Source organism: Sphingobacterium sp. HSC-15S19, from assembly GCF_050433745.1.
GTDB classification, from domain to species: domain Bacteria; phylum Bacteroidota; class Bacteroidia; order Sphingobacteriales; family Sphingobacteriaceae; genus Sphingobacterium; species Sphingobacterium siyangense.
On sequence record NZ_JBNPWQ010000045.1, the window covers coordinates 1 to 42,602 of the forward strand.

Sequence of the window (42,602 nt, forward strand, 5' to 3'; positions counted from 1 at the left end):
GAAAAATAGGGGTCAATATCGAAATGATGAAAAAAGCTATGCTTGTACCACAGAAATCCAATCCTAAAATTTATTTAGGACACATATGATAAAAAATATTAAAAATATGGCATGTGGTTCAAGTTTAGTTGGATACGTAAAACAATGCGGAGAGTCGCTTATAGGTGGTACCAAAAACATTTATATGATTGCGTATAGCGACTTAAAAAATATAGAAGGCTCAACAAGTGTATATTCAATGACGGCAGGTAAGGTCTCAGAAGTTGGTTTACAAACATCTAAAAAGTTTGTCAAAATCGAAGTAGAAAATAAACAAAATAACGTAACCGATACAATTCAAATTGGTGATAATGGCATTATAAGCGGAACTTTCGCATTTAGTGCTTCAATGGTTGGTTACTCAGCAGAAGCAAATCAATTTGTTTCAAGTCTGTTAGGTCAGCCAGTAGCGATAATCATTGAATTAGCGAATGGCTCTTATGTAATCGGTGGATTGGACGGTACAATTCAGCTGAAAGAATCAGTTGGTACAATCAGCGCAAGTGATTTAAATAGGACATTATCGTTCAATGGTGAGATTTATGCCCCGACTCCCGAATTAGATAAAACTATTTTGGCAACCTTAATCTAATCCCAAATTAGATAAATTTAAAAATACAAATCCTTCCAAGGGGGCTTATTCTAGCCCCTTTTTTTATAAGCCAATATTTATGGAAAAATAGAAGATGATTATTGATAAAAAAATGCCTATAAATTCTTTGTTTTTCAATGTTGCACCATACATAATTAATGGAGAAGTCACATTGAAGTTCATAAAGGAATCATCTAACAAAGAATCTTCATTTACCATTATTCCCACCAAGATAACGGAGCGATTTATTGAGGTTAAGAATGATTTTGAAGGTATTGAAGAAGGGAAATATAAGTATCAACTAATCTATAATGATAGTGTAGTTGATAGAGGTTTTGTCCGAGTTATCGGAGAAGACAAAGAAGTTGCCATTGAGCGACCAACAGAAGTAAGAAAAGTGATTGATGGAAGAAAAAAATAACCAAATAAATTATAAAATAGAAAACTTTGCTCGGTTTATAACCCCTTTACCAATAGAACCCAAACAGAGCAACGCAGATAAGCATGTAAATTGGGGAGAGGACAATCTTTACCCTAATTTTTTGATTGATATTGCTGATAAATCATCGTTGCACGGTTCTATATTGAACTCAAAATCAAACTATATTTTTGGTGATGGTCTAATAGATAAGAAATCGGGAGAGTTTTTAAATGAAATCCAAGTTAACGAAGATGATTCGTTAAGCGAATTAATAAAAAAGTGTATAAATGATTTAGTTTACTTTAATGCGTTTGCTGTTGAAGTTACTTTTAATCAACTTGGAGAGCCTTACAATTATTATCACGTGCCTTTGCATCATGTTAGGTTGAACAATTCAAAAACGACATTTTTTGTTAATAAAGATTGGAAAAATACACCTCGTACAGTATTATCATATCCAAAGTATTTTCCAAAGTCGAACGATTCAACGGAGCCTAAAATATTTTATTTTAATTCTTATAATGTCAGCGTAAATAATACCTATTCAACACCTGATTATAAGTGTATCGAGAGTGCAGTAACTGATATGTTAGTAACGCAATTGTTCAAAAATAATACAGCAAACGGATTTAGCTTAACGAAAGTCATAAAGACCTTCAAAGGTATTCTAAATGACGACGATAAAGCGAGGACGACGAAGAAATTTAGAGAAATTTTTTCGGGAGCAGAAGGCGAAAATATGTTAGTCGAGTTCAACACACAACAGGAAAAGGGAATGGACATTGTAACTATTCCTGCTGATGATTACGCATCTAAGTTGATTGAAGTAATTAAAAAAACGGAACGTAATATATTATCAGCACATCAAGCGACATCATCAATTTTATTCGGGGTTGAAAAAGAGGGTTCATTAGGCAATGCCACTGAATTAGAAAACGCATACCAATTATTCAAAAATAATTATGTTAAAGATAAGCGAATTGAAATTGTAAATGCTTTTAATAAGCTATTCCAAGCTGACGACCGATTGCCAGTAATCGACCTAAAAGACAAAGAAAGACTTTTCAAACCTGAATTGGATTCAGCCACAAAGGAAAAGATATTGACCGTCAATGAATTACGTAGTGAAGCAGGCTTGGAGCCTTTGCCTGATGGTAATACGTTACTAACCACAACTCAATCTTTTGCATCTGATAAAAAAAAAGATGATGAAATAGAAAGCTATTCAGCGACATTAGAAGATTTTGAAAAGGTAAAGCATTTAGGTACAGCGAAAGAGGATTTTGTTTTAATCGGTAAAGCTAAATTCAGCGGTTGCGGACACTATCATTTTGCAAGCAATTATAATTCGATAGAAGAGTATCTACTTGATAACAAGATTGAGGGTATGACACTTGACGAAATTGCTATTAAAATTGGTAAGGAGCTAAATCAAAATATTACAAAGCAAGAAGTACAAAATGCTATAGAGTTGTTAAAAAATGCAGGGTTGATAAATACAAAAACCAACACAGCGAACAACATCATTCATACTGCACCATCAACAATTGCGAATGCAAATAAAATAGAAGTGTATTATGACTATGTGAAAAGAGATGAAGCGGACGGTAGCACAATTATCCCAACCACACGTCATTTTTGCGAAGCAATAATAAACAGTAACAAATACTACAGTGCGAGTGACATAATGGCCATCTCTAAGGCGCTGGGTTACAATGTATTAGAGTTTACTGGAGGATGGTGGAAAAATCGAAAAACGGGCGTAGTGAATAAGCATTGTCGCCACGAGTGGGTACCTGTAAAAGTGTACAAACCTTAATTATTAATATGGATAAAGTAAATTTAATAAGTATACAATCAATAAAAAATAATAGCGTACTGCCTGTAAATATCGACGAAGATATTATACAAATAGCACTTAATGAAGCAACTGATTTGGAGCTTGAGCCTTTAATTGGTGCTGAATATATTGCAAATATGAGAGCCAAAATTGCAGAAGATTCAACAACGGAAACGGACAATTTTGTTCTTGATGAAGTAATTGAGCCTTTTCTAATTTATGCCACTATTGCGTATGGAATAGACTATTTGCACCTGAAAATCAATAATAAAGGTATCAACGTTTCAACTGATGCAACGCTGTCAGCTTTACAGATAAAAGACAAAGATTCAGCGATTACGACCGTGAAACAAAAAATGGATGGCTATAAAATACGTCTAATCAGATACTTTGCGAGCGATAACGATGAAAGCACCAATACATCGATTGATGCTGATTCAACATTTAATTCGATGAACATCTATTTGGGTGATAATATAGACTATTCAGCACAATACTATAGAGAAAGAGCAAGCAAAGTAAACTATTATAGAAGGGGGTATTGATGGTTAGGAATCTAAAATATATCAAGAATATCATTGAAGATTATTTCAATCAACACCCTATGGTTAATGATGTTAAATTCGGAGATACCGATAAATTATCCACATATAAAAAACTGAAATATCCGTTGCTAAATTTTGAGTATGTAAAATCGAATTTCAATTCAGGTAATGAGAACAGTACAATTTGGGAGTTTGCAATCATGGACTTGTCAGATGAGATTACAGAATTTGATATTATAGATAGCACAAATGAAATTGCACAGGATTTTTTAAAATTCCTCGAAAATCACGATGACATAGAAATTAGTGGTAATATATCGGTAGTACCTTTTAGCGACAATTTCGGAGACATGTGTAGCGGTAATGTATTTACTGTCACATTTAGCTCATTCAGAAACAATTGTCTGAATATATTACCTAAAAATGGTTAACCGTAATTTTTTAGATTATATGTTTTCCAATTTTGTGGCATGAATGATATAATAAATATAACATTACCAAGTCACGGAGCTATCAAAGCATTATTAAAAGCAAAAGAAGATTTAGATTGCACTTTTATTTATGGTTTTTTCCTTAAATATAATGTAAAAATCAATCAATTATCTATTGAAATCGAACCGAAAGAGGGATATAAATACAATCCAAGTGACATCTTTCATCTAGCTTGGTATATTAAAGAATATATGATATAAAATTCAGTATATAACCACATCAACCCCTTTTTTAAGGGGTTTTTTATTGAGTTTAAACGATAGTTTTATTGTCAGAATCTTATTTGCTCGTATAGCTTTAAATTAAGCCCTATAATCAATTATTGTCAATTCCTAAACAAAGATATTCCGACCAAAAGTTATTGCTTTATACGTCATCTAATGAAGTGAAATTTTCTTTAAAGAGCCGATTATTTGTGAATTAAAAAATAATGGTCTATCTCTCTATAGGTCATCGATTATACTATAGTCAAAATCTATTATCATCCAATATTTATCATAAAATGGAAGACAAAAGACTACAATGGGCGGACTCCATAACGCTCCAACGAATAAACCTAATGCACCCTATCCTTAGGGATGAATTACGAAACCAATATTTAGAAATCAATACTCAATTACCCAAAGGTGTTAGACTAAGATTTACACATACACTAAGGACATTTGAAGAACAAAATGCACTTTACGCACAAGGTCGAACAACCAAAGGAAAGATTGTGACCAACGCAAAAGGTGGTACTTCGTGGCACAATTATGCGATGGCTATGGATATAGTAATTCTTTATGATAAAGACGGCAATGGAACTTTTGAAACTGCATCATGGGATGAAGACAAGCATTTTATGACCGTTGTGAATTACTTCAAATCAAAGGGTTGGAAGTGGGGCGGTGAATTTAGGAGCTTTAAAGATTCACCTCATTTTGAAAAGACATTTGGATTGTCGATTAATCAGGCATTAGAATTATATAATTCAGGAAAGACCACTATAAATAATGGTGTTAAGTACATTAAGATAGGAGGTTAATAGATGGAAATATTTAAAATCTTAAAAGAGGTTATTAACTCATTTTTTACCTCTTCAATTATCAGCAAATTGATATTTTTTATTTCAGCCTTTTTTGCTCCAATATATGAATTGTATATTTTACTTATATTCTTAGTATCTATTGATTACTTGATGGATTTGGCCGTATGGTTTTTCAAAGGGGACAAGCTAACCACAAAAGTGTGGGATGTAACCAAGCCTTTCATCATTAAATTGATTATGTATTCTGTACTTGTTATTACGGTTAATAGCGTTCAAATGCACCTGATTAAAGAAGCTTTTGAGCTATTTAAAATGGTCATTGCTATTCCCATCATTGCCGAATTATTAGGTATTGTTGCAACGGTTGAAAGATACACAGGCGTGCAAATAGTAGATAAGCTAAAAGGTTATTTAGGCAATTGGATAAGTTCAAAGGAACCAAAGAACTAACCTTTGTTACAAAGCAATCAATTTCAAAATTATTTTCATCTTTTCAAAAAATTATTCACCTCATTATTAGCTTTTTAAGTTTAAATAGATTAGTATAAAAATCTCTATTGTAAATGTCCTTTGATACCCCAACCTTTGTTATATGAAACTAAAAACAAGGGAAGGGTTGCAGACACTAATAGTTAGAATATGCAACAGTTATAACATAATAGTACCGCCAAATTTGGACGGTAAAACCTATCAAGAACTATTTGATGAACTGGTTTTGGTAAACCGTCAAATAATGTTAAAAAATGAATTGTTGAACAATATAAATTGGAATTAATTATATTTGGAATATGACTAAAATTGAACATGAAGCCCTAATTTTTGATAAACTCAAGAGTGTAGTGAAGCAAAAGGAATTTATTGAAACACTAGAGAACCAACTCAACTCAATCAATAGTACTAAAGATGCTGTAACGCAAATGTCTAATCTAGGTAATGAAGTCATTAATGACTTGGAGAATAAACTAGAAAAAAAGACTAGCGCAAAAGAAATCGCTAAGGAGGTGTATAATGAATTATTTATTCGCAATACCAAGGCAGATAAGAAAGTGTATGATAAGAACATCGATGACTACAAGCGAGATTTGAAGATGCAAAAAGAATATGCTAAAAAAAGTACCCCAAAAATATAGATAGGACACATTTTGGGACATATAAATAAAATAATATCCTGATAAAAAGGACTTTATAATTAATAAAATGAAGCATATGTTTTCAAATCTAGCTGTTATTCTACAAAACAATACTTTTGTGGAATCAGATTTTACACTGCCAGTACCCGTACTTCTTGCTAAGTTTTCTTTTTTACCTATTTCATCATTTTTTCCGGAAGCGAGTTCATCTTTTTCCGCTGATTGGCTAGATACCGTCCAACAGAGCGCGATTAGATCTACATTGGAAGGATTTAATGTCGGAATCAGTGGCGATGGCAATCCTGTCGCTTTACTTGAGCAGGCGATTGCTTTGACTAATCATGCACTTGCCTATAGTTATTTGGGGCTTTATTATTTTAAAATAGCGGCATATGACCAAGCTATTGCAACGTTTACAAGCGCAATCGAACAGTATAAAGAGGAACCGTTTTTTTATGCGAGCCGTTGTTTAGTTTATCGACTCATCGATGAAGACGAAGGTGCTTTCTATGATTATCAGATTGCCAAGAGACTGGATTTTAATTACCATAGTGTATTGGAATGGGCGGAGAATCAAGCTGAACTCACTTACTTTGAGGCCGATAATTTGGTTATTCAAGAGCTGGAATCGAAGCCAAAGCAGCTGAGTACTGACGAAATAAATTCATTGGGACTTGAATATGTTCATTGCTATAGCTATCTAAAAGCAATCGGTCTTTATTCTGCTGCTATTGCGGAATCCGATAACAAGGATAGCAACCTGTTTGTTTTTAGAGGAAGTTTGTACCTGAAATTGACCTGTTTTGAATTGGCATTGTCTGATTTCAATCAGGCTATTGCTCTTGATGAGAATCGTTCTGCCGCCTATATATTTCGCGCTAAAGTGTTTGAATCCTATCGTAATTACCAAAGTGCGCTGGAAGACTATGCCAAAGCGGAGGAAATAGATCGTGATTCATCGATCGTATACGAAGAAAGGGCATCTTTGTTTGAGCGGTTGGGGAATTTTGAGGAAGCATTATTGGATTTTGACCGCCTTGTTACGCTCAATCCGGAAGATTTTTATGTGTATTCATTACGAGCCGATTTGAATGAAAAGTTGGAGGATTTACCAGGCGCACTGGCAGATTACTCGAAAGCGATCGATTTGAATCCATATTATTCTGATTTGTATTCATATCGCGCAGCAATTCGTGAAAAATTGGGAGATCCTATCGGGGCAAAAGCCGACTTGGATAAATTCAATGAATTGGAAGATGAATAAAAAAAGTCCACCAAAAAGTGGACTTTTTTTATCTACTGCTTTAACTAGAGCACCCTTTATTTAATGATCCTTTTTATCTTATTGGAACGGGTAATAAGTTTGTGCAATTTATCATAATCTTCTGTGGCAATAGAATCGTGCAGGGATTGAAGCTGCTTGATATGTTCTTCGAGTACTTCGAGTACATTTTCGCGATTTTGCTTGAAAATAGGTGTCCACATATCGGGCGAACTTTTGGCAAGACGTACTGTAGATTCAAATCCCGATCCTGCCAGCTCAAAGATACGTCCCTGAGATTTCTCTTTTTCCAATACCGTTAAGGCGAGGGCGAAAGAGGTTAGGTGAGAGATGTGTGATACATAAGCAGTGTGTACATCATGTTCGTCCGCATTCATAAAACAGCTGCGCATCTCCAATTGGTCGGTGATGGCATCGGCGATCTCGAAAGCATCCTCATCAGTTTTAAATGCTTCGACATAGACCATCATCTTGCCTTTGAATAAGCCCGGTATTGCAGCCTCAGGCCCCGAATACTCGGTGCCGGCCATGGGATGGGCTGCAACGTAACGCCCCCGGTTAGGGTGATCCTTGATTTTGTTGAGAATATTTGTTTTTGTCGATCCCATGTCAATGACGACCTGATCTGTAACCAAATCCAAGATTTGAGGAACAACATGTAAAATAGCATCGACAGGAATTGTGAGCACCAATACTTTACAGCTCTTAATCGCATCTTCTAAGCTTGCTGTTTCGTCAATGAAGCCGATGTGCATCGCTTTATCTAAGTTCTTTTGACTCTTATCTACACCGATAATTTTGTCGCAGAATTTTGTTTCTTTTAGGCGAATGGCAACTGAGCCGCCGATCAAGCCTACGCCTACAATGGCAATGTTCATATGTAAACAATTATATTAAGCGTATTTTTGTTCAAATGTTATACACCGAACGCTTTATACCCTGGTTGTTTGTCGATCAATTATTCTATCGATAATTTCAAAGCAGTTAAGCTGCCCCGATATCGAATGTCTTAGAAATTATCTTTAATGCGCTGGATTGATTCTTTGAGTACCTCTACTGTGGCACAGAGACTGATGCGTATATATTGATCGCCTTTGTCTCCGAAAATTCCACCCGGTGTAATAAATACCCGTGACTTGTCCAAAACAGCATCGCTTAGCGCATAACCATCCTTGTATTTTTCAGGGATGCGTGCCCATACAAACAGACCTACTTGGTCCTTTTGATAAGAACAGTCCAGCAAATCCATAATTTCATACACCTGTTGACGTCTTTCAGCATAAATTTTGTTTAGATCAGCATACCAGGAGGCATCAAGTTGTAAGGCTTTTGCCGCAGCCAGCTGAACAGGTAAAAACATACCTGAATCCATGTTGCTTTTGAAACGGAGTACTTGGTTTATACGTTCTTCGGCACCCACGAGCACACCAATTCGCCATCCCGCCATATTGGAAGACTTGCTCAGCGAATTCAACTCAATGGCTACATCTTTCGCGCCAGGGATACTCATAATGCTTCTTGGCGTATCTGTCAAAATAAAGCTATACGGATTATCGTGGCAAATCAGGATATTATGCTCTTTGGCAAATTGAATCAGCTCTTGATAAAATGCATCGGGTGCCGAGGCACCTGTTGGCATATGAGGATAGTTTATCCACATCAGTTTAACCTTTGACAAGTCTTGTTTTCTGAGCTCATTTAGATCAATAAGCCAATTTTTCTCTTGTGTAAGATTATAGGTAATTGCTTCAGCACCACTCAATCTCACTGCAGCAGCATAAGCTGGATAGCCAGGATTGGGTATAAGTGCTTGGTCTCCTTCCTGAAGATAGGTCATACAGATGTGTACAATACCCTCTTTTGACCCTATTAAGGGTAATATTTCTGTATTGGGATTAAAAGTCGCGTTATAATAACGTTGATACCAATCTGCAACGGCTTGTCGTAGGGCGGGAGCGCCTTTATAATTTTGATAGCCATGCACATTTGGAAGTTGGGCATTCGTATTTAATGTCTCGATCACCTCCGGGTGTGGGGGCAAGTCTGGACTTCCAATTCCTAGGTTGATTACACGCGCACCCTGTTTGTTTAACTCATCTATTTCTCTTAATTTTTTGGAGAAATAATATTCTTCAGTATGCTGCAATCTTTTGGCAACGTCTATTTGCATTTTATTTTAATAAATTTGGTATTTGAATAAGGCTAAATTAGGGAATTATCTATTAAAAGGAGATTTTTTTATCGATTTTTCAAGCTGAACAAGCTGAATGCTTTAGTCTTGAGATGCAACAATTTTATAGTCCCTTACCAGGATATGCGCTTTTCTTGATTAATTTGTTATTTTTGTTCAATTTCCTCGTCAAAAATCTGAAAGTTAGAGGAGAGACCGACGAATGACTTTTCGTATAAAGGTAATTTGTCTTAGTTCAAAATAAATGAAAACATATTTTAGGCTCTTATCGTTTGCTAAACCCATTGAGAAATTTGCAATCCCATATGTAATTTTCACGTTGATCACGGTTATTTTTAGCACATTGAATTTAGCGTTGCTAGCTCCATTACTCCATACACTTTTTAACGTTGGTAAAGAGACCGCCGAGGTCGTAAAACCAGAAGCTTATACAGACATTCTCGCGTGGTTTAATTACTACGCCAGTGTTGCTAATAGCCAGTTTGGAGCCTATGGTGCATTGAAATACGTCTGTATTGTTATTGTGATCTCCGTATTTATCAGTAATCTATTTCGTTATTTCTGTCAGCGTATTATGGAGAATTTTCGCATTCATACCCTGCTTAAATTGCGCAGAGCAGTGTTTGATAATGTGATGGATCTGCATGTTGGCTATTTTACGGGGCAACGAAAAGGAGATATTGTTTCTAAAGTCGCGTCAGATGTGCAGGTAGTTCAGTATTCTGTTACAGGGACATTACAGGTGGTTTTTAAGGAGCCTCTGCAATTGATCGCTTATATCGTGATGCTTTTTAATATCTCTGCAAAATTGACTTTTTTCTCCCTCTTGGTTATTCCAGTCTCTGCATTTTTTATCGCAAGAATCGTTAAGAATCTTAAAAGTCAGGCGCATGCAGCACAGGAGTCGTATGGAAATATGATTTCCTATTTGGACGAAGCATTATCGGGGATTAAAATTATCAAAGCCTTCAATGCGGTCTCCTTTATTAAGAACAGATTTCATAATGAGAACGAACGTTATGCAAATATCGGCCGTGATATGGCTAAAAGACAACAGTTAAGCTCGCCTGTTTCTGAGCTACTAGGTGTCATTATGGTCGCAATTATTCTTTTATATGGCGGTCATTTGGTGCTTTCAGGTGACAAGGGGTTAACTGCACCGGAATTTATCGCCTATATCGCTATTTTTTCACAGGTGATGCGTCCGGCAAAAGCGTTGACAGATTCTTTTAGCGGTATTCATAATGGTCTTGCTGCGGGCGAACGCGTATTGGAACTCATCGATGAACGGACGGAAGTGAAAGATCGCGCCGACGCGAAGCTTGTGAAAAGCTTTGAGAAGAATATCGTATTTAACCAGGTCAATTTTTCGTATAGCAAAGATAAAGAGATTCTCCAGAACATCGATTTGACTATAGAAAAAGGGAAGGTCGTTGCATTGGTAGGGCCATCAGGTGGAGGGAAATCAACTTTGGTTGATTTGATCCCGAGATTTATGGACGTCACTGGAGGGCAAATTTTGTTTGATGGTACTGATTTACGGGATTTAAACCAGGATTCTTTACGGGACATGATCGGTGTCGTCAATCAGGAGTCTATTTTGTTTAATGATACGATTTTCAATAATATAGCATTTGCTAATCTTTCTGCCAGCCAGGAAGAGGTTGAAGCCGCTGCACGGATTGCCAATGCGCATGAATTTATTTTGAAAACTGAACATGGTTATCAGACCAACATTGGTGATCGGGGCGGTAAATTATCGGGTGGCCAACGCCAGCGGATCTGTATCGCACGGGCTGTCTTAAAAAATCCACCGATCATGCTTCTTGATGAGGCGACTTCTGCGCTAGATACCGAATCTGAAAAATTGGTACAGGACTCCTTATATAAATTAATGGACAATAGAACAACAGTTGTCATTGCCCACCGCTTAAGTACCATTCAGAATGCGGATATAATTGTAGTTATTGAAGCCGGAAAGATTGTAGAAGTAGGTAGCCATAGTGAGCTGATACAACGTGAAGGATTATACCGCAAATTAATCGAAATGCAACAATTTACAGATTAGCTTTCTTTTCTAAGAGGTTTGTCAAATTAGTTGTTATCACATTTTTTATTATAACTTTTGTTGCCTTTTCGGTACATTTGATTTAAGATAGGAGATACATTTAATGAACGCAATAGATAAATTGAATTTCTTGATTAACGACAAAAACTTAGCTGTCGAGTTGAGAGATATAGCGGAGAAAGTTTTGCGAGAGGAGCGTATCACTTTTGAGGAAGGAGTGCTTTTATATGAAAAAGGTGAGCTAGGCTATCTTGGTGTGCTTGCTAACTATATTCGTGAGAAACGCCATGGAGATCATACTTTTTTCAATCGTAATTTTCACATTGAGCCGACTAATGTTTGTGTCTATGACTGTAAGTTCTGTTCGTATTCCCGCTTAATAAAAGAACGGGCAGAAGGTTGGGAGATGGAAGTTGATGGCATGATGGATATTGTCAAAAAATATGACAATGAGGCTGTTACTGAGGTTCATATCACTGGAGGGGTTGTTCCTAAACAAAACCTCGAATTTTATGCCGATTTCTTTCGCAAATGTAAGGCGCATCGCCCCGAGTTGCATATTAAAGGACTTACACCTGTAGAGTATTACTATATTTTTAAGAAGGCAAAATTAAGCCATTACGATGGCCTGAAGTATTTGCAATCTTGCGGCTTGGATTCTATGCCAGGGGGTGGGGCAGAGATTTTTCATCCAGAAATCAGAGAGCAGATTGCACATGATAAATGTACTGCCGAACAATGGTTGGATATTCATGAGCAAGCGCATAAGCTGGGAATGCATACTAATGCAACGATGCTGTACGGTCATATTGAGCAGTTTTGGCATCGTGTAGATCACATGGAACGCTTGAGACAGCTGCAGGATAAGACTGGCGGTTTTCAGACCTTTATTCCTTTAAAATTTAGAAATAAGGAGAACCAAATGTCCCATATTCCCGAGGTATCCGTTATCGAAGACCTAAGGAATTATGCGATCGCTCGAATTTACATGGATAATTTTGATCATATTAAAGCGTATTGGGCAATGATATCGAGAGATACGGCCCAGTTGTCCTTGGCTTTTGGAGTCGATGATATCGATGGAACACTGGATGATACGACAAAAATATATAGCATGGCGGGAGCAGAAGAGCAAAAACCGGGGATGACCACACAAGAGGTTGTCGAGCTGATAAAAAATGTTGGACGCCATCCGATAGAAAGAGATACCCTCTACAATGTGGTGACTGATTATAATGATTTTGTTTTTGATCAAGGTGATCAAAAGAAAAGCTATTATGCATTACCTGTTGTCAATTCATAATCATATCACACGTTGAAAAAGACATTTTATTTTATACGACACGGACAGACTGATCTAAATTTGAAAGGTATTGTGCAGGGACGGGGTGTTAATTCTCCCCTTAACAAGATGGGCATAGCTCAAGCTCAGGCTTTCTTTGATCACTATAAGACAGTGCCTTTTGATAAGATATATACCTCCACTTTATTGCGTACGCATCAAACTGTACAAGGATTTCTTGATTTGGATTTACCTTGGGAACAGCTTGTTGGTTTGGATGAAATAAGCTGGGGAGTTTATGAAGGAAAAGAACAAACACCAGAGTTGCTAACTGGTTTTGAAAAATTGGTCGCAGCATGGCGCAATGGAGAATTGGATGTCAGTATTGAAAACGGAGAGTCTCCTCATGAATTGATGGCTCGTCAACAAGTCGCCTTGGATCATATGCTCGCTCAGACAGATGAAAAAAACATATTAGTCTGTATGCACGGTCGTGCTTTACGGATTATGCTTTGTCTAATGACTGGTGTTGATGCCCGTTATATGGATGATTTCCCGCATACAAATACTGCTTTATATAAATTGCTGTATGATAATGGTCAATTTGAGATTGTGGACCATTACAATACCGCACACTTAGAAGCATTGATAAATGAATAAAATTAGAGTTTCTGCCGTATCGTATACCAATACTTATCCATTTTTGAATGGAATACGTAAATCGAAAGTGATGGCGCAAATCGACTTGAGCGTTGATTATCCAAGTGCCTGTGCACAGAAAGTAATCGATGATCAAGCTGATATCGGTATTATACCGACAGCTGCCTTATTAAGTCTTCCCGAGTATTATATTAATACCGATTTTTGTATCGGCACAGAAGGTGCTGTCGATTCTGTCTTTATTTTTGCCAATAAGCCTATTGAAGAGGTAAAAACTTTACGTTTGGATAAGCAATCGCGCACGTCAAATGGTTTAGCACGTGTATTGATTAAAAATTATTGGAAAAAGGATGTAGAATTGGTCACTGATGAATCTATAGAGCCAGATGCCTATGTTTTAATTGGGGATCGTACTTTCGGTAAGAAGAATGCAGTACCCTATGTTTATGATTTGGGGGAAGAGTGGTTTAACTTCACCGGATTACCTTTCGCTTTTGCTTTATGGGTAAGTAACAAAAAACTTCCCGACTCTTTTGTGGAGCAATTTAATGAAGCTTTAGCCTATGGTGTTGAACATGCAACCGATGTGATAGCCGGTCTCCCAGAATTTGAGGGCTTTGATTATACCAAATATCTAACACAGCATCTTAATTTCCATTTGACAGATAAGAAACGCGAAGCTGTGCAGTTGTATCTCCGGTATTTAAAAGAATTGGATTAACCTGTGTCGCTTGAACTGAACAGGAACCATGACATACCCTGAAAAATTTTAAATCAGAATCGGCAGGTAAGCCTTACACGGCATTGTGAAGGCTTACCTGCCGATTGATTCCCCGGGTGCACTACACCCCTGATAAATTCCCTTTATTTATTGCTTTTGTTTATAACGACTTCGGTAAGGCGTATAACTCCGATTACACCATGTTTGGAATTAAAAGGGTGACAGCACCCTTTTTACAGGGTATTAACAAGGGGTTAATAGGGGTACACCCCTGTTAACCCCCTGTTATACCCCTGCTAACCCCATGTAATACCCCTGTTAGAGTCAAACATGGTATTAACCAAAAATTAATCAGGTTCCTATAAAAAAAACCACTCATTGAGTGGTTTTTTTATCGGCTTATTTTAACGACAATGCAGGTCCCCTTATGCATTGGAATCACAGTTTGATGATGGATCCGACCTTCGCCACCGAAATAGGTGAGGAGGATCTCTTGACGCGCTAATAACTAGGTACGTCCAATTTTTACTTTACGCCCTTTGATTTTTTGCCCACTAGCCTTATTGATAATAACGGAAGCAAGCTTTCTTTTAACGGCAACATAAGCTACCTTATCTTTCACTTCTATTATACCGATGTCGTCTTTTTCAACACCTTCCAAATGTAGGAGAAAACCTACGATGTCAATTTTATTGACTTTATCTTTTCGTCCAGCACTGATATAAAGTGTCGCGAAAGGTGAATTTTCCGGAAGATCATAGTATTCGGGAAATTCCTCTTCAGGTATTTCCTCCGCTATATAGGGATAGGCTTCTTCAGGCTTTAAGATGACATAGACATCACCCTTTGCCTGCATACGCGCAGTACGTCCATTGCGATGAATAAAGCCATCTTCTTTATGCGGTAGCTGGTAATGAATAATGGCATCGACTTCGGGGATATCCAATCCTCTTGCAGCCAAATTGGTCGTGATCAAAACATTGTTGGAATGATTACGGAATTTGAGAAGTGCCAGCTCACGATCTTGCTGTTCAAGTCCGCCATGAAAGGTGTCGTGAATAATATTGCGATTGTCCAGTAGTTCGCTGATGTGATCTACTGCATCGCGATGATTACAGAAAATAATCATTTTTTTCGTCCCGATCTTGCAGATGAGTTTTAGCAATGCCTCCAATTTCTTTTGAACAGGAGCAACGACCTTTTTTATTGTAATGCGGGGTATGTTCTGGGAGTTATTCAGAAAATCAACAAGGATAGGCTCCTTTATCTGCGTAAATGGCGGGATTACATCCATCATCGTTGCAGAAGTCAATATCCGGGATCTGATGGCCGGTATATGTCGAATAATGAAATCCATTTGATGCTGAAATCCCAGTTCCAACGATTTATCAAATTCGTCTAACACAAGGGTGTGGATACTGGTCGGATCAAAATTTCCTTCTTCGATATGTTGTTTTATACGTCCTGGAGTTCCTATAATAATTGCGGGAGCATCCTTGAATTCATTTTTTTCGATACGGGTACTATGACCGCCATAGGCACAGGTGACTTTGTGACCTGTGGCCACCTTGCGTAGCACTTGCTCTATCTGTAAGGCAAGTTCGCGGGTCGGCACTAAAATCAGTACTTGAACCTCCCGAACGATTTCCTTCAATTGCGCTAAAATGAGCAATGAAAAGGCCAAGGTTTTGCCAGATCCTGTGGGTGAAAGTAAGATGAAATCATGGTCTTTTTGATACGATTCCACTACTTTTTCTTGCATCTCATTTAAGGATGAAATGCCTAATTTATTTAAAATAGCTTCTAGCTGCATTTGACAAAAATACAAAATACCGCTATCTTGAAAGGAACAAACTAGAATGAAAATTTTTTAGACATTTTATACCTAAAAAAACAAGGTAATCGGTCTATAAAAGATGATTACCTTGCACTGATTTGTATCGATATATTGGAAAACGCAGTATAGTTACCGCGTTATTAATTCTTAATAAGTATTGTTTTATAAGATATCAATACCTTCTTGTCTTAGCGTTTCTTTTTTGTCCTCTTCCCAGATACTGACTTGAACTTCTCCAATATGTTGTTTCTTGAGCATAAACATACAGACACGTGATTGTCCGATCCCACCGCCCATAGATTCCGGTAATTGATCATTAAGAAGCATGCTATGGAAAGTCAGTTTGGATTTTTCAGTGCAATTTCTGATTTCCATTTGATGTGCCAAGGCTGTTTTGTCGACACGAATTCCCATGGAAGAAAGTTCAAACGCTGAATTTAAGATTGGGTTCCATACGAGAATATCGCCGTTCAATCCTTTGTGGCCAGCCTCATTGGTAGTACTCCAATCGTCGTAGTCCGCTGCGCGTCCATCGTGTGCAACACCATTGCTGAGTGCCCCTCCGATACCGTATAAAAACACAGCACCGTATTCTTTTGTGATTGTATTTTCACGTTCCTTTGCACTTAGATTAGGATATTTTTGCAGTAGTTCTTCAGCCGAAATGAATGTAATGGTTTCCGGAAGAATCGCTTTTACCTGTGGATACTTGCTTTCAACCTGTTGTTCTGTAAATCGTAATGCATCGTAAATTTTTAATACGGTTTCTTTCAGCAAAGCCAAATTACGTTGATCTTTATCGATTACTTTTTCCCAGTCCCATTGGTCTACATAGATCGAGTGAATAGGGGTGTAATCTTCATCAGGACGCAGTGCTTTCATGTCTGTCACGATGCCTTCCCCAGGTAACATTTCGAGCTCTTTTAAACGGACTCTTTTCCATTTTGCCAATGAATGTACCACGACAGCTCTTTTTTCATTCAATGATTTAATCGGAAATGATACCGGACGCTCAATTCCATTTAAGTCATCGTTTAATCCTGTGCCGTCTAAAACCACCAATGGTGATGAGATCGGAATTAAATTTAATGCTTTCTTTAGTTGTTGGACAAATGTATCTTTAACGAAGCTGATAGCAACTTCGGTATTTAAAAGTTTTCTTCCCTCCATATGAGTCAAATGAAATACCATGCATGGATTGATACGCATGGTTTTATTTTTTATTCAGTTATTTCATACAAAAGTATGAAAATATCACTGGTTAATCTGTTTGGTTGTGATTTTTAATATTTATCCATTAAAAAGTTGAAAAAATAAAAAAATTCTAACAAAATGAAGATAGGTCAATATTTAATTATAAAACTAATAATTTGTTGGTGCAACTAAAAGTGTTTGGTTACTTACCAAAAGAGCCCTGAAATATTTCAGGGCTCTTTTGTTTATGGTGGATCGATTGATTGATTAAACGGAGAAGCTTTCGCCACACGCACAGGTCCGGCTCGCATTCGGGTTGTGGAATTCAAACCCCTTTCCATTCAAACCATCGGAATAATCCAATTCTGTACCTGCTAGATATAAAAATGATTTTATATCCAAACAGACTTTCACGCCTTTATCTTCGAAAAATTGATCACCTTTTTTTTCTTCGTTATCGAAGTTCAGCTTATAACTCAAGCCCGAACAACCGCCACTTTCCACAGCAACACGCACAAAGTAATTGCTGTCATATTGCTCATCCTTCATGATTTCCTCGATACGAGTTTTTGCTTTGTCAGTAACTGTAATCATAGTAATATCCTTTGTATGACACAAAGATACATACAATCTTGTTATATTTCGTCTCCTATAAAGTTTTTAGAATGTCATAAATTAATCGATCAGGCCAGCTTTGAAAAGTTGCCAGATAGGGGATTGATCGCGGATTTTGTGAACCGCTGCTGTGATCAATTGGGCACATTGAATAATTTCCTCTTGAGTCGTAAATATGCTTAAGCTAAAGCGAATGGCCGATAATGCATCTTCTTTGGAGATACCCATAGCCATTAAAACATGGGAAGGTTCTCTGGATCCGGTCACACAGGCCGAGCCCGAGGAAAGGGCTAATGTGGGACAGGTAGTCATTATTTCGCTGGCCAGTATATGTTTAAAACTAATGTAACTGGTGTTTGGTAGGCGGGGTGCATTTTTTCCATGAATGATGATTTCAGGAATCTCACTTAAAATTTCTTCCAATAGATTGCGGTTTCGTTCGACCGAATTATAAACTGCTGGTTTGATCAGAGACATGGCTTTTCCAAAGCCGACGATAGCTGGCACGTTGTATGTTCCGCCTCTAAATCCGCTTTCCTGACCACCCCCCATAATTAATGGGCTAATCTGAATCGGTTTTGATTTTCGACGAATGTATAATGCGCCGATTCCCTTTGGGCCATGAAGTTTATGTGCACTCAGACATAAGAGGTCGATAGGGATTTTTTGTAGATCAATGTCGATTTTTCCAACAGCCTGGGTTGCATCACAGAAGAACAAGATATCTTTCTCTGTACAAATCGTAGCAATTTGTGCCAGCGATGCACATACCCCTGTCTCGTTATTTGCGGCCATGATGCAAACGAGTATGGTCTGTGCAGTCATCGCATTTTTCAAATCGTCTATATTGATCATTCCTTGTGCATCGACAGGGAGATAGGTGATCTGAGCTCCTTTTTTCGTCAATTGTTCACAGCAGCTTAGGACAGCCTTGTGTTCTGTTGAAACGGTGATAATGTGATTACCCTTGGATTGGTATTTGTCAAATATGCCACAGATTACGGTATTAATACTTTCTGTTGCACCTGAATTGAAAAATAGTTCTTTCGGTGAGCAATTCAGCACTTCAGCTATTTGTCCTCTAGCAAGTTGGATGGCAGCATTGGCTTCGCGTCCCATTTGGTGATAGACACTCGATGCGTTCGCATAATTTTGGATGAAATAGGGAGTCATGGTATTCCATACTTCATCCAAAATGCGAGTTGTAGCGTTGTTGTCCAAATAAATGATATCCTTCATCAGGATAAAGATAAGGATAATGAAGGTTATGCTGAAGCCTTCACATCAACTTCCTTTTTTTTGACATTCGGATCATATCGTAAGCCTGGTGTTAACCAATACATCAGTATGATACGGGAATAGCGGTAGTTGAATGGCGACATTAAAACAACGCTCATGATCGCAACTGTTGCATAGAGTATAAAAGAAGAATCATTGCCTGTTAGGATATAGGTTGCCATACAGGCAGTAACCATTTCGGCGATGGAGAAAGCATAGGTAACATACATGGCACCATAAAAATAACCTGGCTCACGTTCGTAACGAAGTCCACAGTATTCGCAATGGCTATTCATTTTTTGTACTTTCAGACCGTATGCAGGCCCTTGGTATACATGGCCGATTCTGCATCTTGGACATTTTGCTTGCCATGCGGCTTTAAATTCAGATAATTCGTATTTAACCTCTTCCATAGTTATAGTTGTTTTCTGAACTCTTCTGGTGTGAGCCCAGCGGATTTTTTGAAAAATTTAGTAAAGTATGAGTTGTCATTGAATTGCAGCTCATCTGCAATCTCATTGATATTTAAGTTTCGATTGACCAATAGTCGCTTCGCTTCGAGTACAATCCGGTTTCGTATAATTTCACCTGCTGATTGTCCGATGTAGGATTTGCAGATCGCATTCAGATGATTGGGTGTAATAAATAATTGATCTGCGTACACACTGGGCAATTTGGTAGACTTGAATTGCTGTTCAACCAATTGCTGAAAACTATTGAATATTTTGTGATTATATGGCGTACTGTGCTCTTGATGATCCTTTTCTGTAGAAATTGAGATAAACAATATAAATTGGAGCAGAAGTGTACGGATATAGTCTTCCGGCTGTCCTGCCGCTTTTGCGGTAGAAATTTGTTCAAGAATGTGGATAGACTGCTTGCGAAATTGTTCAGCAATAACAAAAATCAACTGCTCAATTTTACCCTGTAAGAAGCTGAAGCGTTCCAGGTAATCGGTTCGTAAGAGAAAAGACTGAAAGTAATCAATGGAAAAATTGACAACATAGCCCTCTTCATCACCCGTAAAATTCCAGGTATGAACTTGACCCGGTACCATAAAATAGATTTGATAAGGTTCAATGTTGTAATGATTGAAATCGATAATGTGTTCTCCTGATCCCTTAGTGAATAGTACAAAATGAAAAAAATTATGTTTGTGAGGAAACACCATATCCTGATGCTTGATGATATATTCTTTTAGATCATCAATATGAATCGTTGTTTTGTTATTGAGATCAATGCTACAACTATCAATAATAGGAATGGTGTTTTTTCTATTCATATAGCAAAATTACGCCAAATATTCTTTTAATAGTGGTGTTTATTTGGTCTTTTGTGGTGTTTTTCAATGATTTTTACATTTTGATGCTTTGGCTGATATGTTGGAACAATCCTTGTGTCTAAAATTTTAAAATATATTAATAAATGGAAAGTAATTTGAATAGCCTAGAAACGAGATTTGGGCGTTTGACAGACATTGTCATTGAGTCTATTCCGGGGATTATTGGGGGGATTATCCTATTGATTCTTGGGAAATATGTGATCAATTTTGTGGATCGCTTATTACATAAACGTTTCGAAAAGAAGAATGTAGATCCTTCTATTCGGGCTTTTATCTCTAGCATCGTCAAGATTGTCATGTGGGTGATGCTACTTCTTACAGTCGCCAGCCAGATTGGGATTCAGACAACCTCGTTTATCGCAGCATTGTCTGCTTTTGGATTGGCTGTTGGTATGGCGCTGCAGGGAAGTTTGAGTAATTTTGCTGGTGGAGTGCTGATTTTGATGTTTAGACCATTTGAAGTAGGGGATTCCATATCGAGTGCAAATGGTACTGCAGGTACGGTAGAAAGGATTGATATCTTGTATTCCACTTTAATAGGTGATGACGGTGTACGTGTTTTTAGCCCTAATGGTCCTTTGGCCAACTCGGTTATCAAAAATTATACGAAAATTGTGCAACGGATGTTTGAATATACCATCAGTATCTCTTATGATAAAAATGTGAAAGAAGCGAAAGATATCATATTAAGGGTTCTCCGTTCGAATGAGAATGTGTTGACAAGTCCGGAGCCAACTGTTTTCATCAAAGAATTGGGGGACAGTGCCATGGTTTTGACCGTTCGTGCCTGGACGAAAAGAGAGCACTATGTCGCTGCGCGAAACTCGATGCAGGAAAAGATTATGTTGGAGCTGGAAAGGAACGATATTAGTTTATCTTCCAATCCGACGCAGATTAGCATTGTTTCAAATTCAAGTGACCAAGGAACTGCAAAAACTTAGTCCTGGTCCGTTTCCAATGCATGTATAAGGACAAAGTACCTGTAGGCAATGATAGCCTGCTGGTACTTTTTTAATTTTAACGGATCCATCTTACCGTATTTTGGTAAGATGGCTTTATTTAAGCTATTTAAAAGCTGAAAAAACCTTCGTTTCATTGATATACTTCTTTATTGATAATTTGTGGCATTTTTTCGCCTTTGATTGCTGCCAGTAAGTTGCTGGCGGCCATAAGTGCCATATTATCCCTTGTTTCTACGGTGGCAGAGCCGATGTGTGGCAGGATACAAACATTTTCCATCGTTAAAAGTGGGTTTTTTGGATCCATCGGCTCCGGGTCTGTTACATCAAGCCCGGCGCCCCATAATTGGCCAGTCTGTAGGGCTTCTGTTAGATCTAGTTCATTGACCAATCCGCCCCTGGCAGTATTAACCAATATAGCGGAGTTTTTCATGCGCGTAAATGTATTTTTGTCAAACCGGTTTTTAGTCTCCGCAGTCAAAGCTGCATGGATTGAAAGTACATCGCTCCGCGTGAGCAGATCGTCGAAATTAACATATCGTGCGCCAAGAATTTGTTCTGCTTCCTCATTACGACTCCGATTGTAATAGATAATTTCCATGTTATATGCTGCTTTGGCTTTTCTGGCGAATTCAAAGCCAATTCGTCCCAGTCCATAGATGCCCAGTGTTTTGTTGTTGAGCTCGATGCCTAGGTTCGCCGTGGGATCAAAACCTTTCCATTCGCCCTGCAAAATTCTTTTGTGGTTGAAAAATGCTTTCCGCGATACCGATAGCATCAAGAGGAAAGCAACGTCTGCTGTTGCTCCCGAAAGGATGCCCGGTGTATTGCTTACGGGTATTCCATGCTGTGTAGCGGCTGAGATATCCACATTGTCATAGCCGACGCTCATGAGAGATAGGGCTTTTAGGTTGGGGCAGTTTTGGAAAAAATTAGCATCAAACTTTTGCATCCCACCGTTAAGGACGTAATCGGCCTGTTGGCTGGCTTTGATAAGCTCTAGTTCGGATAGGGGGCTGCTTGAATCGTGTATAGAAATGTCGTGCCCAGCAGATTTTAATAGATCTATGCCTTTTTGTGGAATTTTTTTAGTGATAAATATCTTCATGTAAATAGATGCTGTTTAGCTTGTTGTTGGTTGATTCATCCGAATCCATTTGTTTTATCCTATCTTCAAAATTAATGATCACTCATCGCTATTACAACAAAAAAAGCCATATTGTTGTTTCAATATGGCTCATTATTCCTGATATTTTGAACTTTACTTTTTACGGAGTAAATAATCCAAGATAGCTTTACCCTTGTCATCGGCAGAGATGGCTGAATTGGACAAGATGACTACGCCACTTTTTTTGTCGGGCGATAAGGCTAGATAGGAGCTGCTTCCTGCTGTTCCGCCATTGTGCCAATAAACCGTTAGGTCGTCAATCAAATTCATATGCCATGCGAGCCCCAGGTCTGTGTCTGGGGGGAGAAAAAATGTAAATAACCGGGTATTTGCCATCGCATTTTCCAAGGGAGTCTGCGGCATTTTGAATTGCGCATTCGCAAATTTAAGCAGATCCTCGAGTGTCGATTTTAATCCGCCAGCTGGACCGAAAGCGTCAAATGACCAAGGAATCACTTCCTGGCCTTCTTTATTATATACTTTAAAAGTATCTTTTCTCTTAGGGTCTAATACTTGAAAGGTATTACTCATTTCAAGTGGTTTACAGATGATGTCTTTTACAAGCTGATCATAACTTTTTTTATAGATACTGCAGATAATGTCTCCTAATACGGCGTAACCAAGGTTGCTGTACTCGTATTCTTCACCTGGATTTTTTTTGTTTTTAAAGCTTGCGAGGTAATTATAAAGTGCTTTTTTGTCGTATGTTTTGTAGGGGTCGTTTTCGTTAAATCCTTTGACTTTGTCAAGATTGTCAGGAAGTCTAGGTAAGCCAGAAGTATGATTGGCCAGCATTTGAAACGTTATTTTCGAAAGTTCTCCATTTTTCTTGAGTGTATCAGGAAGAAATAGCGCGATAGGCTGATCTAACGTTATCGTTCCTTCTTCGACAAGATTTGACAAAAGTATAGCGGTAAAAACTTTGCTCAGTGAACCGATCTCATAAACAGACGTTTTTGTAGGCGGAGTTTGGTTGCCTTTGGCCGTCTCACCATAGAAATAGGTTTTGGTTTGTCCATTTTTTAGAATACCAATGGCAAGTGATTGTGTATTTTGTTGTTTTAAATAAGCATTTGCAACCGAATCGACAAAAAGATCGTCGTTATCGACTGATTTCTGTGTGGCGGGTACCACAATAGTTTTTTCCACTTGAGGCTTTATTGCCAAAGGAGTGAACTTTAATGTGCTGAATTTTAAGCTTGTGTCCGTCGCAAAAAGAACCTCATACGATCTGCTGTCGAAGTCCATCTGATAAGTTGCAAGCCCTTTTTCAAATTCTTTTATCGTTGAGCTTTTTACTCTTCCTAAGGGATAGAGCTCCTGTAGTACTTGGGTGAATTTGGCTAGGCTAAATTGTTGTTTGAAAGAATCACTGGCCAAATTATAGGCGGAGTCTGTCATCTGGGAATTGATAAAAAATTCCAGCCTATTGTAAACTCCTCTGTTGATCTGTTCCTCAGGATTCGTTTGGGCAAAGGAGTAAGATGTGATGCCCAGCAATACTATTGTAATAAAATGTTTCATAACTATTGATGGGCACAAATCTACGGAATGTTTAAATTCCAATCAATTGTTTTAATCGTGCATAGCCTGATTTACTGATATTGAGCTTTTCTCCCGATGTCAGTGCAGCAATATAAGAATCCTTTTCATAAGGTTCCAATTTGGCCAACTGATCTACCTTAATGATAAAAGACCGGTGTATGCGGACAAATTGATTCGGATCCAAAGACTTTTCAAAAAATGCCATTGTTTTATTTTTTAGGTACATGCCATCTTTGGTATGAATTTTAACATAGTCATCGTAAGACTCCAGATATTTGACGGTATCAATCGGAATAATCTTAATCTGCGTACCTGTTTTTACAACGATACGGTCGATTTTTGTTTCGTCTTGTGCTGTTAGTACTTCGTAGTTGGGTTGGACTTTTTTCTCTGGTGCGGAGTAGCTTGCCCTGAATTTTTCCAAAGCTTTTTTGAAACGTGTTGGTGATACTGGTTTTAATAGGTAATCCAAGGCGTTCTTTTCGAAAGCTTTCAAGGCGTATTCGTCAAAAGCGGTTGTAAAGATGACCGCAGGAGGATCGTCAACGAGTTCAAGCATTTCAAATCCAGTTAATTTGGGCATTTGTACGTCCAGAAAAATTAAATCCGGTTCGTGCGCATGGATAGCCTTAACAGCTTCAAAGCCATCACCGCATTCTGCCATGATGGATATATCGGCTTCATTTTTTAGGTAACCCGCGATAATGGAGCGTGCAAGGGGTTCATCATCGATAATAACGACTTTAATCATATTGAGGTACTTTTAGGGTGCTGATAAATATGTTGTCCTGAATTTGAGTTTCCAGTAGATCATTTCTTCCATACAGGAGATATAATCTGCGCTGAATGCTCGAAAGCCCAAATCCAGTGCCTTTTTTCGGTTTTGACTGTTCTTCGGTGTCGAAGGGGTTGGTAATCTGAATCAGCAGCTGACCATCATTCGAATGGCATTTTATTTTAATTTCTACTTGATCAGTTACATTATATAAGCCGTGTTTAATTGCATTTTCTACCAGTGGCTGAATAATCATGGCTGGTAATCTATTGTTGAAAATTTCTTCTGAGGAAGAGATGGATGTATTTAGTCGATGACCGAAACGAACTTTTTCAATATCGAGATAAAGTTGAAGGTGATCGAGCTCTTCTTCAAGTGTGATAATTTGATTGTTTTCTTTTCTTAATGTTCCTCTTAAAAAGTCCGATAACTGAAATGTCATGTTTCGGGCTTCATCCGGATTGGCACCAATAAGTGCTATAATGGAGTTGAGGCTATTGAATAGGAAATGCGGCTGTAACTGTTGTCTTAGATTATACAGTTCGGCCTCCCGAAGTAAATTTTCGGATTCCTGTTTCCGCTTGATATTGTTGATGTTGTCTTCCTGAATATTCCAAACGATGTTGATAATGGCAACAGAAGTCAAAATGAGGAAGTTAACGATACCCCGATAGGGTAATGTTAAATCCAGCAAAGGGGTAAAGGTCGATTGGATAAAGTAACTCATCAAGAATCGGCTTAATGCGATGCTTATTGCGCCCATGATTAAACCGATGATGAGTACCTTCCAAATCTCCCGGGGTTGTGGGGTGTAGAAATTAAGTGCTGATGACATGCCATAACAGCAAAACATCATCACAATGCTGTTTATAAATGAATCTTTGAATGCGAGTTGTTGGTCAAAACCAGAACGAAGCATCAATAGGTATTGTAATGCAAGATATCCGATAAATACGGATATACAGATAATGCCAATTAATCGACTTTTAACACTTAGGAACAGCTTACTTTTCATCTATTAAGCATTTTTTATGGTTAAATTACCTAAAATACAGGTGCCTGTTATATAGATTTTTTTATCTGTATCGGGGTTATAAATCGTTTGGAACCGGCGGTCATCGACAGAGCCCAAGATTGAGGCGACGTTGCTAAATACCGTCCAATGCGGAGGTATAATAATACGTGCGCTGCCGAACAATTGGAATGTATCGATCACAATAGGCTGCTGAATATCAGCTTTTGTTAGATCCAGCTCTACACTTCCAAATACATTGGTCATATTGCCCCCTCTAAAATGTTTGGAATAGATTACTTTCTTTTGGCCTGCAAAGATGGTATTCAGATTGAGGTTGTCCTCAAATGACTGGTGAAAGGAATCTTTATCTTTGTCGCCAAAAGCCTGCTGATTAGGCAAGGCTTGTTGGCTTGAACCGTATTGTTCGTTAAATGGTCTGGATTCCTGGTCAGTAACACCGCTGTCAGTAACGCCTTCCGTAGGTACGTTGACTCGCTTATCCCAGTCGTAAGAGCCTTGCGGCGGATTAGGGTAAGTTGGGGGAACCATCGGAGGTTTCCTTTTGCTCATGATAAAGTAAATCCCGAGAGAAATGATGATGATCGGGACGGTTACAGAGCCAAAGTCTGTGCGCATCATTCTTGAAATAAGGCTTGCTCCGCCTATGATCAATAGGATAATGGCCGATTTTTTCTGAAATTGGGAATTTATACCAATGACCAATCCAATGATGATTAATATCGTTTGCCAGCCAAATAACCAATCCGGAAACCAGCTTCCTAAATTTAGGTTATTCAATAATAAGAATATACCTACGATGATCACAATCGCTCCTACAATATTGCGGCTATTATTGCTGTTTGGTATGATGGGTTCTTTTTCCATAATGTTTTTACTATTTATGACTCAAAGATAGAGGCACAAATATATTCTACATATTTGCTTTAGGTAATACAACTTATATTTTCGGTAAATGTAATGATTTCGTCGGTAAAAAATCTTGTTGTTTATTTTTTATCTCGGCTATAAATAGAAGTGAACTGCCATTTTTACGCGTAATTGTCTTTTTTTTTAATATTATTTGGTGTATTAAAATGAATTATTATATATTTATCAAAGATTAAGATTACTTTAAACTTAAATAACAACCAATGGGAGATTTTGAAAACAAAGAACGTGAAGAAGTTTTTTCAAAAAAGGTGAGAGCAGGTAAGCGTACTTATTTTTTTGATGTAAAAGCAACTCGATCGAACGATTACTACATTACTATCACAGAAAGCAAGAAGCGCTTTGAGGATGGCCAGTTTATTAAGCATAAGATTTTCTTATATAAAGAAGATTTTGAGAAATTCGCTGATGGTTTGACTGATGTGGTTAATTACATCAAGTCCAATCAGGAAGTAATCGAGAAACGTTATGAGCCTAACTTTGACGATGCATACGCTGAGGAAGCGGATGTTCGGTCAAAAGATGATTTTTCGTTCTAGTATCCGTACAACGAAATCTTAATGAAAAAAAGAAATAAAAGCCACTGTTGTGGCTTTTTTTATTGTTTTATATCCGATGCTGTACTTGACAACCAAGGTGATGGTTATAACGGTATATTTCGCAGGAAATCATTTAGCACGGCATTGAATTTTTCGGGTTCCTCGAGATTCGGCAGGTGCCCGGATTCTTCAAACTCCATATAGCGGACGTCGGGTATATTTTCGATCAGGATATTTGTTTGCTCTTCGCTCATCAACTTGTCGTGTTTACCTTTTATGATCAGTGTTGGAATAATAATTGTCTTCAACGAATGGGTTGTATCTGTTCGCGAAGCAAGAGCGAGTTGTGTCGCGCAAATGCTGGCGACTTCATTTCTGCGAATACAGCTTTTGATGAGTTCAACAGCTTCGGGGTTTTCACGGATTGTTTTATCGTGAAACACGTTTGCGATAAAGCCAATGGCAAATGGTCTTCTGCCATATTTTAATAAAGCCTGAATGGAATCAAAACGCTTTTGTTTGCCTTTGTTGTCGTCGGAAAGGGAATTCGTGTCGCAGAGGATAAGTCCTTTGAGCTGTTGTCCGATCAATTCATACGTCCTGAGGGCGATGTAGCCACCCATAGAGATTCCACAAAGGATGACATGATTGAGGTCGAGTTTACGAATAAACTCCACAAGATCTTTGGCAAAAACATCGACGGAGAAAAAGCCATGTCCATTGGTACTTAGGCCATGTCCTCGAACATCAATGGCGATGCCTGTAAAATCTTCGTCGAGTTGTAGGAGTTGTTGTTTCCAGGTGTTTTTGTTGAAGGGAAAACCATGGATGAAAATGACTGTTTTCGGAGAGGGGTATAATTTGCTTGGGCGAATATAGTAGGAGATGCTGATATCTCCGATGCGAATTTTACTGAGTTTTAATTCTCTTTTGCTCATGAATGCTAACATTTGTCCGTGTCTGAAAAAAAAAGTTGATATTTTAAATATAATATTATCAACGAGATAAAAGAAATGTTGTTGTATAAAGTTTAAAAAAGAGAAAAAATGTTTGTTAAATCGATAAATATAACGATATTTGCATCACCAAAACGGAAAAGGATAACGGATTTGTTTTGGTTGCCTAGCGCTCCTAGCTCAATTGGATAGAGCATCTGACTACGAATCAGAAGGTTAGGGGTTCGACTCCCTTGGTGCGCACAAATACAGTTTTTGTATTGTTAAAAGAGGCATTCCTAGCTCAATTGGATAGAGCGTCTGACTACGGATCAGAAGGTTAGGGGTTCGACTCCCTTGGAGTGCACAGATAAAAGCCAGTCAATTTGATTGGCTTTTTGTTTTTAGAAGCATTATTGCAGGGCAGTCGATGGAAGGAGGGAACTTCTTTTTGAAAAAAAATTTGTAAAAAAACGAATTCTGACTATATTTGCGTCACCAAAACACATGGGACAGAGTTCTAAACGTAATGGTTTATTGCGCTCCTAGCTCAATTGGATAGAGCATCTGACTACGGATCAGAAGGTTAGGGGTTCGACTCCCTTGGAGCGCACAACTGAAAAGCCTAGTCATCATCTGTGATTAGGCTTTTATTTTTTAACTCGTTTTAATTTCTTAAATAAAACTATGCTAAACCTTGTAATATTTGGCCCTCCGGGTGCAGGTAAGGGAACCCAATCTGCAAAGCTTATTGAAAAATATCAATTGGTTCATGTTTCAACTGGTGATATTTTTAGAGCACATATTAAAGGTCAAACGCCACTTGGTCAACAAGTGAGCCAGATTATTGCTGAGGGAAATTTAGTGCCAGATTCGATTACGATAGCAATGCTGGAAGAGGAAGTAAAGAAAAATCCGGATGCAAAAGGATTTATTTTTGATGGATTTCCTCGTACTGTTGCGCAAGCTGAGGCGTTGGATGCTTTTTTAGAAGGTATCAATACGTCAATCTCAGTAGTAATCGCACTGGATGTGAATGAGGATGAATTGAAAGCACGCATCGCTAAACGTAAGGAAATTTCTGGTCGTGCGGATGATGATGCTGATAAATTGGTGAAGCGTATTGATGAATATTTCACAAAGACGATTCATGTGTTGCCGTATTATGAGGCACAAGGTAAACTTTCTAAAGTGAATGGTATCGGTGATATCGATTCTATCTTTAAAAGTTTAACAGATATCATCGATAATTATTAATTAAGATAAGTACTTTTTAGACTGTAATAAATTGTAATGGCGCAAGGTTCGAATTTTGTTGATTATGTGAAAGTGTGTTGTCGTTCTGGACATGGTGGGGCAGGTTCGGCTCATTTGCACCGTGACAAGCACACAGCTACCGGTGGACCCGATGGTGGTGACGGCGGTCGTGGAGGGCATATTATACTGAAAGGAACGACTAATCTCTGGACGTTACTCCATTTAAAATATCGTAAGCATATTATTGCGTCAAACGGTGAGTCTGGCGGCAGTTCTTTGCGTACTGGGGCAACTGGACGTGATGAGATCTTGGAAGTGCCATTGGGTACGATTGCGAAGGATGCAGAGACGGGAGAGGTGCTGTTCGATATCACAGAAGACGGTGAAACCAGGGTATTGGTTCCGGGGGGGAAAGGTGGTTTGGGCAATTGGCATTTTAAATCCCCTACGCAGCAGACACCGCGGTTTTCGCAACCTGGTCTTCCTGGTAAAGAGCAGTGGATGATTCTCGAATTGAAAGTTCTTGCTGATGTTGGACTGGTTGGATTCCCGAATGCTGGTAAATCAACGTTGTTGTCAGTCGTCTCTGCTGCGAAACCAGAAATCGCAAATTACCCCTTTACAACACTGGTGCCTAATTTGGGTATGGTGAGCTACCGGGATAACCGTTCCTTTGTTATGGCCGATATTCCGGGTATTATCGAAGGCGCTTCAGAAGGAAAGGGATTAGGGTATCGTTTCTTGCGGCATATTGAACGAAATTCTGTTTTGCTGTTTATGGTGCCTGCCGATACCGATCGGACGATCCGTGAGGAGTACGAAATCTTATTGAATGAACTGACTGCGTATAATCCAGAATTGGCAGATAAACCCAAATTGCTGGCTATTACCAAGTCTGATATGCTCGATGAGGAGCTGGAGAAGGAAATGGAGCAGGAGCTACCGGAAGATGTACCCTATATTTTCATTTCTTCGGTGACAGGTAAAAATATATTGCCATTGAAAGATATGATCTGGAAAGCAATCAACTCTTAAAAGTTGAATACATAAACAGCAAAGGCGCTCCACACCGTGAAGCGCCTTTGCTGTTTCTATTAAATGCTATATGTTGCTAAAAAAAGAACATTTTATAAGTTTTTTTGTTAATTTCATGCTATTATTTTATCCCGGATGGAAGGCTGGTTTTTAGCCCCATTACCAAATTAAATCTAAATGAAAACAGCAGACGAAAAGTATTGCGTAGAATGCGGCAAGTTGATCAATATCAAGGCCGAGGTTTGGCGTAAGACAGCCTATATTTTACGCCAACCAACCCTTTCAGCAACAAAATAACACGTTTCAGGATGACAGATGGCTGCCGGCATTGTTATTTTGCTTTTTTCTAGGCCCTTTTGGAGCACATCGGTTTTTTTTGGGGCAAATTGGTACTGCCGTTATTCAGCTGCTTACCTTGGGCGGTTGTGGTATCTGGTATCTGATCGATTTGATTATGATTCTTGTCGGAAAATATAAGGATGCAGATGGCAATTACATTAAGAGTCCTATAAACAATAATTAATGATTTATATCCTGCTGAAATACCTTAAATATCATTGGATCTATTCGTTGGTATTGGGGTATTTCGGGATTGCTATAGGCTTATATCTTTTCACGGATATCCATATTCTTGTTCCTTGCCTTTGGAAGGCTGCAAGTGGTTATGATTGTCCGGGATGTGGTCTTACTACCGCTTTGATTGCTTTGTTGCGCTTGAAGTTTCGAGAAGCCTGGCTAGAGAATCCATTGATTTATATGCTTGTTCCGCTATTGACAGGTCTGATTTTGAGAGACTTTGCAACGTTTTGGAAGAAAGAATTAGTTGAAGAATAAAAAAACAAAAAATGTTTTCACTTTTAAGTGATATGTCGTAACTTTGTCTCCCGTGAAAATTAAAGTAGAGTCTTTATTGGTAGGTGCCTTAGGAAACGGTTTGTCAATCGTGATGATGCATTGTTAATTGATATTTAGCCCATTTGAGGGCTTTTTTTATATCCAATCAAGAACGCTTTAAAATTCATAAAAGTAAGGATACACATTTTATAATATTACATCGATAATGACCAACTACAGCAAATTGCCTGCAATTTTAGTTTTAGAAGATGGTACAGTTTATCACGGTAAAGCCGCTGGTAAAATTGGTACGACTACTGGGGAAATCTGTTTCAACACAGGAACAACTGGTTATCAAGAGATTTTCACAGATCCATCTTATTTTGGACAAATCATGGTAACCACCAATGCTCATATTGGTAACTATGGTATTGATGAGGATGATACCGAATCAAATCAAATTCAGATTGCGGGACTAGTTTGTAAGAACTACAACATCAACTATAGCCGTAAAATGGCTGATGAATCTATCCAAAGCTACTTTGAAGAGGGTAATTTAGTTGGTATTTCTGATGTGGATACCCGTTTATTGGTGCGACATATCCGTGATAAAGGTGCGATGAATGCGATTATTTCTTCAGAAACATTGGATGTTGAGGAATTAAAGCGTCAATTGGCTGAAGTTCCTTCAATGGATGGACTTGAGCTGTCTTCAAAAGTAACAACAGCTGAGCCTTATTTCTTCGGTAATGAAAATGCTTCGTTACGTGTAGCGGTTTTGGACTTAGGCATTAAGAAAAATATCTTGCGTAATTTTGAGGCTCGTGATGTATATACAAAGGTTTTTCCTGCGAAAACAACATTTGAGGAAATGGAGAAATGGAATCCGGATGGTTATTTCATTTCCAATGGTCCTGGCGATCCAGCACCGATGGATTATGCAATCGATACGGTAAAAGCTATTTTGAATGCAAATAAACCGATGTTTGGTATTTGTTTAGGTCACCAGATTTTAGCATTGGCAAATGGTATCCGCACAAGCAAATTGCATAACGGACACCGTGGTATCAATCACCCGGTGAAGAATATTATCGCCAACCGTTGTGAAATCACTTCGCAGAACCACGGTTTTGGGGTTGTGGCTGAAGATATCCAAAATTCTGAGAACGTCGAAATTACACACGTTAATTTGAACGATCAGTCTATTGAAGGTATCCGTATCAAAGGACAGAAAGCATTTTCGGTGCAATATCACCCAGAATCATCACCGGGTCCACATGACTCGCGCTATTTGTTTGATGATTTTGTAGCGATGATCAAAAACTAAATTGTACAATATTATATAAAAAACCCTTCAGATCTTGAAGGGTTTTTTATTGTATTTATTTGAACAGTTATGCCGATGGGGCATATTTAATTCATAATAAATAGGGGAATAAATACATTTTTTATTATATTTGATTGTGAAAAATGTCTGTAGACAAGAGTGTGTCTTATCTACACTAAGTAATGAAAATAAATTATAGTCTAATAAAGAGATGAGTTTAATTATCGATGTTCATGCGCGTCAAATTTTGGATTCGCGCGGTAACCCTACAATTGAGGTAGATGTTACTACACAAAATGGTTTTGTTGGTCGTGCAGCTGTTCCTTCAGGTGCTTCAACTGGTATTCACGAAGCAGTAGAATTGCGTGATGGTGACAAATCAAAATATCTAGGAAAAGGTGTTTTGAAAGCTGTAGAGAATGTAAACACTAAAATTGCAAAAGCACTAGAAGGTGTAGATGTTTTCGAGCAAAATGCCATCGATAAAATCATGATTGATTTAGACGGTAGCGAAAATAAAGGAAACCTGGGCGCAAATGCTATTTTAGGAGTTTCTTTAGCTGTAGCGAAAGCTGCTGCACAAGAGTCGCGTCAACCATTATACCGTTATATCGGTGGTGTAAATGCGAACACGTTGCCTATCCCTATGATGAATATCATCAATGGTGGTTCACACTCTGATGCACCTATCGCATTTCAGGAATTTATGATCATGCCTGTGGGTGCGCCTTCATTCTCTGAAGCTTTGCGTTGGGGTACTGAGGTTTTCCATACCTTGAAAAAAATCTTACATGACAGAGGTCTTTCAACTGCAGTAGGTGATGAAGGTGGTTTTGCGCCAACTTTTGAAGGTACTGAGGATGCTATCGAAACAGTTTTGAAAGCGATTGAAATCGCTGGTTACAAACCAGGTCAAGATGTTTGTTTAGCGTTGGATTGTGCTTCTTCTGAGTTCTACAAAGACGGTAAATACGATTATACGAAGTTTGAGGGTGATAAAGGTGCTGTACGTTCTAGTGAAGAACAAGCAAGCTATTTGGCTGAATTAACAGCTAAATACCCTATTATTTCTATCGAAGATGGTATGGCTGAAGATGATTGGGCTGGATGGAAAACATTGACTGACAAAATCGGTGACCATGTTCAATTAGTAGGTGATGATCTTTTTGTTACAAATACAAAACGTCTTCAACAAGGAATTGATACACATACAGCAAATTCAATTTTAGTGAAAGTAAATCAAATCGGTTCATTGACTGAAACAATCAATGCGGTTACTTTAGCTCAAAATTCTGGTTATACTTCTGTGATGTCACACCGTTCGGGCGAAACTGAAGATGCGACTATCGCTGACTTAGCTGTAGCATTGAACTGTGGACAGATCAAAACTGGTTCTGCTTCACGTTCTGACCGTATGGCTAAATACAATCAATTGTTGCGTATCGAAGAAGAATTGGGTGGTAATGCCCGTTTCATCGGTAAAAACTTTAAATACGCTAAAAAATAAGCTAAAGTTTGATTTTTAATAAAAAAAGCCGAAGTATCTTCTACTTCGGCTTTTTTTTGGGGCAAAATATATTTTTCTATTGGTGCATCATGGACCCGATCTGATAACTTGTCTTAAAATAAGGTATTTCCTGTGTTTTTGTTGGGATAGGTTAGATCCAAGTCGAATGTTGTATTCAGTTTTTTGATAAAATGTGTCGCCAGTAACGGTGATTCCACCTCAATATTCTGGTGGATAAAGAAATACAATTTTTGCAACCCGTTTTCCCGCCATAGTTTCAGAACATCAATCCATTGATCCAGTCGATCATAGTCTGTTGCATGATTTGCACCTACATATCGAACAAAAGCAATCGGGGTGGTCAGGCGCATATGAAGCATATCTCTCCGGCCTGCAGTATCGACCAGTACATTGGTCACATTGGTTTCCTCCAACAGTGCATAGAGTTCTTTTGTTACTTCGGGTTTGGAAAACCAATCTTTATTTCGGACTTCCAACGCTAGCGGGACTTCTTTTGGCCAGTCATGAAGAAATAGTTTTAAACGGGCCATGTCCTTTGGATTATAATTGTCGTGCATCTGAAGAAAAGCCATTCCCAGTTTTTCATCGAAATGAACAATGGAGTCCGTAAATAATTTTACTTTATCACCGGTATTCAGTAGTCTGCTGAAATGGCTGATGGACTGTGGTATTTTTGGGAAGAACTTGAAGTTAGCAGGTGTTTTCTTTTTCCAGGTCTCTACCTGGTCTATGCCAGGTGAATTGTAGAATGTAGCATTGAGTTCAATGCTGTTAAACTGTGTGGAGTAATAAGCAAGTTCGTCTTTTGTACCTCTGGGATAAAAGCCTTTTAAATCTTGTTTATTCCATTTTGCACAGCCTACATATACCTCAAAAGGCTTGTCTATTTTGAAGTGCTGTAATAAGGTTAAGGTTTCTGGTGTAGTAGGAGGAAGGGTAAAATCGATTTCCTCGGGATGTTCTACTTGGCCGAATTTCATATCAGTTTTTTCTTAATTTATAATCAAATAATAGATGAGCCAACAATGCCAACAGCGTATAACATGTGCCTACGAAAATAACACCGGGCCATTGGAAGTGTTGCCATGCTTGTGCAGCAAAAAAAGTGCCTGTTGATCCGCCAATAAAATAGCTGACCATATATACGGTATTTAGTCGGTTGTTGGCACCGAGGTTTAGCGCATAGAAATCGCTTTGATTTAGGATATGCATCGACTGTAGGCCAAGATCGATGAGAATAACACCAAGGATCAGGCCCCAATAGTAATTGCCGAAGAGGGCGAATAATAACCAGCTGAGTAACATCAATAGGATCGCGTACAAGATGATTTTTGCTTTGCCTATATAAATAGTTAGTTTATTGACAAAAGCAGCGGCAAGCGCCCCACATGCACCGACGAGGCCAAAGGCTCCAGCAGTTGCCGGGCCATCAAAGAAAGGTGGGGCTTCAAGATGGAAAACAAGCGTTGTAAAAAATGCAGAAAAAGCCCCAAATCCCATGGCTCCACGAAAAGCCGCCAACTGTAATACAGGTTGTTTCCTGGCAAAGTTCCAGACTGATCGCATCAATTCCTTATAAGAACCTTTAAAATTAGGCAGTACCTCTGGTAGCTTCAATGCGATGGTGATGGCTGTAATGACCATAATTGCTGACGCTATCCAATACATTTCGCGCCAGCCAAAGTAGGAGCCGACAAACCCGCTTACAACTCTAGAGAGTAATATACCGATCAGCAGACCCGACATAACCATACCAATCGCTGAAGCCTGCTTTTCTTTGCTCGCAAGTTCGGCTGCCATGGGCACAAAAACCTGTGGAATAACAGATGTGAAACCTATCAAAAAGCTGAATAGCAATATGGATAGGATAGAAGTGGACATGGCCATACCTACCAAAGAAAAAATAATGAAAAAGAAATCGATCAAGATCATTTTTTTTCTTTTAAACATATCCCCTAAAGGAACGATCAATAACAGGCCAAAGGCATATCCGATCTGCGTTAACATGGCCGAATTACTGACCGTAGCCTCGTCAATATGTAGGTCTTTGGCAATCAAGCCCAATAATGGTTGATTGTAATAATTATTGGCGACAACTAAGCCTGTGGCGATGGTCATCAACCACAAGGTTGCTTTGGATATTTCGTTTTTGGAGTCTATTGTTTGCGACATGAGCAATTAATGTAATTCATCCCAGAGATCCTGAAATTGCTGTTTCAATGTTGCAACTTCCTGTTCCAATTGTCCAATTCGATCGAGTAAGATCTGGTCATTCGAGGAGCCGCTCACCGGACCACTATTTTCATAGGCCTCCAGATTGATTTCTCCTAATAAATGGATGTAGCGGACTTCTTTATGTCCCATTTGTTTAGGTAAGGACTTAAGATAGCCTTCTTGTGCCAATTTTTCCAATTGTTCATTGATTTCGCCCAACGACTCAAATTCATAAAGTCTTCCGGAGTTTGAATTAATTTCGCCGGCGGTCAGCGGTCCTCTGAGTAGCAATAAACAGACAATGGTTAATTCAGAGGGAACCAGTGGAAATTGTATGGCAAAATTGTGTTTGTACTTTGTTACGCGAGATCCACCGCCAACAACTGTCGAGATTAAGCCCTTTTTCTTTAATATATCCAATGTCGCAATAATATCTTCTTCTGTATATTGTACAACCGGTTTGCGGGAAGTTTTTTGGTTACAAGCAGCTTGTAAGCTGTTGATTGTCATCGGATAATATTCTGGAGTTACTTTTGATTTTTCGATTAGTGAGCCTAGTACACGTTGTTCCATGGCAGACAATTGGGGCAAATTAGTTGTTTCCATTTATTTTGAAGAATATAAATTTATGATTGAATGCAAGCATGCTGTTATGGCAACATAACATTGGCTTGCTGTTTTGTTTCTTCTCAAAGATGCCCTTTTTCTCATATAACTCCAAAAGATCTTTTTCTTATCTTCGCATGAGTAATAGAAGTTTTTAAGGTGCTTAAGATAGCTTTTCGTCAAGAATTTGTCCACCCCGTCAAAGAGGGGCATCGATTTCCGATGCTGAAATACGAGTTGATTCCTTTACAGTTAAAACATGAAGGTCTGGCAGATGAGTCAAGTTTTTTCAGTCCTGAGCTTGCGAGTTTTGAGACATGCTGTTTGGTCCATGATCCAGTGTATGTAAAGCAGTTGTTTGAGCTTACTTTGGATTCCAAGATGGTCCGTAGAATAGGTTTTCCATTAAGTCAAAGCCTTGTTGATCGGGAGCGATATATCCTAGATGGGACGATCCGTAGTGCTAAATATGCACGTGAGTATGGTGTTGCTTTTACCATTGCAGGGGGGACACATCATGCCGGTTATGATTTTGGTGAAGGCTTCTGTCTGATGAATGATCAAGCGACTGCCGCCGGCTACTTGTTGAAGTATAAATATGCTAGCCGTATCCTCATCATTGACCTGGATGTGCACCAAGGAAATGGTACCGCCCATATTTTTGAGGGGCATAACCAGGTGTTTACCTTTTCAATGCATGGTGAGAAAAACTATCCCTTTGTCAAACAGCGTTCCCATTTGGATATTGGCTTAGCAGATCATATTACGGATATGGAATACCTCACTTTATTGGAAGAAAGTTTGGTTGGTGTATTTCGGGAATTTGAGCCTGATTTCGTTTTCTACCAAGCAGGGGTCGATATTTTGGAAACAGATAAGCTGGGTAAATTGAACTTAAGCAGCAGTACCTGTCATCGAAGAGATGAATTGGTCTTTCAAATGTGCCATAAACACAATATCCCTGTTCAAGTAAGTATGGGCGGAGGTTATTCTCCAGAAATTAAAGATATTGTCAATGCACATTGTCAGACTTTTAGAATAGCAATAGATATATATAATTTATAAGATAAGAAATATGTTTTTTCACCAAGATGCAACTTTTGAAGCGTTATCTATTCATCGTGTAGGCAATAAAGCGCAAGATGAATTTTATATTTTGTCGGATGCCCCGGTATCTCTTGAAGGAGATGAAGTGTTACCTGGACTCCTGATGCAGTATTTTATGAGCCCTTTTGCAAAGGTGAATGAAGTGTATCGTTTATATCATCCCAATGGAGAGTTGGAGCTGAATGAGATTTTCTATTTTGCAAGACAGTATTTTAAGGAGCAGCTTCCATTTCATGATTTTTCCCAACAAATTTCAAAACACCTTTATGAGGTATCCAACCATCCTAAAATTAAGGCTGGAGAGGTCTATGTAGTTGCCTTAAAAAATGTGCAGATCGAAGGGGAAGAACATGATGCGATTGGTATTTTCAAATCTGAGAATAAAGAGACTTATCTGAAAGTATATCCGGAGCAAGGTGCTTTTATGTTGGAATATGAGCAGGAGGCGATCAATATCAATAAACTGGACAAGGGCTGTATTATTGTCAATGTGGAAGAAGAAGAGGGGTATAAGGTGCTGGTTCTCGATCAGACAAACCGTCAACAGGAGGCTGTATATTGGAAAGATGAGTTTCTGCAGCTTCGCGTGCGTAACGATAATTTCAATCAAACGGGGAATTACCTGAAAGTGTATAAGAACTTTGTTCAGGAAAAATTAGACGAAACGTTTGAATTGGAGAAAGCGGACAAGATTGATCTGATGAACAAATCCATGAATTACTTTAAGGAAAAGGAAACTTTTGTCCAGGAAGAGTTTGAGGAGGAAGTCTTGGGCAACCCGCAGGCGATTGCTTTATTTCAGGACTTTAAAGCAGGTTTTGAAGATGAATTTGACTCTCCATTTCAGGCAAGTTTTGAAATAGCAGATAAAGCGGTAAAAAAAATGGAATCTTCTTACAAGTCTGTTTTAAAGCTGGATAAGAATTTTCATATCTATGTTCATGGTAAACGTGAATATCTTGAGAAAGGTTACGATGAGGATAAAGGCATGAATTATTACAAGGTCTATTTTGAGAACGAAAGCTAATCGTTTTATATCATTATTTGAATGGAAAAGCGCAATAAAATAGCTGTTTTCACGCTGCTGTTACTTCTGATTGGAATTTTTATTTTCTCTCTGATTGAGAAACATAGCCAATGGATTGAGGTGTTTTATGCGCGCGGCTTTTACCGTTTCTATAGCCATGTGCCAAGATTTATTTTTGGTTATGTTCCTTTTAGTTTAGGTGATCTATTTTATGCTATAGTCGTTGGATCGTTACTTTATTCAATTGCTAAATTGATCGGAAATTTATGGAAAGGAAGATGGAAGAATTCCTTTCGTCCGGTTCTACTTATCATAAATTTGTTATTGGGTCTCTATTTTTTCTTTTACCTATCTTGGGGCCTGAACTATTATCGTGAACCAATCAGTACCAATGCCAATTTGCAAGTTGATAGCTTAAAGTTAGCCGATTATCTCGTGGTTTTGAATGGGTTTCTGGATAGTACTAATAACTTGCGGGAGCATGTAGATCCATCCCAATGGGAAGAGCATAAAGAAGCTATTCAAACAGATTTGAGTACATGGGTACAACAGGATACGGCTTTTGCTGAATTCTTGTCAAGGGGTCACATTAGGGCAAAATCACCCATAAATAGCAGGATAGTCTCTTTTTTTGGTGTCTCGGGCTATTTTAATCCATTTACTCATGAAGCACAGGTTAATAAAGCAATGCCAGTCACCTTTTTACCTTTTACTACAGTGCATGAACTTGCACATCAACAGGGAATTGGTTTTGAAGACGAGGCGAATTTTATAGCTTTTGTTCGCTTACAGCAACATCCACAGTCCTTTTACCGATACTCGGCTTATCTACAGACCACGCTTTATATGTTACGTGAACTGCAGAGTATGTATCCTGATTTAGGAAAAGATTACAAGGGAAGATTAAGCGCGAAAGTATTGAAAGACGTGGAAAAAGAACGGTATTTTTGGAGTCAATACACGGGCTGGGTCGACGATGTGATGGGATTGTTTTATAATCAATACCTGAAACATAACAATCAACAGGAAGGAATAGCACGGTACGACCGTATGACGCGGTTGGTATTGGCCTATGAGCTTAAAAGAAGAGGGTGTAGATAATAATGAACCCATAAAAAAGGCGTATTAGAGAATAATACGCCTTTTTTATGGGGTAAGAATTTCGTTATTGTGTTGAAATTAGTTCAAATGTACCTTCAGTTCCGGCGCTGCCAGAATAAATTTGTCCTTGAGGCAACCCTCTCAATCCGGTGGGAGCAGTTTTAATCCGATCATAGATGTTTCTCAAGTCTGTGTTTGCATTGACAGCCCGTCCACCTGCAGCTACGTCTCCATAGATATAGTTCGCCGCTTTTTTGTTTGTTGTTTGCGGTTTGAGACTGCCATTTGTTAAAGTGACTTTAATTTTTCCTCCGTTCCCATTGGGAAAAGTTTTGGTGCCATTAAAAGCGTCATCTCCTTTTGCAATGATATAGAGGGAACCTAATTTTTGAAAATTAGCATTGATGTCAAAGTTTGCACCGTTATTCTTTCCATCGGTTCCATAGATGGTTGCCTTATTTCCAATTTCAGCGTAACCAATCGTTAGCTTGACATTTTTCTTGCCATAGAACGAAAGGGTCGCATTGTCTTTCATGATTAAAGTATCGATGTGCATGACGACAGTTGAGTCTCTATTATCGATGTTTTTTTTTGCCTTTTTGCCAATTTCCAGTTTAGAAATATGTTGTGTTTCTTGTGCTTTCCCAGTGAAGGTCATTGCAAAGCAAAGAAAAAAGCCTAGAATAAATTTAAATTTCATAAAACTTTTAATTAATTATAACTAACTAGTAGTTTGACAAATAAAAGGTAAAAGAGTTTAAATTTTAGCGAGATATTTTACAATTAATTTGGCAGTTTTCTCTGATGCCCCAGGAGAACCTAGTTTCTCAGCCAAAATATCGTAGTTTTCCATCACACTGGCGCGATGAGCTTTATTATTGATAAGTTCGCCTACTTCATATGAAATATCATATGCCGTGCAGTCTTCTTGAATCAATTCCCTCACTGATAAGAAATTATTAATTAGATTCACTAGAGAGATAAATTTAACCTTGATGACTAATTTGGCTATCCATACAGATATTGGGTTAGCCTTATAAACGACAACCTGAGGTACTTTCAGAATACCTGTTTCAAGAGTAGCCGTCCCACTTGTAACGACTGCGGCTTCTGCGTTATGGAGAATATCGTAAGTTTGATCGAAGATCACGGGAATATCAATACCTTTAAAAAACTGCTTGTAGTAGGCTTCATCAAAATTAGGAGCACCGGCGATGACAAATTGATGAACAGGAAAGAAAAACGGAAGTTCGGCCATGATAGGGAGAAGCTTGGAAATTTCCATTTCGCGGCTTCCCGGTAAAAGGGCGATCAGTGGTTTTTCTGAAAGTCCATTTTGTGCTCTAAATTGGGGATTGAAATTATAGGTTGAAATCGCATCCAAAAGTGGGTTTCCAACGTAATCAACGGGCATGCGCCACTTTTTATAAAAATCTACCTCAAAAGGCAAAATACAAAACATATGGTCGACAATCCGTTTGATTTTCTTTACGCGACCTTGATTCCAGGCCCACACTTTAGGGGAAATATAATAGCATGTTTTGATTCCATGTTTTTTTGCAAAATCAGCAATTTTCAAATTGAAGCCCGGGAAATCTATTAGAATGACGGTGTCCGGTTTTTCTTTTAATAGATCATTTTTAACAAGTTTGAGATTCCTAGATATCTTTGGCAGATTTTTTAAAACTTCTATAAAGCCCATAAAAGCCATTTCTGAAGTATGTATCAATGCTTTTTTTTCGGCCTCTGCTTGCATTAGATTTCCCCCGACTATTTGGAAAGTCGCATTGGGGTCTTCAATTTTTAATGCTTTAATAAGATTGGCACCATGTAAGTCCCCTGAAGTTTCACCTGCAATAAGATAGTATTTCATATGTCAACGATTTATTCTTTAATGATCATTTGGAATATCTTTTATCGTTAAAACTGCGTTTCGTCTTAACGATGAGTACTTCATTGAAATGATCGTTTTTTGAACTGTTAAAGATAAGATTATTCTAGGTATATGATGACTTTGAACATATTATTCCATATCTTTCCTCTATAAATTAACTATAATACAGTCCCCTTGCGCATTGGGTTTTGCGATTTTCCTCTTCGAGTTTGGTCAGCCGTAAGGCTGGCAT

The 42,602-nt window shown here is 38.3% G+C and carries 45 protein-coding genes and 3 tRNA genes; 28 read left to right on the forward strand and 20 right to left on the reverse strand.

Annotated elements, in window-relative coordinates:
- Nucleotides 1-85: 85 nt before the first annotated feature.
- From L1283_RS25020 to L1283_RS25065, 10 genes are all read left to right on the forward strand, one after another.
- The gene (locus L1283_RS25020; RefSeq protein WP_429626566.1) at nt 86-631 is read left to right on the forward strand and encodes a hypothetical protein; all 546 of its coding nucleotides are present in this window, start codon (nt 86-88) and stop codon (nt 629-631) included.
- A gap of 94 nt (nt 632-725) precedes the next feature.
- Nucleotides 726-1,052, forward strand: a complete 327-nt coding sequence (locus L1283_RS25025; RefSeq protein WP_429626567.1) for a hypothetical protein — start codon at nt 726-728, stop codon at nt 1,050-1,052.
- Nucleotides 1,036-2,871 carry a hypothetical protein gene (locus L1283_RS25030; protein WP_429626568.1) on the forward strand — a complete coding sequence of 612 codons (1,836 nt, stop codon included), beginning with the start codon at nt 1,036-1,038 and terminating at the stop codon, nt 2,869-2,871. Before L1283_RS25025 ends, L1283_RS25030 begins: the two co-directional genes overlap by 17 nt.
- An 8-nt stretch (nt 2,872-2,879) precedes the next feature.
- Nucleotides 2,880-3,437 (forward strand): hypothetical protein, encoded by a 558-nt coding sequence (locus tag L1283_RS25035; RefSeq protein WP_429626569.1) that lies wholly within the window; start codon nt 2,880-2,882, stop codon nt 3,435-3,437.
- A complete protein-coding gene (locus L1283_RS25040; protein ID WP_429626570.1) occupies nt 3,437-3,868 on the forward strand; it encodes a hypothetical protein in 432 nt (143 codons plus the stop codon). Before L1283_RS25035 ends, L1283_RS25040 begins: the two co-directional genes overlap by 1 nt.
- Before the next feature lie 39 nt (nt 3,869-3,907).
- On the forward strand, nt 3,908-4,129 hold the full coding sequence (locus L1283_RS25045) for a hypothetical protein (RefSeq protein WP_429626571.1): 222 nt from the start codon (nt 3,908-3,910) through the stop codon (nt 4,127-4,129).
- A gap of 302 nt (nt 4,130-4,431) precedes the next feature.
- Nucleotides 4,432-4,953 carry a M15 family metallopeptidase gene (locus L1283_RS25050; RefSeq protein ID WP_429626572.1) on the forward strand — a complete coding sequence of 174 codons (522 nt, stop codon included), beginning with the start codon at nt 4,432-4,434 and terminating at the stop codon, nt 4,951-4,953.
- A 3-nt stretch (nt 4,954-4,956) separates the two neighbouring features.
- Nucleotides 4,957-5,406: a hypothetical protein gene (locus L1283_RS25055; RefSeq protein WP_429626573.1), complete on the forward strand. Its 450-nt coding sequence runs from the start codon at nt 4,957-4,959 to the stop codon at nt 5,404-5,406.
- 338 nt (nt 5,407-5,744) lie between these two features.
- Entirely contained in the window at nt 5,745-6,086 is a 342-nt protein-coding gene (locus L1283_RS25060) for a hypothetical protein (protein WP_429626574.1), read from the forward strand.
- A 76-nt stretch (nt 6,087-6,162) separates the two neighbouring features.
- Complete coding sequence (locus L1283_RS25065) at nt 6,163-7,350, forward strand: tetratricopeptide repeat protein (RefSeq protein WP_429626575.1); 1,188 nt, start codon at nt 6,163-6,165, stop codon at nt 7,348-7,350.
- A 56-nt stretch (nt 7,351-7,406) separates the two neighbouring features.
- Here L1283_RS25065 and L1283_RS25070 read toward each other — a convergent pair whose 3' ends face one another.
- Nucleotides 7,407-8,246, reverse strand: coding sequence for a prephenate dehydrogenase (locus L1283_RS25070; RefSeq protein ID WP_075993419.1), 840 nt, complete (start codon nt 8,244-8,246; stop codon nt 7,407-7,409).
- A gap of 131 nt (nt 8,247-8,377) precedes the next feature.
- Nucleotides 8,378-9,538 (reverse strand): pyridoxal phosphate-dependent aminotransferase, encoded by a 1,161-nt coding sequence (locus tag L1283_RS25075; protein WP_075993418.1) that lies wholly within the window; start codon nt 9,536-9,538, stop codon nt 8,378-8,380.
- 265 nt (nt 9,539-9,803) lie between these two features.
- On the opposite strand from L1283_RS25075, the gene L1283_RS25080 reads away from it, so the two are divergent.
- The 4 genes from L1283_RS25080 to L1283_RS25095 all read left to right on the forward strand — a co-directional run bounded on the left by L1283_RS25080 (nt 9,804) and on the right by L1283_RS25095 (nt 14,290).
- The gene (locus tag L1283_RS25080) at nt 9,804-11,627 is read left to right on the forward strand and encodes an ABC transporter ATP-binding protein (RefSeq protein WP_088162240.1); all 1,824 of its coding nucleotides are present in this window, start codon (nt 9,804-9,806) and stop codon (nt 11,625-11,627) included.
- Between the two features lie 103 nt (nt 11,628-11,730).
- Nucleotides 11,731-12,930, forward strand: coding sequence for an aminofutalosine synthase MqnE (mqnE, locus tag L1283_RS25085; RefSeq protein ID WP_120332600.1), 1,200 nt, complete (start codon nt 11,731-11,733; stop codon nt 12,928-12,930).
- A gap of 12 nt (nt 12,931-12,942) precedes the next feature.
- On the forward strand, nt 12,943-13,569 hold the full coding sequence (locus tag L1283_RS25090) for a histidine phosphatase family protein (protein ID WP_394677020.1): 627 nt from the start codon (nt 12,943-12,945) through the stop codon (nt 13,567-13,569).
- Nucleotides 13,562-14,290, forward strand: a complete 729-nt coding sequence (locus L1283_RS25095) for a menaquinone biosynthetic enzyme MqnA/MqnD family protein (protein ID WP_429626576.1) — start codon at nt 13,562-13,564, stop codon at nt 14,288-14,290. The genes L1283_RS25090 and L1283_RS25095 overlap by 8 nt, the downstream gene beginning before the upstream one ends.
- Before the next feature lie 508 nt (nt 14,291-14,798).
- Here L1283_RS25095 and L1283_RS25100 read toward each other — a convergent pair.
- From L1283_RS25100 to L1283_RS25125, 6 genes are all read right to left on the reverse strand, one after another.
- Nucleotides 14,799-16,052 carry a DEAD/DEAH box helicase gene (locus tag L1283_RS25100; protein ID WP_429626577.1) on the reverse strand — a complete coding sequence of 418 codons (1,254 nt, stop codon included), beginning with the start codon at nt 16,050-16,052 and terminating at the stop codon, nt 14,799-14,801.
- Nucleotides 16,053-16,289: 237 nt separating this feature from the next.
- Nucleotides 16,290-17,336 (reverse strand): aspartate--ammonia ligase, encoded by a 1,047-nt coding sequence (gene asnA, locus L1283_RS25105; protein ID WP_286734891.1) that lies wholly within the window; start codon nt 17,334-17,336, stop codon nt 16,290-16,292.
- Between the two features lie 252 nt (nt 17,337-17,588).
- A complete protein-coding gene (locus L1283_RS25110) occupies nt 17,589-17,915 on the reverse strand; it encodes a HesB/IscA family protein (protein ID WP_046675441.1) in 327 nt (108 codons plus the stop codon).
- An 81-nt stretch (nt 17,916-17,996) separates the two neighbouring features.
- Nucleotides 17,997-19,175 carry a cysteine desulfurase family protein gene (locus tag L1283_RS25115; protein ID WP_429626578.1) on the reverse strand — a complete coding sequence of 393 codons (1,179 nt, stop codon included), beginning with the start codon at nt 19,173-19,175 and terminating at the stop codon, nt 17,997-17,999.
- A gap of 26 nt (nt 19,176-19,201) precedes the next feature.
- Entirely contained in the window at nt 19,202-19,627 is a 426-nt protein-coding gene (locus tag L1283_RS25120) for a DUF983 domain-containing protein (protein WP_046675442.1), read from the reverse strand.
- A 2-nt stretch (nt 19,628-19,629) separates the two neighbouring features.
- A complete protein-coding gene (locus tag L1283_RS25125; protein WP_120332603.1) occupies nt 19,630-20,496 on the reverse strand; it encodes a helix-turn-helix domain-containing protein in 867 nt (288 codons plus the stop codon).
- A gap of 143 nt (nt 20,497-20,639) precedes the next feature.
- On the opposite strand from L1283_RS25125, the gene L1283_RS25130 reads away from it, so the two are divergent.
- Complete coding sequence (locus L1283_RS25130) at nt 20,640-21,497, forward strand: mechanosensitive ion channel family protein (RefSeq protein WP_286851821.1); 858 nt, start codon at nt 20,640-20,642, stop codon at nt 21,495-21,497.
- Here the strand turns inward: L1283_RS25130 and L1283_RS25135 are convergent.
- The 6 genes from L1283_RS25135 to L1283_RS25160 form a co-directional block, all read right to left on the reverse strand.
- Nucleotides 21,494-21,652 (reverse strand): hypothetical protein, encoded by a 159-nt coding sequence (locus L1283_RS25135; RefSeq protein ID WP_167450500.1) that lies wholly within the window; start codon nt 21,650-21,652, stop codon nt 21,494-21,496. The genes L1283_RS25130 and L1283_RS25135 overlap by 4 nt on opposite strands.
- Entirely contained in the window at nt 21,649-22,623 is a 975-nt protein-coding gene (locus tag L1283_RS25140) for a 2-hydroxyacid dehydrogenase (protein WP_429626579.1), read from the reverse strand. The genes L1283_RS25135 and L1283_RS25140 overlap by 4 nt, the downstream gene beginning before the upstream one ends.
- A 153-nt stretch (nt 22,624-22,776) precedes the next feature.
- Nucleotides 22,777-24,207 (reverse strand): serine hydrolase domain-containing protein, encoded by a 1,431-nt coding sequence (locus tag L1283_RS25145; RefSeq protein WP_286734900.1) that lies wholly within the window; start codon nt 24,205-24,207, stop codon nt 22,777-22,779.
- A gap of 31 nt (nt 24,208-24,238) precedes the next feature.
- A complete protein-coding gene (locus L1283_RS25150) occupies nt 24,239-24,979 on the reverse strand; it encodes a LytR/AlgR family response regulator transcription factor (protein ID WP_115050661.1) in 741 nt (246 codons plus the stop codon).
- The gene (locus tag L1283_RS25155) at nt 24,972-26,018 is read right to left on the reverse strand and encodes a sensor histidine kinase (protein WP_429626580.1); all 1,047 of its coding nucleotides are present in this window, start codon (nt 26,016-26,018) and stop codon (nt 24,972-24,974) included. Before L1283_RS25155 ends, L1283_RS25150 begins: the two co-directional genes overlap by 8 nt.
- 3 nt (nt 26,019-26,021) lie before the next feature.
- Nucleotides 26,022-26,903: a LiaF transmembrane domain-containing protein gene (locus tag L1283_RS25160; protein ID WP_120332609.1), complete on the reverse strand. Its 882-nt coding sequence runs from the start codon at nt 26,901-26,903 to the stop codon at nt 26,022-26,024.
- 266 nt (nt 26,904-27,169) lie between these two features.
- Between L1283_RS25160 and L1283_RS25165 the strand changes: the two genes are divergently transcribed.
- Nucleotides 27,170-27,505 (forward strand): DUF3276 family protein, encoded by a 336-nt coding sequence (locus L1283_RS25165; RefSeq protein ID WP_075993406.1) that lies wholly within the window; start codon nt 27,170-27,172, stop codon nt 27,503-27,505.
- Nucleotides 27,506-27,609: 104 nt separating this feature from the next.
- Here L1283_RS25165 and L1283_RS25170 read toward each other — a convergent pair whose 3' ends face one another.
- Nucleotides 27,610-28,443: an alpha/beta fold hydrolase gene (locus tag L1283_RS25170; protein ID WP_429626581.1), complete on the reverse strand. Its 834-nt coding sequence runs from the start codon at nt 28,441-28,443 to the stop codon at nt 27,610-27,612.
- Nucleotides 28,444-28,630: 187 nt separating this feature from the next.
- Between L1283_RS25170 and L1283_RS25175 the strand changes: the two genes are divergently transcribed.
- From L1283_RS25175 to eno, 9 genes are all read left to right on the forward strand, one after another.
- Nucleotides 28,631-28,704 (forward strand) — tRNA-Arg (locus tag L1283_RS25175).
- Nucleotides 28,705-28,733: 29 nt separating this feature from the next.
- A tRNA-Arg gene (locus tag L1283_RS25180) sits at nt 28,734-28,807 on the forward strand.
- 172 nt (nt 28,808-28,979) lie between these two features.
- Nucleotides 28,980-29,053: transfer RNA gene (locus L1283_RS25185), tRNA-Arg, on the forward strand.
- A 74-nt stretch (nt 29,054-29,127) separates the two neighbouring features.
- The gene (locus tag L1283_RS25190) at nt 29,128-29,697 is read left to right on the forward strand and encodes an adenylate kinase (RefSeq protein ID WP_046675448.1); all 570 of its coding nucleotides are present in this window, start codon (nt 29,128-29,130) and stop codon (nt 29,695-29,697) included.
- A gap of 36 nt (nt 29,698-29,733) precedes the next feature.
- The gene (obgE, locus tag L1283_RS25195) at nt 29,734-30,732 is read left to right on the forward strand and encodes a GTPase ObgE (protein WP_429626582.1); all 999 of its coding nucleotides are present in this window, start codon (nt 29,734-29,736) and stop codon (nt 30,730-30,732) included.
- 328 nt (nt 30,733-31,060) lie between these two features.
- Entirely contained in the window at nt 31,061-31,255 is a 195-nt protein-coding gene (locus L1283_RS25200) for a TM2 domain-containing protein (protein WP_429626583.1), read from the forward strand.
- On the forward strand, nt 31,255-31,566 hold the full coding sequence (locus tag L1283_RS25205) for a DUF2752 domain-containing protein (protein ID WP_120332611.1): 312 nt from the start codon (nt 31,255-31,257) through the stop codon (nt 31,564-31,566). Before L1283_RS25200 ends, L1283_RS25205 begins: the two co-directional genes overlap by 1 nt.
- Nucleotides 31,567-31,792: 226 nt before the next feature.
- Nucleotides 31,793-32,893 (forward strand): glutamine-hydrolyzing carbamoyl-phosphate synthase small subunit, encoded by a 1,101-nt coding sequence (carA, locus tag L1283_RS25210; protein ID WP_429626584.1) that lies wholly within the window; start codon nt 31,793-31,795, stop codon nt 32,891-32,893.
- Between the two features lie 211 nt (nt 32,894-33,104).
- Entirely contained in the window at nt 33,105-34,400 is a 1,296-nt protein-coding gene (gene eno, locus L1283_RS25215) for a phosphopyruvate hydratase (RefSeq protein ID WP_046675452.1), read from the forward strand.
- Nucleotides 34,401-34,513: 113 nt separating this feature from the next.
- Here eno and L1283_RS25220 read toward each other — a convergent pair whose 3' ends face one another.
- Genes L1283_RS25220 through L1283_RS25230 form a run of 3 tightly spaced genes read right to left on the reverse strand, consistent with a single transcriptional unit; the run spans nt 34,514 to nt 37,241 of the window.
- Nucleotides 34,514-35,401: a DUF72 domain-containing protein gene (locus L1283_RS25220; RefSeq protein ID WP_088162227.1), complete on the reverse strand. Its 888-nt coding sequence runs from the start codon at nt 35,399-35,401 to the stop codon at nt 34,514-34,516.
- 1 nt (nt 35,402) lies between these two features.
- The gene (locus tag L1283_RS25225; RefSeq protein WP_429626585.1) at nt 35,403-36,593 is read right to left on the reverse strand and encodes an MFS transporter; all 1,191 of its coding nucleotides are present in this window, start codon (nt 36,591-36,593) and stop codon (nt 35,403-35,405) included.
- A 6-nt stretch (nt 36,594-36,599) separates the two neighbouring features.
- Nucleotides 36,600-37,241, reverse strand: coding sequence for a YceH family protein (locus L1283_RS25230; protein WP_145328650.1), 642 nt, complete (start codon nt 37,239-37,241; stop codon nt 36,600-36,602).
- Nucleotides 37,242-37,400: 159 nt separating this feature from the next.
- Between L1283_RS25230 and L1283_RS25235 the strand changes: the two genes are divergently transcribed.
- From L1283_RS25235 to L1283_RS25245, 3 genes are read left to right on the forward strand one after another with little or no spacing between them, the layout of a single operon-like run.
- Nucleotides 37,401-38,306, forward strand: coding sequence for a histone deacetylase family protein (locus tag L1283_RS25235; RefSeq protein WP_244294511.1), 906 nt, complete (start codon nt 37,401-37,403; stop codon nt 38,304-38,306).
- Between the two features lie 10 nt (nt 38,307-38,316).
- Nucleotides 38,317-39,375, forward strand: coding sequence for a nucleoid-associated protein (locus L1283_RS25240; protein ID WP_153848845.1), 1,059 nt, complete (start codon nt 38,317-38,319; stop codon nt 39,373-39,375).
- Between the two features lie 21 nt (nt 39,376-39,396).
- Nucleotides 39,397-40,476 carry a DUF3810 domain-containing protein gene (locus tag L1283_RS25245; RefSeq protein ID WP_429626586.1) on the forward strand — a complete coding sequence of 360 codons (1,080 nt, stop codon included), beginning with the start codon at nt 39,397-39,399 and terminating at the stop codon, nt 40,474-40,476.
- A gap of 64 nt (nt 40,477-40,540) precedes the next feature.
- Here the strand turns inward: L1283_RS25245 and L1283_RS25250 are convergent, their stop codons facing one another.
- Together L1283_RS25250 and lpxB are read right to left on the reverse strand one after the other, a co-directional pair.
- Nucleotides 40,541-41,176: a hypothetical protein gene (locus tag L1283_RS25250; protein ID WP_429626587.1), complete on the reverse strand. Its 636-nt coding sequence runs from the start codon at nt 41,174-41,176 to the stop codon at nt 40,541-40,543.
- Nucleotides 41,177-41,233: 57 nt separating this feature from the next.
- Nucleotides 41,234-42,349 (reverse strand): lipid-A-disaccharide synthase, encoded by a 1,116-nt coding sequence (gene lpxB / locus L1283_RS25255; RefSeq protein ID WP_429626588.1) that lies wholly within the window; start codon nt 42,347-42,349, stop codon nt 41,234-41,236.
- Nucleotides 42,350-42,602: the final 253 nt, after the last annotated feature.

Excerpts from the sequence above, each read along its gene's own strand:
- L1283_RS25160 (WP_120332609.1), bottom strand. The coding sequence starts at position 26,903 with ATGGAAAAAGAACCCATCATACCAAACAGCAATAATAGCCGCAATATT.
- L1283_RS25040 (WP_429626570.1), top strand. The coding sequence starts at position 3,437 with ATGGTTAGGAATCTAAAATATATCAAGAATATCATTGAAGATTATTTC.
- L1283_RS25065 (WP_429626575.1), top strand. The coding sequence starts at position 6,163 with ATGTTTTCAAATCTAGCTGTTATTCTACAAAACAATACTTTTGTGGAA.
- L1283_RS25115 (WP_429626578.1), bottom strand. The coding sequence starts at position 19,175 with ATGAAGGATATCATTTATTTGGACAACAACGCTACAACTCGCATTTTG.
- L1283_RS25050 (WP_429626572.1), top strand. The coding sequence starts at position 4,432 with ATGGAAGACAAAAGACTACAATGGGCGGACTCCATAACGCTCCAACGA.
- L1283_RS25025 (WP_429626567.1), top strand. The coding sequence starts at position 726 with ATGATTATTGATAAAAAAATGCCTATAAATTCTTTGTTTTTCAATGTT.
- L1283_RS25225 (WP_429626585.1), bottom strand. The coding sequence starts at position 36,593 with ATGTCGCAAACAATAGACTCCAAAAACGAAATATCCAAAGCAACCTTG.
- L1283_RS25080 (WP_088162240.1), top strand. The coding sequence starts at position 9,804 with ATGAAAACATATTTTAGGCTCTTATCGTTTGCTAAACCCATTGAGAAA.
- asnA (WP_286734891.1), bottom strand. The coding sequence starts at position 17,336 with ATGCGTATCAATCCATGCATGGTATTTCATTTGACTCATATGGAGGGA.
- L1283_RS25165 (WP_075993406.1), top strand. The coding sequence starts at position 27,170 with ATGGGAGATTTTGAAAACAAAGAACGTGAAGAAGTTTTTTCAAAAAAG.
- L1283_RS25145 (WP_286734900.1), bottom strand. The coding sequence starts at position 24,207 with ATGAAACATTTTATTACAATAGTATTGCTGGGCATCACATCTTACTCC.
- L1283_RS25045 (WP_429626571.1), top strand. The coding sequence starts at position 3,908 with ATGAATGATATAATAAATATAACATTACCAAGTCACGGAGCTATCAAA.
- L1283_RS25250 (WP_429626587.1), bottom strand. The coding sequence starts at position 41,176 with ATGAAATTTAAATTTATTCTAGGCTTTTTTCTTTGCTTTGCAATGACC.
- L1283_RS25110 (WP_046675441.1), bottom strand. The coding sequence starts at position 17,915 with ATGATTACAGTTACTGACAAAGCAAAAACTCGTATCGAGGAAATCATG.
- L1283_RS25245 (WP_429626586.1), top strand. The coding sequence starts at position 39,397 with ATGGAAAAGCGCAATAAAATAGCTGTTTTCACGCTGCTGTTACTTCTG.
- lpxB (WP_429626588.1), bottom strand. The coding sequence starts at position 42,349 with ATGAAATACTATCTTATTGCAGGTGAAACTTCAGGGGACTTACATGGT.
- L1283_RS25035 (WP_429626569.1), top strand. The coding sequence starts at position 2,880 with ATGGATAAAGTAAATTTAATAAGTATACAATCAATAAAAAATAATAGC.
- carA (WP_429626584.1), top strand. The coding sequence starts at position 31,793 with ATGACCAACTACAGCAAATTGCCTGCAATTTTAGTTTTAGAAGATGGT.
- L1283_RS25230 (WP_145328650.1), bottom strand. The coding sequence starts at position 37,241 with ATGGAAACAACTAATTTGCCCCAATTGTCTGCCATGGAACAACGTGTA.
- L1283_RS25190 (WP_046675448.1), top strand. The coding sequence starts at position 29,128 with ATGCTAAACCTTGTAATATTTGGCCCTCCGGGTGCAGGTAAGGGAACC.
- L1283_RS25220 (WP_088162227.1), bottom strand. The coding sequence starts at position 35,401 with ATGAAATTCGGCCAAGTAGAACATCCCGAGGAAATCGATTTTACCCTT.
- L1283_RS25170 (WP_429626581.1), bottom strand. The coding sequence starts at position 28,443 with ATGAGCAAAAGAGAATTAAAACTCAGTAAAATTCGCATCGGAGATATC.
- L1283_RS25130 (WP_286851821.1), top strand. The coding sequence starts at position 20,640 with ATGGAAAGTAATTTGAATAGCCTAGAAACGAGATTTGGGCGTTTGACA.
- L1283_RS25020 (WP_429626566.1), top strand. The coding sequence starts at position 86 with ATGATAAAAAATATTAAAAATATGGCATGTGGTTCAAGTTTAGTTGGA.
- mqnE (WP_120332600.1), top strand. The coding sequence starts at position 11,731 with ATGAACGCAATAGATAAATTGAATTTCTTGATTAACGACAAAAACTTA.
- L1283_RS25030 (WP_429626568.1), top strand. The coding sequence starts at position 1,036 with ATGGAAGAAAAAAATAACCAAATAAATTATAAAATAGAAAACTTTGCT.
- eno (WP_046675452.1), top strand. The coding sequence starts at position 33,105 with ATGAGTTTAATTATCGATGTTCATGCGCGTCAAATTTTGGATTCGCGC.
- L1283_RS25205 (WP_120332611.1), top strand. The coding sequence starts at position 31,255 with ATGATTTATATCCTGCTGAAATACCTTAAATATCATTGGATCTATTCG.
- L1283_RS25140 (WP_429626579.1), bottom strand. The coding sequence starts at position 22,623 with ATGAAGATATTTATCACTAAAAAAATTCCACAAAAAGGCATAGATCTA.
- L1283_RS25155 (WP_429626580.1), bottom strand. The coding sequence starts at position 26,018 with ATGAAAAGTAAGCTGTTCCTAAGTGTTAAAAGTCGATTAATTGGCATT.
- L1283_RS25150 (WP_115050661.1), bottom strand. The coding sequence starts at position 24,979 with ATGATTAAAGTCGTTATTATCGATGATGAACCCCTTGCACGCTCCATT.
- L1283_RS25100 (WP_429626577.1), bottom strand. The coding sequence starts at position 16,052 with ATGCAAGAAAAAGTAGTGGAATCGTATCAAAAAGACCATGATTTCATC.
- L1283_RS25120 (WP_046675442.1), bottom strand. The coding sequence starts at position 19,627 with ATGGAAGAGGTTAAATACGAATTATCTGAATTTAAAGCCGCATGGCAA.
- L1283_RS25125 (WP_120332603.1), bottom strand. The coding sequence starts at position 20,496 with ATGAATAGAAAAAACACCATTCCTATTATTGATAGTTGTAGCATTGAT.
- L1283_RS25075 (WP_075993418.1), bottom strand. The coding sequence starts at position 9,538 with ATGCAAATAGACGTTGCCAAAAGATTGCAGCATACTGAAGAATATTAT.
- L1283_RS25095 (WP_429626576.1), top strand. The coding sequence starts at position 13,562 with ATGAATAAAATTAGAGTTTCTGCCGTATCGTATACCAATACTTATCCA.
- obgE (WP_429626582.1), top strand. The coding sequence starts at position 29,734 with ATGGCGCAAGGTTCGAATTTTGTTGATTATGTGAAAGTGTGTTGTCGT.
- L1283_RS25055 (WP_429626573.1), top strand. The coding sequence starts at position 4,957 with ATGGAAATATTTAAAATCTTAAAAGAGGTTATTAACTCATTTTTTACC.
- L1283_RS25070 (WP_075993419.1), bottom strand. The coding sequence starts at position 8,246 with ATGAACATTGCCATTGTAGGCGTAGGCTTGATCGGCGGCTCAGTTGCC.
- L1283_RS25060 (WP_429626574.1), top strand. The coding sequence starts at position 5,745 with ATGACTAAAATTGAACATGAAGCCCTAATTTTTGATAAACTCAAGAGT.
- L1283_RS25135 (WP_167450500.1), bottom strand. The coding sequence starts at position 21,652 with ATGAAACGAAGGTTTTTTCAGCTTTTAAATAGCTTAAATAAAGCCATC.
- L1283_RS25240 (WP_153848845.1), top strand. The coding sequence starts at position 38,317 with ATGTTTTTTCACCAAGATGCAACTTTTGAAGCGTTATCTATTCATCGT.